This is a genomic window from Pseudomonas sp. TE12508, from assembly GCF_056279485.1.
This window is the reverse complement of record NZ_JBWCCN010000018.1, coordinates 1-57671: the sequence shown is the minus strand read 5'-3', so window position 1 is coordinate 57671 and position 57671 is coordinate 1. Positions and strand designations below refer to the sequence as shown.

Here is a 57671-nt window from a genome sequence, read left to right as displayed (position 1 = left end):
GAATGTACAGGTCGCCGATCTGCGGGTTGGCGTCGGCGGTCAGGGTGCGATACTGGCTTTGCGCACCGCTGTGGGTTTTCTTGCCGGCATCGCTGAGCAGGTGCAAGGCGTAGATCTTGATCTGCTTGCCCAGCGCAGCCTGGCGCACTTCGGCCTCGTTCATTTGCGTGGCGGCATACGGGTCGTTCTTGCGCAAGGCACCGGCATCGGTGACCAACAGAATCAGGCGCCCGCCATAGCCGGACCAGTCCATGCCCTCGACCGCTTCCATCACACCGGCAAACGCATCTTCGTTGAACGAATGGCTGGAGACCGTGGACGCCTTGACCTGCCGCGCCAGGTCCATGAAGCGCTGTGGGTCGCGGCCCTGGTCCAGGGTGATCAAGGTTTTGGCGACATATTCCAGGCGCGGGGTTTTCTGGGTGCTGCTGCGAAACCCCACCAGGCCGAAGCTGACACTGTCCTGCTCGCCCCGCTCGGCGATACGGGTTTGCAGTTGGTGTACTACGTCGCGGACCTGATCGATGTAGGGCTGCATGGACACGGTGGTGTCAACGACCAACACCACGGCGGTGCGGAACGCGTCGGCGTTAGCGGTAGTGATTGGCGTGTTGTTGGCAGCGGCCTTCGGAGCATCACCGGGGTCGATGGATGCGACGTTCAGCAACTGCACCGGCTGGCCGTTCTCATCGAAGCTCTCGCGTGAATCGAAGATCGGCAACAGGTAAAACTGGTTCTGCGGAACCGCACTGGCGGCCGGTTCCAGGGCCAGCACCTGCTGGTTGTCTTCGCGATTCTGCTGGGCCTTGAGCAGCAGGTTTTTTGCCGCCGACGGATCTGCCAGCAGCCTCTCCACTTCGCCGGGCTGACGCAGGAACATCACCGGCGCGCGGCCGGAGCGCTCGGTGAACTTGAGCACCAGGCTTTGCTTCCAGTCGCTGACTTGCGCGGCCGGCAACCAGCCGTCACTGCGACCGTCGGTGGCGGCGCCGACACGCAGCCACGGGCTGCCATCAACCTCTTTGCGCTGATAGACGTAAAGCACGGAAAACGCCGGCAAGGCCTTGTCAGGGTTGGCCCCCGGTTCGCTGGCGAGTTTCGCCCCCGGCTTGCTGAGTACTCGCTGGAACAAGGTTTTTTTGCCGGCCATCAGCAGCGGCCGCTGACCGCCATCGATCTCCGTCGCCACAGGGGGTTTTACGGGTGGCGCCACGGTCGGCGGCGGGCTGGCGGGCGGTGCTGAAACCACCGGCACCTTGGCGTCGGCTTCGCCGTCACCGGACAGCCACCAATAACCCGCGCCGCCCAAGACCAGCGCCACGGCCACCGCGACGGCGGCGAGTGCGAACACCGGCCCCTTTCGCTGCTCCGAGACCGTGGACGACGGCGTCGGTTTCACAGTCGGCGGAACAGGATTGGATCGAGGTTGTGGCTGCGCGGGGCCGGTCGGTATATCGATGGACACCGGCGTCAGTCCCGCCAGGTCATTGCTCACCGCAATCGGCACTACCGGAATTGGCAATGGCCGGATCGTGGTCGCTTCAATCGATTCCCGAGGCAGATTATCCAGCGCCTGCAACAGCGCCGCTGCATCCGCGAAACGGTCGGCCGGATCCTTGGCCAACAGTTTGCGCAGTACCTCTTGATAGCGACCGTGGTGCACGGGCAGCTCCGGCAACGGTTCTGTCAAATGCGCCAGGGCCGTTGAGAGTGCGTCGTTGCCGGTATACGGCAGTTTGCCAACGAGGATTTCGTAGAGCACCACGCCCAAGGCATAAAGATCGGCTCGGCCATCGATATCCTGGCCGCGCGCCTGTTCCGGGCTCATGTAGCTGGGAGTACCGACAGCGAAACCGGCCTGGGTGAACTGGGTTCGGTCATCCATGGACTTGGCGATGCCGAAGTCCGAGAGCACCGCTGTGCCATCGGCGCGGAACAGAATGTTCGCCGGTTTGACGTCGCGATGAACCAGCCCCAGCCCATGGGCATAGCCCAGGGCCGAGGCGATCTGACGGATGTAGATCAGGCCCTGTTCCGGCGTCAGGCCGGCGGCGATGCGCTCCTTGAGCGTGCCGTTGGGCAGGAATTCCATGGCCATGTAATACAGTTCACCGACATGGCCGATGTCATGGATGGTGACCGTATGCGGGTGAGACAGACGCGCCAGGGTTTTACCTTCGCGCAGGAAACGCTCGCAGAAACTCGGGTCGGCCGCCAGCGCGGCGGCCATGACCTTCAGCGCCACCTTGCGCTCCAGCGAGCGCTGGGTCGCCAGGTAAACGCTGGCCATGGCGCCTTCGCCGATCTCGACGACGATGTCATAGCCGGGGATCAGAATATTCACGGTGGGGTTCATGAAGGCACCTTCACGACGATGACGGTGATGTTGTCCGGAGCACCGCGCATCAGACCCAGGGACACCAGGCTGCTGGCGATTTCACCGGGTTCGTCGTGGCTCAGCACCTCGCTGATTTCATGGTCCTCGACGGTCTTGGTCAGCCCATCGCTGCACAGCAGGTAACTGTCGCCAGGCATCAACAGCAGCTCGACCATCGCCAGCTCCAGTTGCGCCCCTACCCCAACAGCGCGGGTGACAATATTGGACCGTGGATGCACCCGGGCTTCAGCTTCGCTGAGCAGGCCGCTGTCCTGCAGATCCTGAACATAACTGTGGTCCCGCGAGATGCCTTCGAGCAGGCCGTCACGCAGGCGATACAAGCGGCTGTCACCCGCCCACAGGCACACTCCGCGCAAGTCACGCGCCACCAACGCCACCACGGTGCTGCCCATCATGGTCACGCCGCGGTTGGCGGTTTCTTCACGCACGGCGGCGTTGACCCGCAGCAGGTCGGTTTTCAGCGCCGCGACGTATTCATCCAGCGAACGGCCTACGGCAACGTTGCGCAGACTATCGACGATCAGACTGCTGACGTAGTCGCCAGCTGCGTGCCCGCCCATGCCATCGGCGACCACCCACAGGCCGTTTTCCGGCCGGTCCAGGCAAGCATCTTCGTTAACCTGGCGGACCATGCCGACATGGCTCTTGCTTGCGGACTTGAACGTCTTTCCAACGCTTGGACACATCTACACAACACCTTCTTGGCCGAGCAAAAATTGCGCAAAATCAGCGGCGGCCGGCAGGCCCTGGCACCGCAATAAAGCAGGGGCGATACGCTCCGAACCCTGGCCCCACCACAGGCTTGCGCCTTCGCAGGCCAGTTCGGCAAGCGCGGTCATTCGCGCCTTCGGGTCGGTGGCATCAAAACGATGCAGGCCGGCAAAACGGCTGCTTGGCGCGCGTGGCAGGTATGCCGGGCCGCCCAGCGTCTCCAGCCCTGCACCGAAGGCTTCGAAGCTCGCCTCCACGCTCAACGTGCTCAACAGCAATTGCTCAACTTGCTCAAACCAGACATCCGAGCCGCCTACCACCGACGCCGGATCAGCGTCGTGATCCAGCAGTACCGCGACGGTCAGCGGAAAATACCGGCCAACCCGATCGATGCTCGGCATCACCACCCCAACGGCGGCTTGCGGCCCACACACACCGGGCCCGAGCATGAAGCGCCACAGCGGACTGACCAGATAGGCATCCAGCCAACGGTCCCCGAGGCTTTGGCTGGCGAGCAGGCCCGCCGCCAGCCACGAATCCCAGGGGCCGATAAAACTCTGCGGCAAGCCACGGCTGACAAAGTCCCCGCGACTGGCCAACTTTCCATAGAAACCCGGCGTGCTCATAAACGCTCCGGCAGGCTGAAACCGCTGAGTACACGGCTCTTGAACGGGTTGAAGGCGCTGTTGGCCCGCAGCTCATAAGAGACGCTGGCGCCGTCGACTCGCAGCCGCAGGTTGAAGCGGTCCGGCGAGTTGCCGGCGGTCAGGTCCGATTGCTCCAGCAGACGGAACCAGGCCCAGGGCCCGTCCAGGGTGATACCCGAACGACCGCTGGCTGAAGGCGGCATGATCGAGATCCGCACCACACCGATGCTGCCGGGGTTGGGCCATTGCATGGAGGTGGGGCGGCTCGGGCCGTGGTCGTAGCTCAATTGCTGGCCATCGAGGTCGAGCAAAAACTGGGTGATGGTGGCGTCCATCGCCACTGGCTTGAGTTCGAAGCGCACCATCGGCTGGGTGCCGCCGGAACGGAAAAACGCATCCCGGATGGTCGCTGCCCGCTGGAAGGTTTGCAGCACGCCCGGGGCAATGCCTAGCTTCTGTGCGGCGCCCGGCTGCCAACGCCAGGCCTGGGTCGAGGTATCCACGTACGGCTGCAGGTATTTGCGGAAATAGTTGTCCATCACCCCGCCCACGCCGAAGAACTGGCCGAAGTCGTCCAGGGTCGCATCCCGCGCACTGCCCGGCGACATTGGGTAACGCCCGGCCAGGGACTGGCGATAGATGTTCACCACTTCGCTGGTCCAGGCCGCGTTCAGTTGATTGCGTACCCCGCCCATCATGCTGTTGGTGGTGGAGTTGACCACCGATTTGACCAGGCCCTGCACCAGCGGCGGCTGACGTTCGGCGTTGAGGCTGACCCGTGTCGCAGCCGCTGCGGCCTGGTTCTTGGCTTCGCCGAGCAAGGCGTCGCCGCTGGCGCCGACCATGGCGCTGACCTGCACATACAGGGCGTTCATGTCGGCCAGCAGGCCGTCGATGGCCGCCGGCTCGCCTTCGTTTTTGCTGACGATGCTGTTGATTTCGGCAAAATGCGCGGTGATGGGATCTTCACTGGCATCCGCTGTGTTTTGCGTCGCCTGCTCCTGGCCGAGCAAGCTGCCCAGGCGCTCCTTGAGCTTGTCGACCCCGCCCTCCACCGGCGCGCCCTTGGCGGCCAGCAGGCGTTCTTCCTGTTGCAGGTCGGTTTCCTTCGCCACTGCTACCAGCAGTTTTTTCAACGGCGAGGTCGGGCCGGAAATCACCCGCAACACATCGGCGGCCTGGGCCACGCTGGTGATCGGCACGAAGTCGATATCAGCCAGCAAGGCATCCCACTGGCGCTGGTAATCCTGGAAATACAGACGGCGTACGTCGGCGGCCAGGCTGACGACGTTCTGTTGTTCTGCCTGGTCGCGACCGAGCACCCATTGCTCCTCGGCCAGAGTGCCGGTCTGGTTCAGGCTGGTCAGCAAAAACCCTTGGCGGTAACCCTTGGCCGTGAAGAAGCCGCTCAAGGGTTCGCCCAGCGGCTTGCCGCTCTTGCGGCTGAACACCAGCGCGGCATCGCGCCCGGCCGCTTCGTTGATACGAAAGTCCGGAATGCCGTCCGGCAGTTTCTGCCGCTTGACCCGGTCATAGACGCGCTGGGCCACTGGCAGCTGCTGCAACTGCCGACGCAGATCGTCGATCAGGCGCGGGTCCAGACGTGCGGTGGGCGGATGGCGCTCGAACAGCGCCTGCAAGTGCTCCTCCAGGGCCAGACGCTGCTCGGCCGGCAAGTCGCGCGGCAGGCTGCGATCCCAGTCCAGGGCGATCCACGCCTTGATGAAGTCGGCATCGTAATGCTCGCTGTCGGCGAGCATCAGGTAGGCCTTCAAACCTTCGTAAAGGAAGTCCGAATTGCCGCCGCCGTGCAATTGCTCTTCGATGCGCGTGAGCAAGCGTGGCGCGAAGACCGCGATCAACAACTTGCGATAGACGCTGCCAGACTCGGCTTCAAGCATGTCGCCCTGATACAGGCCCAGGCCTTCGGCCCAGTTCGGCGAATCGTCGGCCAGGTGCTTCACCGCGTTGAGCAAAGGCAACACTGCAAGTACGTCCCGTTGTGCCGGGCTGAGGTTCTGCACGGACTGGCCCAGGGGCGCGACTTTCTGATCGACTTGCGCGATATACGCCTGATTGGCGCGGTAACTGACCCACCACAAGGTCCCGACCACCAGCACCAGGGCCACGGTCGAGGCCAGCACGCCCCGGGCGATCCACTTGCGCCGACGTTCGACTTTCGGGTTAACCCCCACCAGCCCACGCTCGGCAAAGGCCACGGCGCTGAAGAGTTTTTCGATGAAGTAACTGCGCCCGGTGCCGTTCTGGCGCGCCAGGTGCTGGCGGTCCAGGTTCATGCTCTGGGCCATGGAGCCGATCAGCCGGTCAATCGGGCTGCCTTCCTGGGTGCCGCTGGTGAAATACACCCCGCGCAACAGCACCCGCTCTTCAAAGGCGTTGGGTTTGAATACGCCCTCAAGGAAGCTTTGCAGGCAATCTTTCAACGCGCCGAACTGTTGCGGGAAGCCGTAGATCAGATCGCGCCGCGCCGGGTCGCGCTCCTGTTGCAAACGCTCCACCAAACGATCGTTGAGGCGCCGTTCCAGGCCGGTGAATTCGCTTTGCAGATGGGCCAGTGGGCTGTCATTGTTTTTGCCGTCGTCCAGGGCAAAAGTCATACCCCAGACCTGGGCCCGTTCTTCCTTGCTCAGGGTATCGAAATACTCCATGAACCCTGGCACCAGATCGAGCTTGGTCAGCATCAGGTAGATCGGAAAGCGCACGCCCAGTTGCGTGTACAGCTCCTGGATACGCAGACGGATCGCGGCGGCATGGGCAGCGCGCTCGGCGTCGCTGCCCAGCAGCAAGTCGGAGAGGCTGATGGCGATAAACGCGCCGTCGATCGGACGCCGGGCCCGCTGTTTTTTCAACAGGCCGAGAAAACCCAGCCACGCGGCTTTATCGACTGTCGCGTCGCTGTCCTGGGTGGTGTAGCGCCCTGCGGTGTCGAGCAGCACGGCCTGATCGGTAAACCACCAATCGCAATTGCGCGTGCCACCGACACCACGGACTGCCCCGGCGCCCAACTGCGCCGCCAACGGAAAATGCAGCCCGGAATTGACCAGCGCCGTGGTCTTGCCTGAACCCGGCGGGCCGATGATCACGTACCACGGCAGTTCATACAGGTTACGGCGCTCGTCACCGCCCAGCTTGGCTTTCTTCAACAGCGCCAAGGCTTCGTCCATGCGCTGGCGCAGGGTTTCGAGCTCCTCAGAGGTGGCGATGCTGGTCGGATCCGACGGGGTTTGCGCCGCCAGGCTGCGCATCACTTCGGCGGCCTGACGGCGCGCCTGGATAATGCGAAACACCCGATAGGCGATCCACACCGCGAACACCAGAATGATCAGCGCCCAGCGCCGACCTTCGGGCACCAGGAATTCGAGTAGCGGCCCGACAAACCAGATGATCAGGCTCAGGGCGATCAGCCCCAGCAACGGAATGACCCAGCGGATGATAAAACTGAAAAACGCCTTCACTCGACCCCCTCCGCCAACACTGTGATTTCGACCCGACGATTGCGTGCGCGGCCCTCTGTTGTAGCGTTCGAGGCCAACGGTTCGGTGTCGCTGCGGCCTTCGGCGCTGAAGCGTTCGGGCTGGCCGGTCTTGGCTGAAAGGATTTGCAGTACCGAATTGGCCCGCGCCTCGGACAAGGCCCAATTCGATGGAAACCGCAAGGTGGCAATCGGGCGATTATCACTGTGGCCGGTCACCCGGACCTGGCCCTTGACCTTGCGAACGGCATCGGCGATGCGCAGCATCAGCGGCTGGAAATTGTCGACGATGCTGGCGCTGCCCGAGGCGAACAGCTCATCGCCACGGATGGTCACCACTGAACGGTCAACGGCATCTTCCACAGCGACCCGACCGGCCTTGATTTCATCAGCGAGGAAGCCTGCCAGGCGGGGACGCTCGATCAGTTTCGGTTGCACCACCGGACGGTCGATGGCCTGCACCGGGATCTCGCCCAGCGCATGAATATTTTTAAACACCGGCTCGGCATCGGCGGCCAGTTTCAAGCGCAGGCCGAACAGCAGTGCCAGCAGTAACGCCACGCCGATGGCCACGGCAATCCAAGGCGGCATGAATTGCGCCAGCCGGTCGCGGGCCACAGTGACACCGCGCCAATGGGGCGACAGTTCACGCTCATAATCGCCACGAGCGCTGCGGATGACCGCACTGGTGCGCTCACGCAAGGCTTCCAGTTGGCTGCGACCGTCGTTCATGACCCGATAACGCCCTTCGAAACCCAGGCACATGCACAGATACAACAGCTCCAGCAGATACAAACGTTCGCGGGGGCTTTGCAGGCAATGTTCCAACAGCTGGAACACCTTCTCGCCGCCCCAGGCTTCGTTGTGCACGGTGATCAGCAGGCTCTGTTTGCCCCAGTCGCTGGCACCACCCCACGGTGTACTCAACACCGCTTCATCCAGGGCGGTGCACAAGGCGTAACGGGCCAGCAACACATCGTTGCGCACCACGCCGGCAGCCTCGGCGCGTTCCTCGAACTGGCGCAGGTAGGCCAGTAATTGCGCCCGCAGGCTCGCCGGCGCCGGGTGGGCAATGGTGTTGCGCAAGCGGGTCAGCAAAGCCAGCAACGGGCCGGCGGCGCTCTCCAGGGGGTTGAGCCCTTCGGCCGTGCCGATCAAAAGCGGCGCGGCCGGCATCGAAAGCGGCGCGGCCTGGCCGCGACCAGCCTCCGGGCGGACCGGGTCGGCGCCACGGCCACCGGGTGTCGGCATGAATTGGGTACGATCGTCGTTGCTCATTGCGGTTTATCCTCGGATCGCCCAGAAAGCCAGGTTCAGCCCCGGGAATTGCCCCGCGATGTAGAACGCAAAACCGCCGGAGTTGGCCAGTTGCTGCCAATGCTCGCTGCCCCGGTCCAGTTCGTAATAAGTGGAGCCGGCGTGATACGGAATTTGCCGTGGCGCCACCGGCAGTGGCAGCAGGCCAATGCCCGGTAATTGCAGGTTGACCAGGTTGCGGATGTGCTCCACCGAGCCGACCTTGCTCTGTTGGCCGAAGTGGCTGCGCAGGGTTTCGGCGGGCACGTCGGCGCGCACCACCAGGATGAAGCTGGCGCTGTCGAGCAGGGACTTGTCGGCCAGCATCGCGACGTGGACGCCGTAGGCTTTTTCGACGATCGGAATCGGCGTGGCCTTGCTGTCGATCAGCATCGACAGCGCCTCACGCAGGGCTTGCATCACCGGCGCGAAACTCAGCGCCAAGTCATCGTGCTGGTACTGCGGGTATTCCTGGGGCCGCCGCCCGGAAGCGGTAAAGGTCGAGAACTCGCCGGCCAGACTCACCAGCTCGCTGTAGAACCGCTCGGGGTGCAACGGGCTCAACTGGCTCAAGTGCTGGATCAACGGCTGGGCACGGTTGACCAGTTGCAGCAGCATGAAATCGGCAATCTCCGAGGCACCACCAGCACCGGACGCCACCACCCGTCCGGCGAGGGCTTCGCCGCGCTGATGAAGCAGGCCCAGCAGTTCGCTGCGAAACGCGGCCAGGGGATTGGAGGCGACCACATCCAGCAGCGGCGGGATGTAAGTGTCGTCGAGCACCAAGGCTCGGTCGGCGCGTTTTTCCTTGATTCGTACCAGGCCGATGGCGGCGTAGTCGCTGATGCCATCCTGGGCTACCAACAATCGCAGCGCCCTCGACCCCACGGCCACGGGGGCCTGGTTTTCGAACGGCGCGTTGTCGTCCCGTACTTCGCGAACCTGGCTCACGTAGCGCGCAGCGCCCAGGGCTTCGCCTTCGTCAACGGTATCTCGCGCACCGGCGCGCTTGAGTGGCAAGGCCAGGTACACCAAGCCATCGCGCAGGTTGTCATCGACATTCAGCGGGCTCGGCGCCAGGTCATCCTGGGGAATGTTGAATGGCGTGCCGTCCGGCAGCAGACCCCGCGCCGAGATAATCGCCAGTTTGCCCTGGGCCAGCAGGCCCTGGTCGATCAGCAATTCGGAGAAACCCCAGGCGCCGGCCGACAACGGGCGGCTCCGGGCGTCGATGAGGTTCTCCAGGTAACGGTCATGCTGCTGAAAGTGCTGCGTTCCAATGAACATGCCTTCCGACCAGACCACACGATTGTTCCAGGACATGGGGGGCTCCGATTGTTTATTGGGCAGGGCTGGATGGGGGAACCACGACGGCGCTGCGCACGGCTCGCACGTCGAGGCTGATCTGGTATTCGGTGTATTGGCGCGGCGGGACATTCATCACCGCGCGCCACAACGACTGATCCAGCTCGCGATACCCCACCAGCACGCCGATATGGCGGGTGGCCGGGTCGAGGTCGCGCTGCAGGCTCAACTGCTGGCCGGGCTGGATCAGCACTTCGTCCTGATCGATCAGATCGGCGCCGAGCGTCGCCTGGGCCCGTTCGGCCAGTGCGAAATAATCGGAACGGCCGAAGGTGGCGGCATTTTTCAATTCGAAAATACGCACCCGGACCGGGGCTGGCTGGCCAGTGGCGCCGGGGTTGAGCCCGGCAATGGCGTGAAAGTGCAACTCGACGGCGGCCGTATCGGCCTCGGCCTCAGCCTCTTCGGGCTGGGGTTTGGCCGCATCCTTGGCACATGCGGTCAGCAGAAGCGCGGTGGCAACTGCGAGTAAAAACCTGGGAATCATCCTGCGTCCTCAATGACGTTTCAGCTATCCGTTGTTCCGTTCTTTGCTATGAATGGCGCTATGCGATGGCGACGCTCAGCCGCGGCGCTGCCTTGTACTGTGTTCTTCGTAGGCGCGACTGAATTCCCGACCAAACAGGTCCTGGAAATCCTCTTGGGCCTCGCGGGAAATATTGCTGTAGAGCTCGGTGAACTGCTGCCAGTACTGGGCCTGTCGCGAACCACTGAAAATGCTCGACAGGCCACCGGGCTTGCCCATGCGCTCTTCCAGCTGCGCCGGCTCGAAGCGCGTCAGCAGGTGTTTGATCGCAGCTTCCACGCCGGCCATCACCGCCAATTGGTGGGCACGCAAGTCATCAAAGCTGTCGCGCACGGCCAGGTCCGGCGCCATGAACGCCTGATTGCTGTGGCGCAACAGCAACAGCAATGCTTCATCGACGTTGGGAGCGAATTTCAGCGGGTTGTTTTCCACCGGTTGAATCATCGTCTGCTGAATGCGGAACTCGCCCTTGAGGCTGCTACGGGCGCGCAAGACATCGATCAGGCCTTCGACCATCAGCCGATAACTGCGCCCGATACTTTCCATTTGTGCCTCGGCCTGGGCCTTGTCCAGGCGCACTTGATCCAGCCCGGCACCGCGCAGAAAGGCTTGCAACAGGTCGGGTTGAGAATTGTCGGCCGGGCTGACCGGATCGACCAGGCGTTCGGCGACGGCCACAGGCGGTTCGCAAAGGGGTGCTGGTTCGATCGGTACGCTGATGTGAGGTACGGGTGGCGGTGCAACCTCTGCAACAGGCAGAGGGGCGATCGCCACCGGTGCAGGCTTGTCGCTGAACAGGTCCCAATCTTCCGGAATCACCGGGGCCGACACCAGCGGCGCAGGCCCGGCCACGGGCGTTGGGGTGGGGATCGGGGTCGGTGGGCGGAAGTCATGCTGCTCGGCCGGGACATGGTCGGGCTGAGTGGCCGGCGGGACGCTGGTCGGCGTCAGAAAGTCGAACAGGTCCGGCATCGTGTCCATGGCCGATACGCCCTGAAAATGTGCAGGTGGTGTCACGGGCAACGACGTCGGCGTATTCACGACGGCGCCCTGACGCCCCATCAGGGCCTCGAAGCTGCTGGACGAATCGGCGAAAGGGTTGCCGTCGGTCACCGGCAGACTGAAATCGATACGCGCCTGGATTTCATAATCACCGATGCGGATAACTTCGCCATCTTGCAACGGCTCGCTGTTGCCCTTGCGCAGACGAATACCGGCCTTGACCAATTCCACACCATTAGTGCTGTTATCAGTTAAGTAATACCGGCCATCTTTATATTGAACAACGCAATGTTTGCCAGACACCAAACGCTCTGGATCGGGTAATACCCAGTCATTATCAGAATTACGGCCGATTGCCATCGCGCCCTGATCCATGGATTTCTCAGGGCACTGGCCAGGGGTAATTTTGTGATAACTAGTGATAGTCAAACACAGCGACATCTTGCCTCCTTGCTGAACACTTTGCGCGCGGGCGAATCGGGATTAACTCCCGCCAGACTCGCTCCGACAACCTTGCAAAAACAACCTTGAAACGGCTTTTTACCAGCATGATTGCTGATCTTAACCGGCTTGCGTGACAAAAAACCTGCATCAATGCCTGCTTCGACCTATCGGTCGCGCGGGTTGTTAAGCACTTCACATCTGTCACACAGAGGAAATAGCTTACCTTGACAAGCCATAAGTACTACACCAAAAATGCACAACTTCTTGAATATCAATGATGGCACTTTAAGATCACTGCGTATCCAAAGGGCCATTACACTCAAGGAAACATGTGAAGTTCCACTTGGAACTAACGTGTGAACAGCCCGACTGCCAGTCGGGCGATATGGAGATCAAATTCAGTGGAAGTGCCTTTGCTGCTCGCCGCCGTTTCCGCGACTTCGCCTTGCGGCGAAGATTTGGAATATGACGCGGATTTTTTGCGCCTGGAACGCGATTCCCAAGGCCAGCCCGAGCGCAGCATGGGCGATTCGATATTGCCTGCCGCCCCCCCTGAATGGCGCAGCATCCAGCAGCAAAGTCTGGTTTTGTTGCAACGCAGCAAAGACCTGCGTATCACCCATTTCCTTTTGCAAAGCTCCCTTGCCCTCGAAGGCGTCACCGGCCTGGCCCGCGTCCTGACACTGATCAGCGAATTGCTCAAGCAATACTGGGCCGACCTGCATCCGCGCCTGGATGCCGAAGACGACAACGACCCCACCGTGCGCATCAATGCCCTCGCCGGCCTGACGTCCGATGCCACCATTCGCCTGCTGCGCGAAAGCATCCTGGCCCGTTCGCGAACCTTTGGTGCTGTCAGCCTGCGCGCCGCCGCCAATGCCAGCGGCCTGCAAAGCTTCCCTGACGAAAACCTCGGCGCCGAGCAGCTCGCCGGGGCGTTCCTGGACAGCGATCCCGAACAGTTGGAAATCACCCGCGCCGCTCTGCAGGAGGCCCGCAGCGTCGCCGAGGCCATCGAGCAACAGGTCAGCGAACAAATCGGTTCCGCCCAAGGCGTTGACCTTGGCCCATTGAAGCAACCGCTCAAAATGGCCTTGCAGATTCTCGGCCAGTTCGCCCCCCAGAGCGGCGACAGCCCCCTGCCCGACACCCTCAGCGAAGACAGCACCGCGCCGGTTGAATACGCCACCGCACCGAGCGCACCGCGCAGTACCGGTACTGGCGAAATCAACAACCGCGACGACGTGCTGCGCAGCCTGGACCGGATTCTTGCGTACTACACCCGTCATGAGCCCTCCAGCCCGCTGCCGGTGCTGTTGAACCGGGCGAAGAATCTGGTGCACGCCGACTTTGCGGCCATCGTGCGCAACCTGATTCCCGATGGCATGAGCCAATTTGAAAACCTGCGCGGACCAGACAGCGAATAAAAGCGAACGGATCACGCAGTCACGTCACCGGTACCACCGATGACGCCAACACCGTCGCTTGAGCGACCAGGAGCAGCAACGTGGCGAAGCAAAGTTCTCAGAAATTCATCGCGCGCAACCGTGCGCCTCGAGTGCAGATCGAGTACGACGTCGAGCTCTACGGCGCCGAGAAAAAGGTCCAGTTGCCCTTCGTCATGGGCGTCATGGCGGACCTCGCCGGCAAGCCCGCCGAGCCTCTGGCACCTGTGGCCGATCGCAAGTTCCTGGAGGTGGATGTCGACAACTTCGACTCACGCCTCAAGGCCATGCAGCCACGCGTCGCGTTCCACGTGCCCAACGAGCTGACCGGCGAAGGCAACCTGAGCCTGGACATCACCTTTGAAAGCATGGACGACTTCAGCCCGGCCGCCGTGGCGCGCAAGGTCGACTCGCTGAACAAGTTGCTCGAAGCGCGCACCCAACTGGCCAACCTGCTGACCTACATGGACGGCAAGACCGGTGCCGAAGAAATCATCATGAAGGCCATCAAGGATCCGGCGCTGCTCCAGGCGCTTGCCAGTGCGCCGAAGCCAGCCGAGCCTCAGGCTTAATCAGGACGAATGATCATGACCGATTCAGTACGTGCAGACGCTCAGACACTGAGCACCACCGAAGAAGCCAGCGAGTTCGCCTCCCTGCTGCTGCAAGAATTCAAACCCAAGACCGAACGCGCTCGCGAAGCCGTCGAGACCGCCGTGCGCACCTTGGCCGAACAGGCCCTGGCGCAGACCGACCTGGTGTCCAACGACGCCATCAAGTCGATCGAATCAATCATCGCCGCCATCGACGCCAAGCTCACCGCCCAGGTCAACCAGGTCATCCACCACCCCGATTTCCAGCAACTGGAAAGCGCCTGGCGTGGCCTGCATTACTTGGTGAATAACACCGAGAGCGATGAGCAACTGAAGATTCGCGTGCTCAACATCTCCAAGACCGACCTGCACAAGACCCTGAAGAAATTCAAGGGCACCGCGTGGGACCAGAGCCCGATCTTCAAGAAGATGTACGAAGAAGAATACGGCCAGTTCGGCGGCGAACCTTACGGTTGCCTGGTGGGCGATTACTACTTCGACCAGTCGCCTCCGGACGTGGAACTGCTGGGCGAACTGTCGAAAGTCTGCGCCGCCATGCACTCGCCGTTCATCGCAGCCGCATCGCCGACCGTGATGGGCATGGGCTCGTGGCAGGAACTGTCGAACCCGCGCGATCTGACCAAAATCTTCACCACCCCGGAATACGCCGGCTGGCGCTCGCTGCGCGAATCGGAAGACTCGCGCTATATCGGCCTGACCATGCCGCGCTTCCTCGCGCGTCTGCCGTATGGCGCCAAGACCGATCCGGTGGAGGCCTTCGCCTTCGAAGAAAACACCGACGGTGCCGACAGCTCCAAGTACACCTGGGCCAACGCCGCTTACGCAATGGCGGTGAACATCAACCGTTCGTTCAAACACTTCGGCTGGTGCTCGCGCATCCGTGGCGTGGAGTCTGGCGGTGAAGTGGAAAACCTGCCGGCGCACACCTTCCCGACTGACGATGGTGGCGTGGACATGAAATGCCCGACCGAAATCGCCATTTCGGACCGCCGCGAAGCGGAACTGGCGAAGAACGGTTTCATGCCGCTGCTGCACAAAAAGAACACCGACTTCGCCGCGTTCATCGGCGCACAGTCGTTGCAGAAACCGGCCGAGTACGACGACCCGGATGCCACCGCCAACGCCAACCTGGCCGCGCGCCTGCCGTACCTGTTCGCCACCTGCCGTTTCGCTCATTACTTGAAGTGCATCGTGCGCGACAAGATCGGCTCCTTCAAAGAGAAGGACGAAATGCAGCGCTGGTTGCAGGACTGGATCCTCAACTACGTCGACGGTGACCCGGCGCACTCCACCGAAACCACCAAGGCCCAGCACCCATTGGCTGCGGCCGAAGTGATCGTCGAGGACGTGGAAGGCAACCCGGGGTACTACAACTCCAGGTTCTACCTGCGCCCGCACTATCAGCTCGAAGGTCTGACCGTGTCGCTGCGCCTGGTATCCAAGCTGCCTTCGGCCAAAGGCGCGTAACACCGCCTTGATGTGATCGTTCCCACGCTCTGCGTGGGGATGCCGCCCGGGACGCTCCGCGTCCCAGTGACGCAGAGCGTCACCAGATGCGTTACCACGCAGAGCGTGGGAACGATCAGCAAAACACAATGTGGTAGAGACCACACAGGGAGAAAACATGGCTGTTGATATTTTCATCAAGATCGGCGACATCAAGGGCGAGTCCATGGACAAGGCCCACAAGGACGAGATCGACGTCTTGAACTGGAGCTGGGGCATGTCTCAGTCCGGCAATATGCACGTGGGCAGCGGTGGTGGTGCCGGCAAGGTGAACATCCAGGACCTGTCGCTGACCAAGTACGTCGACAAAGCCTCACCGAACCTGATGATGCACTGCGCCAGCGGCAAGCACATCGACAAGGTCAAGCTGACCGTGCGCAAGGCCGGCGGCGAAAGCCAGGTCGAGTACATGATCATCAACCTGGAAGAAGTGCTGGTCACGTCCCTGAGCACCGGCGGCTCGGGTAGCGATGATCGCCTGACCGAAAACCTCACCCTGAACTTCGCCAAGGTGCTTGTGGACTACCAGCCGCAAAAAGCCGACGGCACCAAGGAAGGCGGGCCGGTCAAGTTCGGCTGGAACATCCGCCAGAACGTCAAGGTGTAATCGAAGATGCCCCCGGTGTTATGCGCCGGGGGTGTTTTGGTGCTTGCTCGAATCCAATCCTTTTCCCTCCGGTGTCTGAGTCATGGCCAAGCCTTCGTTTATTAATTTGTGGAGCAGCTATCCCACCGTCAAGGATCCATGCGACCAGCCCTGGGGCAACCAGTGCGCGATTCGTATGAGTGTCGCGTTGAATGGCGAGCTGACCATCAAGGTCAACAAATCGACCTATACCGATCCCAAATGCAAGCATGACCATGCCCGTGGCGCCGAGTCTCTGGCGAACTGGCTGTGGCGGCATCATTTGGGGCGTCCGACCATTTTGAGTGGTAGCGCAGCCGATCGTCTGAAACTCAGCCAGAAGACCGGAATCATCTTTTTCAAGGATTGCTTTAGCCGTGCAAACGAGCCTGAAAGCGAGCGCTCAGGCGACCACATCGATTTATGGAATCGTGGCCGAACCAAAGGCTTCTTTGATGGTGATTTCCTTTCCAGACAGGTCTGGTTCTGGGAGTTGACATGATAGGGCCAATGCTCCGAGCGACACTCCTGTGCAGCCTGCTGATCAGCTTGAATGCCTGCGCTGAAACCGACCCAGACCAACTCGACGCGCCCGCTCGCACTCAAGGAACGTTCGCCGGCCAGCTACTTAAGCTAGTCGACCAGAACGGTCAATGCGCCGTCCTCAAACCGGATCAGACTCATTTGGTACTGGGTATGGAATGGCCGTGCTATTTCAACCTGAACCCAAAGGGTGAATTGCGGGTAGAAATGTTCAGAGACGTCCCGATTTTCCTGGTTGAACGGAGCGTCCCCGAACCATCGCCTAGTCGGGACTGTGATACAAAATCCCAGGCCGTACGCAAAATCAACGGCGTTCTGGAAGCCTCGTCGGTCAACCCCAGTGCCATGTGCGGGCTCGGCCAGCAAGACCAGAAAATGTTTACGGCACTATTCCGGTGGTAACCGAAATCGTCATCCGCGATCGCCTGCAACCGTCCCTGCTGGTCCGGTTGAACGCGCCGAGGACGGTTGGTGCTTGTTCCAATCCAATCCTTTCCTGCCCGGCGTCCGAGTCATGGCCAAGTCGTCGGTCATCAATGAAAAAGCACCTGCTCACCATGTGCCTGGCGATGAATTTGATCAGCCTGAGCGCATGGGCCGAACATGCCGAGATGCCAACAACCCAGGCGACTTTTGTTGGGCAGCAACTCCGACTGATTGACGACCAGGGCCAATGCACGCTGGTCAAACCCGACCAGAGTCGCATGAAACTGGACATGGAATGGCCTTGCAGTTTCAGCCTGGATAAACAGCAGCAACTGCGAGTTGAGACTTTCAACGACATCCCGATATTTGCCGTCTGGCGCAGCGAACATATGCCCGCGCCCAGCCGCGACTGTCTCAGCAAGATGCAGGCTATTCGTCAGATGCCTGAAGGCCTGGAGGCGGGAGCAGTTAACGCATTTGCGTCCTGCGGCTCGGGCGGGGACCAAAAAATGTATGTGGGGCCTTTTACGTGGTAACCGAAATCGCCACCCGCGATCGTCTGCAACCGTCCCTGCTGGACCGGTTGACCGATGACGACCCGAGCAACCCCAAGGAAAGCGCCGACAAGCGCGTGCTCTCCCTGACCCAACTGAAAGCCTCGGTGCTGCGTGACCTGGCGTGGCTGCTCAACACCACTTCGTTGCTCGGCGCCGATGCGACGTTGCACACCCCGGCCGGCACGTCGGTGGTTAACTTCGGGCTGCCAGCCCTGGCCGGCAACAGTGCGTCGAACGTCGATATCGCGGCGCTTGAAGCGCTGATCCACCAGGCCATCGCTACGTTCGAACCGCGGATTCTACGGAACACTTTGCGCGTGCGGGCCCGGGCATCCGCCGAGATGAACCACAACGCCCTGAGTTTCGAGATCGAAGGCGATCTCTGGGCACAGCCAGTGCCGCTGCGCCTGATGCTGCAGACCGACCTGGACCTGGAATCCGGCCATGTGCGAGTGATCAACGCCGATCAGCGGAGACGCTCATGAACCCGCGCCTGCTGGAACTGTACAACCAGGAATTGCACCACGTGCGCGAAAGCGCGGCGGAGTTCGCTCAGGAATACCCGAAAATCGCCAGTCGGCTGACGTTGTCCGGCATGGACTGCGCCGACCCGTACGTCGAGCGCTTGCTGGAAGGTTTTGCTTATCTGACGGCGCGGGTACAGCTCAAGCTCGATGCCGAATACCCGACCTTCACCCACAACCTGCTGGAAATCGCGTACCCCCATTACCTGGCGCCGACACCGTCGATGACCGTGGTGCAATTGCAGGCCGACCCCGATGAAGGCTCGCTGAGCAGCGGCTTCCCGCTGCCCCGGGACACGGTCCTGCGCGCCGCCCTGGGCCGCGAAACCCAAACCTGCTGCGAGTACCGCACCGCCCACGCGGTGACGTTGTGGCCGTTGCAGGTCAGCCAGGCCGAGTACTTCGGCAACCCGTCCGCCATGCTCGGGCGCTTGGCCGCCAGTGAACCCAAGGCCAAGGCCGGCCTGCGCCTGACCCTGCGCACCGGCGCCGAACTACCGTTCAACAGTCTGGCTCTGGACAACCTGCCGCTGTACCTCAACGGAGCAGACGAGCAGCCCTTCCGCCTCTACGAACAGCTGCTGGGCAACGTTTGCGCCGTGTTCGCCCGTCAGCCTGGCGGTGATTGGGTGGAACGCCTGCCGCAGGACGCACTGCGCTCCCAGGGCTTCGACGATACCGACGCCGCGCTGCCAGTGGTCTCGCGGGCCTTCCAGGGCTATCGCCTGTTGCAGGAATACTTCGCCCTGCCCCACCGTTTTCTGTTTGTCGACTTCACCCAATTGAGCCGGGCGGTCAAACGCTGTGACGGCCAGGAACTGGAATTGATCGTGCTGTTCGACCGTCACGATCCGAGCCTGGAAGGCAGCGTCGGAGCCGCGCAGTTCCTGCCGTTCTGCACCCCGGCCATCAACTTGTTTCCCAAGCGCCTGGATCGCATCCACTTGTCGGAACGGGTCAATGAACACCATGTAATCGCCGACCGTACCCGGCCGATGGATTTCGAGATTCATTCCCTGACCACCCTCACCGGCCACGGCACCGGGTCGGAGCAGCCTTTTTTGCCGTTCTATGCGGTGCGCGATCCGTCTCGCTACGGCCGCGACCAGGCCTGGTACACGGTGCGACGCGAACCTCGCGTGCTGTCCAGCGGCCAGCGGCGCAACGGCCCGCGCTCGACGTACATCGGCAGCGAAACCTTCGTCAGCCTGGTGGACAGCCAGCAGGCGCCCTATCGCCACGATCTGCGCCAACTGGGCGTAACAGCGTTGTGCACCAACCGCGACCTGCCACTGTTCATGAGCGTGGGCAATAGCAAGACCGACTTCACCCTGGCCGACAGCGCACCTGTCGCGGCGGTGCGCTGCGTGGCAGGCCCGAGCCGCCCACGCGCCAGCCATGCCCACGACGCCAAGGCATGGCGGTTGATCAGCCAGCTGTCGCTGAATTACTTGTCCCTCAGCGAACAAGGCCAGGGCGCCGCCGCCCTGCGCGAACTGCTGCGCCTGTATGGCGACAGCAACGACGCGGCGTTGCAATTGCAGATTGAAGGCCTGCGCGAAGTCAGCAGCAAGGCCTGCACCCGACGCCTGCCGATGCCCGGCCCGATCGTGTTTGGTCGTGGCCTGGAGATCACTCTGGAATTCGATGAAAACGCGTTTCGCGGCACTGGAGTCTTCTTGCTCGGTGCAGTGTTCGAGCGCTTCCTGGCACGCTACGTGTCGATCAACAGTTTTACCGAGACGGTGATCCGTACCACCGAACGCGGCGAGATCATGCGATGGAAAGCCAAGCCCGGACGCCGTCCGACCCTGTGAGTACCCTGGACGCGATGCACCAGGAGCCCTGGGAATACGACTTCTTCCAGGCGTTGCGGCGCATCGAGTGCGAATCGCCTGAACTGCCGCGCCTGGGCCATTCGTTGCGCCTGGCCGATGATCCGCTGCGCCTTGGGCAACAGGCCGATTGCAGCTTCGCCCCGGCGACCCTGGCGTCGGTACAGCCGGGCGTCGATGGCGCGCCGGCGCGCCTGGAGCAGTTCTTTTTCGGCCTCGGCGGCCCCAACGGCCCATTGCCGCTGCACATCACCGAATATGTGCGCGAACGCCAGCGCAACAACGCCGACAGCACCAGTAAACGCTTCCTGGATGTGTTCCATCACCGCCTGCTGAGCCTGTTTTACCGGGCCTGGGCCGAAGCGCGGCCGACGGTCAGCCATGACCGCCCGGACGATGATTACTGGTCGGCACGCCTGGCAGCACTGAGCGGCCGGGGCATGCCGAGCCTGCTCAAACAAGGGCTGATCCCCGACACGGCGAAGTTGCATTACAGCGGTCATCTGTCGGCACAAACCCGCTACCCGGATGGTTTGAAAGCCATTCTCAGCGAGTACTTCGGCCTACCGGTGGAGATCGAAGAGTACGTCGGCCAATGGCTGGAACTGCCGGAGCGCAGCCGCGTGGGCGTCAGCGCCCATCAATTGGGCGTGGATTTTTGCCTGGGCCGTTACGTCTGGGATCGCCAGCACAAATTCCGCATTCGCCTGGGGCCACTCAAGCTGGATGACTACATGAGCATGCTGCCCGGTAGCCAACCCTTCAATGAGCTGGTGGCCTGGGTGGCCGAATACCTGGGCCATGAACTGGACTGGGACCTGAACCTGGTTCTGAAACAGCCCGAAGTACCGGCGCTGCAACTCAATCGCCGCTTCCGCCTGGGTTTCAATACCTGGCTGGGCAAGCCCGAAAAAGATGCCAAGGACTTAATACTGGCCCGGCATTACGCCGAGCAGGCCAACACCTCACAAACCTCAAGGAGCCAAGAGCATGGGTGAAATCAGTCGCGCCGCGTTGTTCGGTAAACTCAACAGCGTGGCCTACAAAGCCATCGAAGCCGCCACCGTGTTCTGCAAGTTGCGCGGTAACCCTTATGTGGAACTGGCCCACTGGCTTCATCAGTTGCTGCAATTGCAGGACTCGGACCTGCACCGCCTCATCCGCCAGTTCAATATCGAGCCGGCGCGCCTGGCCCGGGACCTGACCGACGCCCTGGACCGTTTGCCACGGGGCTCGACTTCAATCACTGACTTGTCCTCCCATGTGGAAGAAGCCGTGGAACGTGGCTGGGTCTACGGCAGCCTGATGTTTGGCGAAAGCCAGGTGCGTACCGGTTACCTGGTGCTGGGTATCCTCAAGACGCCGAGCCTGCGCCATGGGCTACTGGGGCTGTCGGCAGAGTTTGACAAGATCAAGGCCGAGGCCCTGAGCGAGCGTTTTGACGAATACGTCGGGGACTCGCCGGAAAATGCGCTCAGCGCCAGCGATGGTTTCAACGCCGGCAGCGTGCCTGGTGAAGCCAGCGGCGCCATGGCCCCAAGCGCCATGGGCAAGCAGGAAGCGCTCAAGCGTTTTACCGTCGACCTCACTGAACAGGCTCGCAGCGGCAAGCTTGACCCGATTGTCGGGCGTGACGAAGAGATCCGCCAACTGGTGGACATCCTCATGCGCCGTCGACAGAACAACCCGATTCTGACCGGTGAAGCCGGCGTCGGTAAAACCGCCGTGGTCGAAGGTTTTGCCCTGCGCATCGTCGCCGGTGACGTGCCGCCGGCGCTCAAGGATGTGGAATTGCGCAGCCTCGACGTAGGCCTGTTGCAGGCCGGCGCAAGCATGAAAGGTGAATTCGAACAGCGCCTGCGCCAGGTCATCGAAGACGTCCAGGCCTCGCCAAAACCGATCATCCTGTTTATCGACGAAGCCCACACGCTGGTCGGTGCTGGTGGCGCCGCCGGCACCGGGGACGCGGCCAACCTGCTCAAACCAGCCTTGGCCCGAGGCACCCTGCGCACCGTGGCGGCTACGACCTGGGCCGAGTACAAGAAGCACATCGAGAAAGACCCGGCCCTGACGCGCCGCTTCCAGGTGGTGCAAGTCGCCGAGCCGTCCGAAGACAAGGCGCTGTTGATGATGCGCGGCGTGGCCTCGACCATGGAAAAACACCATCAGGTGCAGATCCTTGACGAAGCCCTGGAAGCCTCGGTCAAGCTGTCCCATCGCTACATCCCGGCGCGCCAGTTGCCGGACAAATCCGTGAGCCTGCTGGACACCGCTTGCGCCCGGGTCGCCATCAGCCTGCACGCCGTGCCGGCCGAAGTGGACGACAGCCGTCGCCGCATCGAGGCGCTGGAAACCGAACTGCAAATCATCGCCCGCGAGCACGCCATCGGCATCGTCATCGGCGCCCGCCAGAGCAACAGCGAAAACCTGCTGGCCGCCGAGCGCGAACGCCTGGCCGAACTGGAAAGCCGCTGGGCCGAAGAGAAGACCCTGGTGGACGAACTGCTCGCCACCCGCGCCACCCTGCGCGAAAGCGTCGGCGTGGTAGACCGCGACGTTGGCAGTGAAGACAGCCACGTCCTGCGCGAGAAACTGGTGGACCTGCAACAGCGCCTCAGTGCCCTGCAAGGCGAAACCCCGCTGATTCTGCCAACGGTCGATTACCAAGCCGTGGCCTCAGTGGTCGCCGACTGGACGGGTATTCCGGTGGGCCGCATGGCCCGTAACGAACTGGAAACCGTGCTCAACCTCGACCAGCACCTGAAGAAACGCATCATCGGCCAGGACCATGCCCTGCAGATGATCGCCAAACGCATCCAGACCTCCCGCGCCGGCCTCGACAACCCGAGCAAGCCGATTGGCGTGTTCATGCTCGCCGGCACTTCCGGCGTGGGCAAGACTGAAACTGCACTGGCGCTGGCCGAAGCCATGTACGGCGGCGAGCAGAACGTCATCACCATCAACATGAGCGAATTCCAGGAAGCCCACACCGTGTCCACCCTCAAGGGCGCGCCACCGGGCTACGTTGGCTATGGCGAGGGCGGCGTGCTGACCGAAGCCGTGCGGCGCAAACCCTACAGCGTGGTGCTGCTGGACGAGGTGGAAAAGGCCCACCCGGACGTGCATGAAATCTTCTTCCAGGTCTTCGACAAAGGCGTGATGGAGGACGGCGAAGGCCGGGTGATCGACTTCAAGAACACCTTGATCCTGCTGACCACCAACGCTGGCACCGAGCTGATTGCCCAGGTCTGCAAAGACCCGCAAAACGTGCCCGAGCCCGAAGAAATCGCCAAGGCCCTGCGCCAGCCGTTGCTGGAGATTTTCCCGCCGGCATTGCTGGGCCGCTTGGTGACCATTCCGTACTACCCGCTCAGCGACGAGATGCTCAAGGCCATTACCCGCCTGCAACTCAACCGCATCAAGAAGCGTGTGGAGAACACCCACAAAGTGGCCTTCGATTACGACGACGCGGTGATCGACCTGATCGTCTCCCGCTGCACCGAAACCGAAAGTGGCGGGCGAATGATCGACACCATCCTGACCAACAGCCTGCTGCCGGACATGAGCCGCGAGTTCCTCACCCGCATGCTCGAAGGCAAAGCGCTGGCAGGCGTGCGGATCAGCGCCCGGGATAACGAATTGCACTACGACTTCAGCGACGCGGCCTGACCGGCCTGGAACACGGTCAATGTGGGAGCGAGCCTGCTCGCGATGAGGCCATGACATTCAGCATCGATGTTGGATGTCAGCCCGCCATCGCGAGCAGGCTCGCTCCCACAATGGATCCGGTTCCGGCAGTAAGAAAGCAACGAAACGTTTACGGGATAACCAATGCTATTCAAGCAACTCTCACGCCTGGCAAAAATCACCAGCCCCCTGGGGCCGGATGTGCTGTTGCTCAAGGACATGGGCGGCGGCGAAGAGCTGGGGCGGCTGTTCAACTATGAGTTGCAACTGCACTCGCTGGACAACGCCATCGACCTCAACCAATTGCTGGGCAAACCCATGTGCCTGAGCCTGCAACTGGACGGCGGTGGCGAGCGCTATTTCCATGGCATCGTTGCCCGTTGCAGCCAGAACGTCGACCAGGGCCAGTTCGCCAGCTACCAGGCCACGCTGCGGCCTTGGCTTTGGCTGCTGACCCGCACCTCCGATTGCCGGATTTTCCAGAACCTGACCATCCCGCAGATCATCAAGCAGGTGTTTCGCGACCTGGGTTTTTCCGATTTCGAAGATGCCCTGAGCCGGCCCTATCGCGAGTGGGAATACTGCGTGCAGTATCGCGAAACCAGCTTTGATTTCGTCAGCCGCCTGATGGAGCAGGAAGGGATCTACTACTTCTTCCGCCATGAACAAGGTCGTCATGTGCTGGTGTTGGCCGATGCCTATGGCGCCCACACCAGCGTGCCCGGCTACGCTTCGGTGCCCTACTATCCCAAGAATGAACAGCAGCGCGAACGCGATCACATTCACGACTGGCGCCTGGCCCAGGAAGTCCAGCCAGGTTCGCTGGAACTCAACGACTATGACTTCCAGCGCCCCAGCGCGCGAATTGACGTGCGCTCGGCCATGCCTCGTCCGCACACCGCCGGCGACTATCCGCTGTACGACTATCCCGGCACCTATGTGCAAAGCGCAGACGGCGAACATTACGCCCGCACCCGCATCGAAGCCTTGCAGACGCTGCACGAACAGGTCGAGTTCGCCGGCAACGCCCGGGGCCTGGGGTCAGGTCATTTGTTCAGCCTCACGGGCTTCAGCCGCCAAGACCAGAACCGCGAATACCTGATCGCCGGCGCCCGTTACTACGTCGCCCAGGAAAGCGGGGAAAGCGGCGGCGCTGGCGCTTCGGCGCAGTTCGAAAGCAGCCTGACCTGCATCGACGCGCAACAAAGCTACCGCCCCCTGCCCAACACCCACCGGCCTATCGTCAAAGGCCCGCAGACCGCACTGGTGGTCGGCCCCAAGGGCGAGGAAATCTGGACCGACCAGTTCGGCCGGGTGAAGGTGCATTTCTATTGGGACCGTCACGACCAGTCCAACGAAAACAGTTCGTGCTGGATTCGCGTGTCGCAATCCTGGGCCGGTAAAAACTGGGGCTCGATGCAGATCCCGCGGATCGGCCAGGAAGTGATCGTCAGCTTCCTCGAAGGCGACCCGGACCGGCCGATCATCACCGGCCGCGTCTACAACGCCGAACAAACCGTGCCGTACGACTTGCCGGAAAACGCCACCCAAAGCGGCATGAAAAGCCGTTCGAGCAAGGGCGGCACACCGGCGAACTTCAACGAAATCCGCATGGAAGACAAGAAAGGCGCCGAGCAGCTGTACATCCATGCCGAGCGCAACCAGGACATCGTGGTCGAGGTGGATGAAAGCCACTCGGTAGGTCACGACCGCAACAAGAGCATTGGGCATAACGAGACGGTGACCATCGGCAACAACCGCCTGCGTATCGTCAAACAGGAAGACATTCTTTCGGTGGGCCAGCGCAAGACCGACAGCATCAGCCAGAGCTATGTCATTGAAGTGGGTGAGAACCTGCGGCTGGTCTGTGGTGAAAGCATCCTGGAGCTCAATGCCAGCGGCCAGATCAACCTGACCGGCGTGCAAATCAGCTTTTATGCCAGCGGTGATGCCGAGTTCAACACCGGGGGCGTGCTGCACCTGAACAACGGCGGCGGCGCTGGCGCCACGCCTGACGGCCAGGGCGTCAAGGCCAGCATCGACGCCAACATCAATGCCGCGTTTCCCAAGCCCAAGGGCTAATCACGAGATCTGTGCTCCATGACTTACCGAATCAATGAATTCCAGTTCCAACTGCCGGCAGGCGAACTGCAAGACGCGTCGATCAACATCCTCAAGTTTCCTGAACTGGGCACTTCGCTGATTGTCAGCCGCAGCTTGCTGGCCGAGGGCGAAACCCTGCAAAGCAACTTCGACGACCAGCTCAAGCGCCTGGAAAAACAAGTGCAAGACTTGCGTTTTCAACCGGGCGTCGCCGTGCGTCTGGGCGCCAGCCAGGAAGTCGAAGGCATCGAGTTGCGCAGCCAGTTCAACAAAGGCAACGACAAAGTCTTCCAATACCAGTTGGCACTGGTGTTGCCCGGCACCCGCAAAATGCTCGCCCTGAGCTACGTGAAGGCCGAAAAACTCGGCGATGCCGAAGCCGCGCATTGGGCGACCATCAAGAGTTCGCTGTTGTTCGACGTTCCGGCCTGATGAGCACCTTGCATGTCTGATGCACTCTGGGCCGCCCGCCTGGGCGATGCGCTCGATCACACCTCGATGATGGCCGACATCCTCGGTGGCGTGCTGGAAGTGGCGGCCAACATCGCGATTACCGCGCTGGCCACTGCCGCCGTGGTGGCGGCCACCGGCATCACCGTCGTCACTGGCGGGTTGGGGTGCTTCGTGCTCGGCCTGGTGGTGGGCACGATCGTGGGCCTCGCCATGAGCAAGACCGGGGCCGACAAAGGCTTAAGCAATCTGTGCGAGAGCTTCAGCAACGCGCTGTTTCCGCCCACGGTGCAGGCGAACATTCTCACCGGCTCGACCAACACCCTTACCAACAACATTCCCGCCGCTCGCGCCGCCGGGGCGATCCCGTCCCATGTCGCGCCGGCCGGTACCGAACTGGAGGCGCCCGAGCCAGAAGCAGAAGCCAGCTACCTGGACATGGCCGAAAGCTTCTTCTCCCAGATGTGGCGCCCCACCGTTGCCACCCCGGCACCCGGCGCGGTGCCCAAGCCGCTGGACCTGCTCGTCTGCATGAAGCATCCGCCAATGCCGCCGCAGTTTATGGCCGAGGGCTCGGACAAGGTCACCATCAACGGCCAGCCCGCCGTGCGTAGCGGCGACCGCAGTACCTGCGACGCCAAGGTGGTGTCGTCCGGGCTGATCTCCTCCAACGTCACCATCGGCGGCGGTTCGGTGGTGGTACGTGAGATCCGCAGCGGCAAGACCCCAGGCGTAGGGCTGGCGGTCACCGCATTGCTGATGCTCAAGGGTGGCAAGGGTAAGTTCTTCAGCAAATTGCCGTGCATGCTGATCGGTGGCGCGACGTCGATGGCCGTCAGCAGCGCGATGGGCGCGATGGCCAACGCCGCCATGGGCTCGTCGAACCCGGTGCACGCGGCGACCGGGGCCAAGGTGCTGGGTGGCGATGACGAGCTGGATTTCGTGTTGCCCGGCATCTTGCCGATGGATTGGCAGCGCTTCTACAACAGCCGCGACGAGCGGCGCGACGGGTTGTTTGGGGCGGGTTGGAGTGTGTCCTACGAGGTGTGCGTTGAAATCCTGCCTCACCCGGAGGGTGGAGAAACGTTGGTGTACACCGATGAGCAGGCCCGGCGCATCGACATGGGTTCGATTCCCTTGGGCGGCGCGGTGTTCAGTGCGGGCGAAGGGCTGAGTGTTCGACGCCACGTTAATGGGCAGTTGTTGATCGAAAGCGATGACGGCGTGTATCGCCTGTTCAATCCAACGCCGGGCAATACGGCGCTCCTGCGCCTTGATCAATTGGGTGATCGCAATGACAACCGCATCCATCTCGACTATGACGAAACCGGACGCTTGGTGCGGCTGCGCGACACCTTCGATCTGGTGCAGGTCGAGCTGATTCGCGAACGCGAACGCGTGGCTCGGGTTGAACGCCTGTACCCCGACCAACACCGCGAAGTACTCGCCAGCTATGGCTACGACGCAGCGGGCGATCTGGCCGAAGTGCGCGACGCCACCGACCAGGTACAACGGCGCTTCAGCTACGACGCCGGACGGCGAATGGTCGAGCACCAGTTGCCCACCGGGCTGCGCTGCTTCTATGAATGGGCGCTGATTGAAGACCTGGAATGGCGCGTGGTCCGGCACTGGACCGACGAGGGCGACGCTTACCGGTTCGACTATGACCTCGGCACCGGTGTCACGCGCATCACCGATAGCTTGCAACGCGTCAGTACGCGGCGCTGGAACAGCCAGCACCAGATCACCGAATACACCGACAACCTCGGCCAGACCTGGCAGTTCGAATGGAACGACGAGCGCCAGTTGCTCAGCGCTACCGACCCACAGGGCGGTCAGTATCAATACAGCTACGACGACGCCGGCAACCTGATCGGCGAAACCGACCCGCTGGGCCGCAGTGACTCGACCTTGTGGCTGGAGCTCTGGGCCTTGCCGCTGGTGGACACCGACGCCGCCGGCAACAGCTGGCAGTATCGCTACGATCAGCGCGGCAACTGCATCGCCGAAACCGATCCGCTGGACCACATCACCCGCTACCGCTATGACACCCACGGCCAGGTGGTGGAGATCATCGACGCCACCGGCAAAAGCAAAAAACTGCGCTGGAACCCGTTCGGCCAATTGGTCGAGCACATCGATTGCTCGGGTTATCCGACGCGGTTCAGCTACGACAACCGGGGCTATCTGCAAACCATCACCGACGCCCTCGGCGAACGCACCCAATTCAGCTACGACGCCCAAGGGCGCCTGCTCAGCAGCCAATTGCCGGACGGGCGTACCGAGCAGTACCAACGCGACGTCAGCGGCCAATTGATCGGCTACACCGACCCGGCCGGGCACACCACGCTCTACCAACACAACCGTCGCGGCCAGGTGCGTCAGCGCACCGACGCCCACGGCCGGCAAGTGCAGTTCGGGTATGACAGCTACGGGCGGCTGCAAGCGCTGATCAATGAAAACGGCGAGAGTTATCGGTTTGCCTGGGATGCTGGGGATCGGTTGACCGAACAACAGGATCTGGATGGCAGCGCCAAGCGCTACACCTATGACCTGCTGGATAACGTCGCGGCGGTCACGGCTGTTCCGGCGCTTTATGGCAACGGCTTGGCCGTGGTCCCCGAGACGCCTCTGGCCCCTATCGCTCATCGACTGGAACGCGACGCCGTCGGCCGGCTGATCGCCAAAGTCACCGACGATGGCCGCACCGACTACACCTACGATCCGCTGGACCAGCTCACCGCCGTCACCTTCACCGACCACCACGGCAACGCACAAACCCTGAGCTTCGCCTACGATGCCCTCGGCCAATTGCTCGAAGAACAAAGCGCGGTCGGGAGCCTGCACTACCACTACGACGAACTCGGCAACCTGATCCAGACCCAACTGCCCGACGGCCGCTGGATCAATCGCCTGCACTACGGCAGCGGCCACCTGCACCAGATCAACCTCGACGGCCAGGTCATCAGCGACTTCGAACGTGATCGCCTGCACCGCGAAGTGCTGCGCACCCAAGGCCAGATCAGCACCCGCAGCGAATACGACCGCAGCGGACGCTTACGCTCACGCCAACGCCGACACAGCAGCCAGCCATCGCTGATGCCGGCCGCCGTGCAGAAACATTTCGAGTACGACCCCGCCGACAACCTGATCGGTAAACTCGACCAACAACCCGCTGCGCAACACCGCCAACTGCTGCACTACGACGCCACCGGCCGCATCATCGCCAGCCAGGACAGCCTGCACGGCCAGCGCGAAACCTTCGCCTACGACGCCGCCGCCAACCTGCTGGACGGCCCACAACCCGGCGCCGGGCTGGTGGTGCACAACAAACTGCTGACCTTCCAGGACAAGCGTTACCGCTACGACGCGTTTGGCCGGATGATCGAAAAACGCAGCGCTAAACGGGGCCTGCAGCGCTTCGGTTACGACGCCGAGAGTCGATTGATTGAAGTGCGCAATGACAACGGCAGCGTGGTCAGGATGACCTACGACCCGCTGGGCCGACGCATCGAAAAAACCGAGCACGACCCCAACGGTTATCCACTGGGAGAAACCCGCTTCACCTGGGATGGCCTGCGCCTGTTGCAGGAACATCGCCATCAACAGACCAGCCTTTACCTCTACGAAGACGAAGGCTACGACCCCCTGGCCCGGGTTGACGGCACCGCCCCGCTGCAAAAAATCCGCTACTACCACAACGACCTCAACGGCCTGCCGGAACAGCTCACCGAAGCGGACGGCCACAACGTCTGGCAGGCGACTTATCGGGTGTGGGGCAACACGTTAGAAGAGGTGCGTGAGCCGTATTACATTGAAGAGCAGAACCTGAGATTTCAGGGGCAGTACCTGGACCGGGAAACGGGGCTGCATTTCAATACGTTCAGGTTTTATGATCCGGATGTGGGGCGGTTTACGACGCCGGATCCGATTGGGTTGGCAGGGGGAATCAATCTATATCTGTATGCGGCCAACCCACTCGAGTGGGTGGACCCGTTGGGATGGAGTTGCTCGTCATCCATTAACAAACGAATCAACAAGCTGAAAAAACAGGGCTATCAGGACCATCACATACTGAGTGATAAACACGCCAGCACCAAAAATCATCCGCTGCTCAAGTTAGCTGGATTTGACTTGCAAAGCAGACAAAATAAAATTTTCCTACCCAATAAGGCTACCGCCATGACCGACGGACGCCGATCAATCCATGAGGGACGCCACGCCGGCAGAGTCAACGACAACCTGGCCGGACGAATGACCCAAGTAGAGAAAGCCGGCAAGCGGAACAACTGGAACCAGGCGCAATATCGCAAGGCCCTGGATAAAATAGTTTCCGATGAGCGCAAACTACTCCGTTCCGGCGAGAGGCAACTGAACAAAAATGCCCGTCCCGGCGCTTATTACGATTAGGAAAATCAAGCATGATCTTAAGTTGGAAAGCCCCTACCTATTACAGCGAACAACTGATCGGCTCGTATGACATCGAAAGCGGTTCTTATGAAACCGCCGGTTCGAATTTTGACTACCTGTCATTGTTGGCGGGAAAACCCTATCCATTGAATATGGACAAGCCAAAGGTCTATTTTCCGTGCAAGAAAAAAAAGCTGCTTGCGTATGACTGCCTATGGCTACTTGGGGGAGTCCCATTAGTCACTGAGCGACTTGCGGATTTTCTCACCCATCAATCTGCTCAGGACATTCAACTCATTCAACCTGCTGTCGTCATTGCAGACGGGGAAGAGGTCGACGAAGCTTTTTTCATAGTGAATGCAATCAATACCGTCAACGCGATAGATCAAGGGCAATCTGCCGCTGAACGGGATGATGACGGATCGATCATCTATTTCACTAAAACCTGGTTCCTGGACGATGCTGCCGGCATGCGCGGAATCGCTCGTGAGCCAGAGTCAGGAGACCTTCTGATCTCTCAGCAGTTGGCCGATTCTATGATCGAGAAAAAATTCAAAAGCAACAAAGGCTTGGGTTTCTATATCGCCAACCGCACGTTTGTCCCTTATAAAAATCAGGCCTAGGCTTCTGGCCCTCATGAGACAAGAGGCTTTCATGTTCTATACCCTTGCATTCAAGAAAGACAAAAACTGCCCCACCTTCATTGATGGCGTCATTCATGAGTCGTTCAGCCCTGGCGCCTATGACGATGCGATGGATGCCGACTGGCACGACGCGGGCCCCGACGAAGCTCTCGCTCCCCTCCCGAAAAAGCTGGTGCTGATTACCAAGGACAAGCGCTATGACTTTGACTTTTGCACAGCCTTTGAGGGGCATATTGTCAGTGAGCGCTTCCTGAAAGTCTTCCAGACCCTCAAGACTTCCCGATGGGAGATCGCAGAACTGGAGATTGTCAACCCAAAAGGCGTTTCGGTCGCACAGCGCCAATATTTTTTTATGCGCCAGCAACGAATAGACAAGGAGCCTGTGGACGTGATCGATCAGACACAGTCGAAGATTAATTTTCGAGCGAGCGGCGAAATCAAAAATATCATCAGCCTGACAATCAAAGAAAATGTCAGCATCGATTTTTTTAGTATCGATGAAATAACTTTACTTGGATTCGTATTTCTTTCGCCTCACGCCGCCACTGTGCTTAAAGAACTAGATCTGGTAGGTGCAGAAGTGGTCGATACGGAGAAGGTCGGCTCAATAGATAGGGCCTAGGTTTCACTCAGCATGCAGGTGATTACCCTTTTCAAGATCCAACTAACCGAAACCAAACCAATCGATTTACTCAAGGGCGGCTGAATTGATCCCTTATGAAAAAGTGGATCAGAACGGTGAGGATCCATTAACGCTGAGATTAATGATGCTCGAAAACACATTTTCGAATGACGAGGCGGCCATTACGCCAGCGGATCTGGATCACCTGGAATGCGCCATTGGTAAGAAGCTACCGACGCCCTTTAAAAACCATTATCTCAAGTACAACGGAGGTGTACCGGAGCGGACCTATTGGGTCAGCGAAGATTTTGACGAGCCACTGGAAGTGGCTGCATTCAAGCCAATTCCCGGTGGCGACTCCTCGCTGCTATCCACCTACCAGTTGATGCTAAAAAAACAGGTACTTCCTGCACACCTTCTGCCTTTCGCGAACGACTGGGGTGGTAACTTCTTTTGCCTGAATCTTGATACGGAGGCCGTTAGTTACTTCACCACTGACAGCTTTGATAGTGACCTAAGCCCTGAAGAAAATCAGGCTGAATCCGAAAAGCTGGTCTGCTCGAATTTCCTTCGGTTTGTTCAAGGGCTGATCGATGAGGAAGATTTGGACGAGAAGTGAATGAGCCAATGCCGCACAAGTAGCGGACTTGGTTAGAAACGCAGATCCCCTGTGGCGAGGGAGCTTGCTCCCGTTGGGTGGCGCAGCCGCCCCAAAAGGGTTGATACATTCTTCCAGGTAGACCGCATCAGCCGGTTTACGACGGCTGCGCCGCCGAGCGGGAGCAAGCTCCCTCGCCACGAACTGTAGGGCAGCCCGAAGCATGGCGCCGGGCTGGTGGTGCACAACAAACTGCTGACCTACCGGGATAAGCATTACCGCTATGACGCGTCTGGCCGGATGATCGAAAAACGCAGCGCTAAACGGGACCTGTAGCGCTTAGGTTACGACGCCGAGAGTCGATTGATTGAAGTGCGCAACAAAAACGGCAGTGTGGTCAGGATGACCTACGACCCGCTGGGCCGGCGCATCGAAAAAACCGAGCACGACACCAACGGCTACCCACTCGGCGAGGTTGAAAACCCCATATATCAGGAAAGGATTGTTATATGAAAGATTTAGCAGATAAAAAACCCACGTTGGCAGATGAAATAGTGGCCATCATGGCCTCGGGCAATGAGCTCGACGTGCAAAACAAAAAAGATGAAGCCCAAACCTTGTACCAAAAAGCATGGGACTTGCTTCCTGAGCCAAAACTTGAATGGACACCTCTGTCGTCATGGGTCACAGGTTCTTTTTTCAACCTGCACTTCGACAACGGTGACTTTGAGGCCGCTAAAGATTGGGCACAAAAGACCTTGGATGGCCGAGAGTCAGATATCGATACAGGTCCGTTGATCAACTTGGGAATGGTCTACTTTGAACTGGAAGATCATTCACAGGCTTATAAATACTTTGACGATGCTTATAGCTTCGGTAAGGCACGAGCCTTTCAAGAAAGACCAAAAAAATATCTGAAGTTCTATTTAAATAAAAAAGCCTGACCATGACCGAGGGCTCTAGGACCGATTCACCGAGATCGACGGTACCTTCTGCCTGACGATTACGTAGGCAACCCCAATCCTGATCAAAAATGGTTTTCCAGTCGGTCCCACGCCAATGCCTGACAGTGCTTGTTTAAAAGCCTTGTAGGTAACGTCGTGAAAGCTACAACACCTTGCGTCGTTGCCTACGGCTACGCCAGAATCCGCCGGCTTGTGCGCTTTGGGGCCGGTCGGTAACTTGATTCGTGTCACTGATCGTCAGTGGTCGGGTTTAGTCGCCCGCTGGTAATTGAAGTTGTTCAAGCGTCCGTCAGACAGGTATTTCCTACCTGCATTTGATGGTAGCTGTGCGTAGGGCACCTTTGGGTGCGCCGGCTTCTTCAATTCCCCGGTCCGACTAACCTGCGTACAGCTGCCACCCCCTTCGTTTAGTCGGCGAAGAGGTGTCAGCATCACTCAAGGAATTGAAGATCATGTTCAAAGTTACACCCAACCCACCGGACACCGATCCGGTCTCCCCATATGAAAGTCCCAATTCAAAAAAACTCAACGACGCCGCCGAGCGCGCCCTCGACCATCACTTCCCGCCAGCCGAACCAAAGCCACCGAAACGCAAAGGCCAACTCTTCAGCGTCTGCCCGGGCATCAACACTGAAGCCCTCCTCGCCAATGCCTCGGAAGATATCTTGTCCATCAGCGCCATCGCCGCCGACCTCGCCGACGACGTGGACGGTTCACGCCGCTCCGTAGCCCTGTCGCTCAGCCGCCTGGCCGACGGGGTGCATTTGTTGGTGGAGCGCGCGCTGGATCACCTGAATGAGCCGGAAATAGCAGCGATTCTCGCCAGGAAACAAAGCCGAGTCGGCTGATCCGCCAGACAGAAAAAATGGGCACCCAACCTCGTTGGCGTGCCCATTTTTTATATCCCGCTCACCCGCTATGCGGGAAGTCGGTGCGTGTTACGGATTAACGCTGTCTTTCAAAGACTTGCCTGGCTTGAACGCAACAGTGTTGCTGGCCTTGATTTTGACTGGCTCACCGGTCTGCGGGTTTTTGCCCGTACGGGCACCGCGATGGCGTTGCAGGAAGGTGCCGAAGCCCACCAGCGTGACGCTGTCTTTGCGGTGCAGAGCGCCGGTGATTTCTTCGAGAACGGCGTTGAGAACGCGGTTGGCCTGTTCTTTGGTGAGGTCTGCTTTTTCCGCAATTGCAGCGGCGAGTTCTGGTTTACGCATTAGTGAAGCCCCTTTGACGGTTTTTTGTTGTTATGTCCGTGCTGTTCTCGTTGGAACAGCGCCTAAGGCGCCGCAGGTGCTCTACTCTGCGGCAGACGGGAGTGAGGATGGCACGCGCTTAAGACCGGCGCCAGTCTCCCCGCGACCTTTGTGGGGGCAAAAGCGGGGTGATTCCGACAGAACGACCGCTATTTACGCCAGCAAGGCCGGAAGCTCTTTGTTCAGGGCGAGTTTTTCCATCACCGCCGCGCCTGTCAGGGCATAGCCCAGTAATTGGCCGGCGCTGTCACGGCACAGCACCTTGATGTCTGCCCCCTGCCCTTCGACCGTCCAGACGCCTTCCGCGCCCCGTGGTGGCGGCGAAACCACCAATGGGCAGACCGGTGTTTTCACGGTGATCGGCATCGGGCCATAACTCACCGCTGTAGGGTTTCCGGCGAGGGTCTGGGCCAGCGCTCTCGCACAGCTCATGAGGGGCATGACGTACAACAGATTCAGCCCATCGACCTCGGCGCAGTCGCCCAGGGCGTAAATGTTGGCGTGAGAGGTTTTCAGGTGACGGTCCACCACCACGCCGCGATTGACCTGCAGCCCGGCAGCGGCCGCCAGGTCAATGCGCGGACGCAGACCGATGGCCGACACCACCACATCGCAAGGGATGACCTGGCCGTCGGACAGGTGCGCTTCCAGGCCGTCCGCCACTCGCTGCAAGCGATTGAGCACCGGCCCGAGGTGGAAGCGCGCGCCCAGGCTTTCCAGGCCGGCCTGGACCGCTGCGGCCGCCGCCGGGTGCAGCAAGGTCGGCATGACCTGCTCGCACGGTGCAACCAGTTGCACCTCGTAACCACCGAGGATGAGATCGTTGGCGAATTCGCAGCCGATCAAACCGGCGCCCAGCAGCAATACCCGGCGCTTGCCGGCCGCGGCCGCGCGAAAGCGTGCGTAGTCTTCAAGATCATTGATCGGGAAAACGGCATCGGCCGCGTCGCCTTCGATCGGCACCCGCACGGTTTCCGCGCCCCACGCCAGGATCAGGTCACGGTAGATCACCGCTTCTTCGCCGATCCACAGGCGTTTATGGCCCGGATCGATACCGCTGATGCGCGTGTGGGTACGCACTTCGGCTTTCAATTGCTCGGCCATGGCACCCGGTTCGGCCATGCTCAGGCCGTCGGCGTCTTTATTCTTGCCGAAGCCGGTGGAGAGCATCGGCTTGGAGTAGGAGCGTCCGTCATCTGCGGTAATCAGCAGCAGCGGGGTTTCGCCATCGAGTTTGCGAAACTCCCGGGCCAGGTTGTAGCCAGCCAGCCCAGTGCCGACGATCACGACAGGTGCGTTCATTCCCTTACTCCCAGGTTCTTAGTTGATTTCGATCATTTCGAAATCCATCTTGCCCACGCCGCAGTCCGGGCACAGCCAGTCTTCCGGTACGTCCTGCCACGGCGTGCCCGCTGCAATACCGTCGTCCGGCCAGCCCTCGGCTTCGTTATAGATCAGGCCGCAGACCACACATTGCCACTTTTTCATTCAGGTACTTCCTCAGGATTCAGGCTTTTGCCGGCGCGAACGGTCGATCGGTGAAGCGTTGCCGTCCGGCTCAGGGCGTTTTGTACTGATCGGACCCGACAGATGCAAGCCTGTTCGGCGCAACGGCAGGCGGGGCCAATCAAATTCACCGCCTGACATGGTAAGCTCGCCGCCTCATTTGCTGCCAATAATGACTCACTGTGCCGCACTCAAAATCCCCCTCCGCGATACCGGTCTGGCTCCCTCGAAGCCAACTGACGCCCCTTCCCGACACGTCTACGCTCGATTGGCTGTTCGATGAAGGGTCGCTGACCCGGCGCTTGATCCGCCTGTCGAATGACGGTTTCAGTGTCACGCCGCTGTTCGAAGGCTGGCAACCGCTGCGCGCCGATGAATGTGCTGCGCTGGAGCTGGCCGAAGGCAGTGAAGGCTGGGTGCGCGAGGTGTATCTGCGCGGGCACGGTGAAGCCTGGGTGTTTGCCCGCAGCGTGGCGGCGCGTAGTGCGTTGCAGGGCGATGGATTGCATATGGATGAATTGGGCAGCCGTTCGCTGGGCGAATTGCTGTTTTGTGATCGGGCATTTCAGCGCCGGGCCATTGAGGTTTGTCACTATCCTCAAGCATGGCTACCGATGGATGCTCAGGCGCCTGAACTGTGGGGCCGGCGCTCGCGTTTCGACCGCGGCGCCTTGAGCGTGCTGGTGGCCGAGATCTTCCTGCCGACCTTGTGGAGCGCCGCCCGCGCCCATCCGGAGAATTGCTGATGTACCAGAGCCTGCTCAAGTCCCTGAATCGCTTGAACCCACGGGCCTGGGATTTCATTCAGCTGACTCGCATGGACAAGCCGATAGGCATTTATCTGCTGCTGTGGCCAACGTTGTGGGCACTCTGGATTGCCGGTGAAGGTTCGCCTTCATTGGCCAATATCGTGATTTTCGTGCTCGGTGTGGTACTGACCCGTGCCGGCGGTTGCGTGATCAACGATTGGGCGGACCGTAAGGTCGACGGCCACGTGAAACGCACCGAACAGCGGCCACTGGTGAGCGGCAAGATCAGCTCGAAAGAAGCCCTGGTGTTCTTCGCGGTGCTGATGGGCGTGAGTTTCCTGCTGGTGCTGTGTACTAACGCGAAGACCGTGTGGCTGTCGCTGGGCGGTTTGGCCCTGGCGTTCAGTTATCCATTTATGAAGCGCTACACCTACTACCCGCAAGTGGTGCTAGGCGCGGCGTTCTCCTGGGGCATGCCCATGGCGTTCACCGCCGAAACCGGTGAACTGCCGGCGGCGGCCTGGTTATTGTGGATCGCCAACTTGTTGTGGACCGTTGGCTACGACACCTATTACGCCATGACCGACCGCGATGACGACCTGAAGATCGGGGTGAAATCCACGGCGATTCTGTTTGGCGACGCCGACAGGGTGATCATTCTGACCCTGCAAGGATTGGCACTGGGGTGTTTGCTGCTGGCGGGTTCGAAATTCCAGCTCGGCGGCTGGTTCCACCTTGGATTGCTGGCGGCGGCGGGTTGTTTTGCGTGGGAGTTCTGGTACACCCGCAGCAAGGACCGGATGCGCTGCTTCCAGGCGTTTTTGCACAATCACTGGGCCGGGTTGGCGATTTTCGTGGGGATTGTGCTGGATTACGCGTTGCGTTGACCGTTGGAAAAGATCGCAGCCTGTGCCAGCTCCAACAGAGGGATGGAGCGACTGCAGGCCGCGAACTGTTTACGGCGCAGGCGAATCGCTTATTTATGCTCGCGCATGATGTGCCAGACGTTCTTCATATTGTCGCCTGCCATGTCACCGGGTTTTTTGTCCTTCATGAAGGTGTAAAGCGGCTTGCCATCATAGGCCCACTGCATCTTACCGTCGTCACGCTTGATCGTGCTCCATTTGCCTTCGGGCTTGGCGCCCGCCGGCGCCATCATTGGCGGCCAGTATTCAGCGCACTCGCCGTTGCACATCGACTTACCGCCTGAGTCCTTGTCGTATGTGTACACCGTCATGCCCTTGTGATCGACCATCATTCCGTCTTTCATCATGGCCGGATCGGCAGCAAAGGCCAGGGACGGCAGCGTTAGCGCAGCCGTGACCAGCAGGGCCTTCCAGGATTGAGCAATGTGATTCATGGAAACCTTCCTCTTGTGGTTGTCAGGATTCGGACTTAGAGCTTAGTTCAGGATCACGCCAATCGCAGGACGGCTAAAATACTGTCACACGACTGCAATAATTCCGTTATCTAATGCGGCGCAAGACAGTTAAATGACAAGAGGATTAAGGCATGGTTGGCAGGAGCATTCTGATCGTCGACGACGAAGCGCCCATTCGCGAAATGATCGCCGTTGCGTTGGAAATGGCCGGCTATGACTGCCTGGAGGCGGAGAACTCGCAGCAGGCCCATGCCATTATCGTCGACCGCAAACCGGACCTGATCCTGCTCGACTGGATGCTGCCCGGCACCTCCGGCATCGAACTGGCCCGCCGCCTCAAGCGCGATGAGCTGACCGGGGATATCCCGATCATCATGCTCACCGCCAAGGGCGAAGAGGACAACAAGATCCAGGGCCTGGAAGTCGGCGCCGATGACTACATCACCAAGCCTTTCTCCCCACGTGAGCTGGTTGCGCGCCTGAAGGCCGTGCTGCGCCGTGCCGGGCCAACCGATGGCGAGACGCCGATCGAAGTCGGCGGCCTGCTGCTGGACCCGATCAGCCACCGGGTGACCATCGACGGCAAACCCGCCGAGATGGGCCCGACCGAGTACCGTTTGCTGCAATTTTTCATGACCCACCAGGAACGTGCCTACACCCGCGGCCAGTTGCTGGATCAGGTCTGGGGCGGCAATGTCTATGTCGAAGAGCGCACCGTCGATGTGCACATCCGTCGCCTGCGCAAAGCCCTCGGCGATGCCTACGAAAATCTGGTACAAACCGTGCGCGGCACTGGCTACCGGTTTTCCACCAAGGCCTGAGCCGACCGCCAGACTCGCTGACAAGGACGCATATTTTCCGTGAACCAAAACTGGCATGGCACCCTGATTCGCCACATGCTGTTGCTGGTCACCGCCTGCCTGGTGATCGGCCTGATTTCCGGCTACTACGGCTGGAGCCTCGCCGTGGGCCTGGGCCTTTACCTGGCGTGGACCCTCAAGCAACTGCTGCGTTTGCACGAATGGCTACGCCTGCACAAACCCGATGAAGCACCGCCCGATGGCTATGGTCTGTGGGGCGAAGTGTTCGACAGCATTTACCACCTGCAACGCCGCGACCAACGAGTGCGCGGGCGCTTGCAAGCGGTGATCGACCGGGTCCAGGAATCCACCGCTGCGCTGAAAGACGCGGTAATCATGCTCGACAGCGACGGCAACCTGGAATGGTGGAACCGCGCCGCCGAAACCTTGCTTGGCCTCAAGACCCCCCAGGACAGCGGTCAGCCCGTGACCAATCTGGTGCGCCATCCGCGCTTCAAGGAATACTTCGAGCAGGACAGCTACGCCGAGCCGCTGGAAATCCCTTCGCCGATCAATGATCGTCTGCGCATTCAGCTGTACATCACTCGCTACGGCAACAACGAACACTTGATGCTGGTACGCGACGTGACGCGTATCCATCAGCTGGAGCAGATGCGCAAAGACTTCATCGCCAACGTGTCCCATGAGCTACGCACACCGCTGACGGTGATCTGCGGGTACCTGGAAACCCTGCTCGACAACGTCGAGGAAGTGAACCCGCGCTGGACCCGCGCCCTGCAGCAGATGCAGCAGCAAGGCGGACGCATGCAGACCTTGCTTAACGATTTGCTGCTGCTGGCCAAACTGGAAGCCACCGATTACCCGTCGGATAATCAACCGGTGTCCATCGACAGCCTGCTGCAATCGATCAAGGGCGACGCTCAGCAACTGTCCGGTCAACGTAATCAGCACATCACCCTGGAAGCCGATCCGACGATTCTGCTCAAGGGTAGCGAAGCGGAATTGCGTAGCGCGTTCTCCAATCTGGTGTTCAACGCAGTGAAGTACACACCGGCCGAGGGCAATATCCGCATTCGCTGGTGGGGTGACGATCAAGGCGCACACCTGAGCGTGCAGGATTCGGGGATTGGCATCGATAGCAAACACTTGCCGCGCCTGACTGAACGCTTCTATCGCGTCGATTCCAGCCGCAACTCCAACACCGGCGGCACCGGGCTGGGGCTGGCCATCGTCAAACATGTGTTGCTGCGCCACCGGGCACGTATGGAAATCAGCAGTGTGCCGGGCCACGGCAGCACGTTTACTTGCCATTTTGCGCCAGCCCAGGTCACCAAATCCCGGGTCATCAGCGCCGCCGACTGATACCAGTCAGCACTCGCCACTAGGCAATTGCCCGGTCAGCCGCTACATTGGCTGACTTGTGCCTGCCCTTCAGGCGCACTTTTTTCTTTCCTTTCGAATACACGGAACCCGCAAAACCCCATCATGGACCCTTCCCCTGGCTTGACCCTCGCGACACTCTTCGCCGATTTCGGCATGATTCTTTTTGCTCTGATCCTGGTTTTGCTCAACGGCTTTTTCGTTGCGGCGGAATTTGCCATGGTCAAACTGCGCTCGACCCGGGTCGAAGCCATCGCTGAACAACACGGCTGGCGCGGACATATCCTGCGCACCGTGCACAGTCAGCTCGATGCTTACCTCTCGGCCTGCCAGCTGGGTATCACCCTCGCCTCCCTGGGCCTTGGTTGGGTCGGTGAACCGGCGTTCGCGCATCTCCTCGAGCCGATACTCAGCGCTGTTGGCGTAGAGTCCGCCGAAGTGGTCAAGGGCGTGTCGTTCTTCACCGCGTTCTTCATCATTTCGTACCTGCACATCGTGGTCGGCGAACTGGCCCCGAAATCCTGGGCTATCCGCAAACCCGAGCTGTTGTCGCTCTGGACGGCGGTGCCGCTGTACCTGTTCTACTGGGCCATGTACCCGGCCATCTACTTGCTCAACGCCAGCGCCAACCAGATCCTGCGCATCGCCGGCCAGGGTGAACCCGGCCCTCATCACGAGCACCATTACAGCCGTGAAGAATTGAAACTGATCCTGCATTCCAGCCGTGGCCAGGACCCGAGCGACCAAGGCATGCGCGTGTTGGCCTCGGCAGTGGAAATGGGCGAGCTGGAAGTGGTCGACTGGGCCAACTCCCGGGAAGACCTGGTCACGCTGGAGTTCAACGCGCCGCTCAAGGAAATTCTGGCGATGTTCCGTCGCCACAAGTTCAGCCGCTACCCGGTGTATGACAGCGAGCGCCAGGAGTTCGTCGGCCTGCTGCACATCAAGGATTTGCTGCTGGAACTGGCCGCACTGGATCACATTCCCGAGTCGTTCAACCTCGCCGAACTGACCCGGCCGCTGGAGCGCGTGTCGCGCCACATGCCGCTGTCGCAGTTGCTGGAACAATTCCGCAAGGGCGGTTCGCATTTCGCTCTGGTCGAGGAAGCCGACGGTAACATCATCGGCTACCTGACCATGGAAGACGTGCTGGAAGTGCTGGTGGGCGACATTCAGGACGAACACCGCAAGGCCGAACGCGGGATCCTCGCGTATCAGCCAGGCAAGCTGCTGGTGCGGGGCGATACGCCGCTGTTCAAGGTGGAACGCCTGCTGGGCATCGATCTGGACCACATCGAAGCAGAAACCCTCGCCGGGCTGGTCTACGAAACCCTGAAACGGGTGCCGGAAGAGGAAGAAGTGCTGGAAGTCGAAGGCTTGCGGATCATCATCAAGAAGATGAAAGGGCCGAAGATCATTTTGGCGAAGGTGTTGATGCTGGATTGAGCATCGCATTCGCAGGGTGAAGGGCTGTTTGTGGCGAGGGAGCTTGCTCCCGCTCGGCTGCGCAGCAGTCGCTAACCGGTGAATGCGGTGTGGATTGCCGGGGCGGGGACCGCTTCGCAGCCCAACGGGAGCAAGCTCCCTCGCCACATTAAATCTCCATCGCCTTCACTGCTTGCCCAACGCAAAGTTGGGCAACGCGCCTACCGGTTGATTGAACTGGTACGGAATCGATACCAGCCCCAACCCGGTGTTGCGCTGCACCACGAAGTGCAGGTGCGGGCCGCTACTGTTGCCGGTGTTGCCCGACAGCGCCAGCGCACTGCCCACCACCACGCGCTGACCTTCCCGTACGCTGACCGAACCTTTCTTGAGGTGCAGGTACACGCCCATGGTCCCGTCATCGTGCAATACCCGCACGAAATTGCCCGACGGATCGTTGCCGCGCCCGGTCTGGCCATTCTCGGTTTTCACCACCATGCCACCGCGCGCCGCGATAATAGGCGTGCCTTCGGGCATGGCGATGTCCATCGCATAACGGTTCTTTGGCCCGTAGTGGCTGTATTGGCCATTGGCGCCCTGACTCAGCCGAAACGGCCCACCGCGCCAGGGTAATGGATATCGATAGGCCATGGCGGCCCCTGCAGGGTCGCCCAGTGAATATTCGAACCTTGGGGTATACGCCAGCGGCCTTCCAGCCTTCGTCGCCTTGAGCAGCGCCAGACGAATGCTGCTACGTGCCGGCATGACCCGACGAATCGGTCGGCTTGGCGCGCCGCTGACATTATTCAGCCCGGAAAAACTCAGCTCGATCTCGACCGGTGCATACAGATCGTTGCGCACGAACACACTGTCCATGCCCCTCTGCTTCTTGATATCGAGGTACACCTGCCGCTCAAGGCGCTCGACCATCCGGTCGCGAAAAACGAATACCTTCGCGCCTTTGGTGGGGCGGTCGCTGTAAGAGACCACGCCACTGGCGTTGGTGGACCGGTAAATCGTCATGGCCACAGCCGAGGTGGAGGCCATGATCAGACCACAGAAAAACAGCAGGCGCGCGAGCATGGGCAAGATTCTGTCGAGTAAGGCCTGGGAAGGAGCCTAGCAGCTGAAATGGACCAGCGTTGTCGACAGATGTTTCAAATGATCGTTCCCACGCTCTGCGTGGGAATGCAGCAAGGGACGCTCTGCGTCCCATCCGAAGCGGACGCGGAGCGTCCGGGGAGGCATTCCCACGCAGAGCGTGGGAACGATCAGCGGTACACGTTACGCGCCCGGTACGAAATGCTTCTGCGCAGTGCCACGGGCGATCAGGCGGGAGATGTAGTCGAGCTTCTGCGCATCCTGGTCGACAAAGCGGAAAGTCAGTTGCAGCCATTCGCTGTCAGGTTTCGGCTCGAAGGCGACGATGGCATGCAGGTAGCCGTTGAGGCGGGCGATTTCAGCGTTATCGCCCTGCTCCAGGTCGAGCACGGCGCTGTCGAGGACTTGCGGCAGCGTGTCGGTGCGTTTCACCACCAGCAGCGCTTCCTTGATGCTCAAGGCCTTGATCACGCATTGCTGGGTGCCGCTTGGCAGGCGCAGTTGGCCTTGGCCACGACCGCCAGCTGATGCTGCCGAGGCAGCAGGCGCCTTGATCGGCGGGCTGTTAAGCAAGCCGCGAGACGGTGCGGCGGCCGGGGCTGGCGCGGCGGCGACAGGTTTGGCGAACGGATTGACCGGTGCCGCCGATGGCGCGGTGATCGCTGCCTTGCCACCAGTGAGTGCGCTAAGGGAATCGTTGCCGAACGCCGAGTTCATTTTGGTCGGAGCGCTGTTCATCAAAGTGTCGAGCTTGCCGACCTTGTTCAGTGCCTGCTTGACCTTGGTCAGCAGTTGCTCGTTGGTGAACGGCTTGCTGACGTAGCCCGAAACCCCGGCCTGAATCGCCTGGACGACGTTCTCCTTGTCGCCACGGCTGGTGACCATCACGAACGGCATGGTCTTGAGGTTGTCCTGCTCGCGGCACCAGGTCAGCAGTTCCAGACCGGACATTTCCGGCATTTCCCAGTCGCACAGAACCAGGTCGAACGCTTCTTTGGCCAGCATGGCCTGGGCCTTTTTGCCGTTGACTGCATCTTCGGTCCGGATCCCCGGGAAGTAGTTGCGCAGGCACTTCTTCACCAGGTCACGAATGAACGACGCATCGTCCACGACCAACACACTGATCTTGCTCATCCAACACCCCTTTAAAAATCCCGGCAAGCATAACGCTGGCTGATGGCACTTTGCCAAAACTCTTCAGTCACGCCGGGACTTTTCGTTCGCGGGTGCTGCTTTTCTAATCGGCTTTTCAATACGAAGGCCACGCAAACAAAAACGCCCGGCCAAAGGGCCGGGCGCTTTCCTAGAGGCAATCTTACTTATCGTCAGCTTTGCCCGGAACATTAGCGGTTTCGGCACTTGTGCCTTCAACTTCTTCCTTCATGCGCTTGAGGCCCAGGTGACGCACGTCGGTGCCGCGCACCAGGTAAATCACCAGTTCCGAGATATTGCGCGCGTGGTCACCGATTCGCTCCAGCGAACGCAGTACCCAGATAATGCTCAAGACCCGCGAGATAGAGCGCGGGTCTTCCATCATGTAGGTGGCGAGTTCACGCAGTGCGGTCTTGTATTCGCGGTCGATGATCTTGTCGTACTGCGCCACCGACAACGCCAGGTCGGCGTCGAAGCGGGCAAACGCGTCCAGCGCATCGCGAACCATGTTGCGCACCTGGTCGCCGATATGGCGAACCTCGACGTAACCACGCGGCGCTTCGCCTTCTTCGCACAACTGAATGGCACGGCGGGCGATCTTGGTGGCTTCGTCGCCGATGCGCTCCAGGTCGATCACCGATTTGGAGATGCTGATGATCAAACGCAAGTCCGACGCCGCCGGTTGGCGACGGGCCAGAATGCGCAGGCATTCTTCGTCGATGTTGCGTTCCATCTGGTTGATCTGGTCGTCGATCTCACGCACTTGCTGGGCCAGACCGGAGTCGGCCTCGATCAGCGCGGTGACCGCGTCGTTGACCTGCTTCTCGACCAGCCCGCCCATGGCCAGGAGGTGGCTGCGCACTTCCTCGAGCTCAGCGTTGAACTGCGCGGAGATGTGATGGGTAAGGCCTTCTTTACTAATCATGTTGGCGTCCTTGGAGCGTCCGGTAAGGTGCGGTGGACCGCAGCGTCAGTTCAGTGAGCAACAACAGCTTCCTAGCCGTAACGACCGGTGATGTAGTCTTCGGTCTGCTTCTTCGCCGGATTGGTGAACAGGGTGTCGGTGTCGCCGAATTCCACCAGTTTGCCCATGTACATGAACGCCGTGTAGTCGGAAACCCGCGCGGCCTGTTGCATGTTGTGGGTCACGATAACAATGGTGAACTTGGATTTCAGTTCATAGATCAGCTCTTCGACTTTCAGCGTGGAGATCGGGTCGAGTGCCGAGCATGGTTCGTCGAGCAGCAATACTTCCGGCTCCACGGCGATGGTGCGGGCAATCACCAGACGTTGCTGCTGACCACCGGACAGGCCGAGTGCCGACTCGTGCAGACGGTCTTTAACCTCATCCCACAGCGCCGCGCCTTTCAACGCCCACTCGACGGCTTCGTCGAGGATGCGTTTCTTGTTGATGCCCTGGATGCGCAAACCGTAAACCACGTTTTCGTAGATGGTTTTCGGGAACGGGTTAGGCTTCTGGAACACCATGCCGACCCGGCGACGCAACTCGGCCACGTCCTCACCCTTGCGGTAGATGTTGTTGCCGTAGAGGTTGATCGCGCCGTCGACGCGGCAGCCATCCACCAGGTCGTTCATGCGGTTGAAGGTGCGCAGCAGCGTGGACTTGCCGCAGCCGGACGGGCCGATGAAGGCCGTCACGCGCTGTTTCGGGATGTTCATGCTGACGTCGAACAGCGCCTGTTTGTCGCCATAAAACAGGCTCAGGCCCGGTACTTCGATGGCCACGGTTTCCTGCTCGAGGCTCAGGCTCTGTTTGTCGCGGCCCAGGGCCGACATGTTGATGCCGTGAGTGTGTGCTTCGTGCTGCATGGGAGGCTCCCTGTGCTAACAAATTCGGTTCGGTTTTTGTGGGAGCCAGCCTGCTGGCGATTCAGGCAACGCGGTCAATCTGTAAACCGCGGTGATGCCATCGCCAGCAGGCTGGCTCCCACATAAGAAATCAACTATCCAGTGCTTTGTATTTTTCGCGCAGGTGGTTCCGGATGTAGACGGCCGACAGGTTCAATGTGGCGATCACCAGCACCAGCAGCAGCGCCGTGGCGTACACCAGCGGCCGCGCGGCTTCGACGTTCGGGCTCTGGAAGCCGACGTCATAAATGTGGAAGCCCAAGTGCATGATCTTCTGGTCCAGGTGCAAGTACGGGTAGTTACCATCCAGCGGCAGCGATGGCGCCAGTTTCACCACACCCACCAGCATCAGCGGCGCCACTTCACCGGCGGCACGGGCCACCGCGAGGATCATGCCGGTCATCATCGCCGGGCTGGCCATCGGCAGCACGATCTTCCACAAGGTTTCGGCCTTGGTCGCGCCAAGGGCCAACGAGCCTTCGCGAACGGTGCGAGGAATCCGCGCCAGGCCTTCTTCGGTGGCCACGATCACCACCGGCACCGCCAGCAACGCCAGGGTCAGCGAGGCCCAAAGCAGGCCCGGCGTACCGAAAGTCGGCGCCGGCAGTGCTTCAGGGAAGAACAGCCGGTCGACCGAACCGCCGAGCACGTAGACGAAGAAGCCCAGACCGAACACGCCATAAACGATGGCCGGAACACCCGCCAGGTTGTTCACCGCAATACGGATCAGCCGGGTCATCGGCCCTTGCCGTGCATATTCACGCAGGTAAACCGCCGCCAGCACGCCGAACGGCGTAACGATCATCGCCATGATCAGGGTCATCATCACGGTGCCGAAAATCGCCGGGAAAATCCCGCCTTCGGTGTTGGCTTCACGCGGGTCGTCACTGAGGAATTCCCAGACCTTGCTGAAGTAGAAGCCGATCTTGGTGAAGGTGCCCATGGCGTTCGGCTGGTAGGCGTGAACCACTTTGCCAATGCCGATTTCGACTTCTTTACCATTGGCATCGCGAGCGGTCAGGCTATCGCGGTTGAACTGAGCGTGCAGGTCGTTCAGACGCGCTTCGATGTCCTGATAACGGGCATTCAGTTCGGCGCGCTCGGACTCCAGGTCCGCTTGCGCGGCAGCGTTGAGACGGCCGGCCAGTTCCAGTTTGCGACCCTGCAGACGGATACGTTCAAGACCGGCGTTGATCGCGCCGATGTCGACCTTTTCCAGAGTCTTGAGCTGTGCGGCGAGCTGGTTGACGCGATCCACGCGCGCCTGCAACTCAGGCCATGCGGCCTCGCCTTCAGCGATGACCTTGCCATCCTGTTTGACGTTGACCAGGTAGCCGTAGAAATTGCCCCACTCGCGACGCTCGATGGCCATCAGCTCAGGCGGAGTTTTCTGGTTGGTCAGCCACTCGCCGACAATCCAGGTGAAGTCTGTGCCGTTCAGATCACGGTTGCCGACCTTGATCAGCTCGCGGGTCATGAACTCCGGGCCTTGATCGGGCACCGGCAGGCCAGCGCTTTTCAGGCGCTCGCGTGGCACTTCTTCCTTCTGCACCACTTCGCCGATGACGAGGTGATTGGCTTGGCCCGGCACGTCGTAACTGGCGTGTATCAGGTCCGCCGGCCAAAAGTGACCCAGGCCGCGCACGGCAATCACCGCCAGCAGGCCAATGGTCATGATGACCGCAATGGACACCGCGCCACCGCTGATCCAGACGCCGGGGGCGCCGCTCTTGAACCATCCATTCAGGGAGTTCTGTTTCACAGACTTCTACCTTTCTTAAAGCGACGAGTATTTCTTGCGCAGACGCTGACGAATCAGTTCCGCGAGGGTGTTCATGATGAAGGTGAACAACAGCAGCACCAGCGCCGAGAGGAACAGCACGCGGTAGTGGCTGCCGCCGACTTCCGATTCGGGCATTTCCACTGCAACGTTAGCCGCCAGGGTGCGCAGGCCTTCGAACAGGTTCATTTCCATGACCGGGGTGTTACCGGTGGCCATCAGCACGATCATGGTTTCACCCACCGCGCGGCCCATGCCGATCATCAGCGCCGAGAAAATGCCCGGGCTGGCGGTGAGGATCACCACGCGGGTCATGGTCTGCCACGGTGTGGCACCGAGGGCCAGGGAGCCCAGGGTCAGGCCCCGAGGCACGCTGAACACGGCATCTTCAGCGATGGAGTAGATGTTCGGAATCACCGCGAAGCCCATGGCCAGGCCGACCACCAACGCGTTGCGCTGGTCGTAGGTGATGCCCAGGTCGTGGGAGATCCACATGCGCATGTCGCCGCCGAAGAACCAGGTTTCCATGTATGGGCTCATGTACAGCGACAACCAGCCCACAAACAGAATCACCGGGATCAGGATCGCGCTTTCCCAGCCGTCCGGCACTTTCAGGCGGATGGACTCAGGCAGGCGACTGAAAACGAAACCCGCCACCAGAATGCCGATCGGCAGCAGCATCAGCAGGCTGAAGATGCCGGGCAAATGCCCTTCCACATACGGCGCCAGGAACAGGCCGGCGAAGAAACCGAGGATCACCGTCGGCATCGCTTCCATCAACTCGATCACCGGTTTGACCTTGCGACGCATGCCCGGAGCCATGAAATACGCGGTGTAGATCGCCGCGGCAACGGCCAGTGGCGCGGCCAACAGCATCGCGTAGAACGCAGCTTTCAGGGTACCGAAGGTCAGCGGCGAGAGGCTCAGCTTGGGCTCGAAGTCGGTGTTGGCCGCGGTCGATTGCCAGACGTATTTAGGCTCATCGTAGTTCTCGTACCAGACCTTGCTCCACAACGCGCTCCACGAGACTTCGGGGTGCGGGTTGTCGAGCAGCAACGGTTGCAGCTTGCCGCCCTGCTCCACGATCACGCGGTTGGCCCGTGGCGACATGCCGAAAAGGCCTTGGCCGTCGACCACCTGATCCACCAGCAAGGTGCGGTGGGCGGTGCTGTGGAACACGCCGAGCTTGCCGGAGGCGTCGAGGGCGATGAAGCCTTTACGACGTTCTTCGGCGGTGATTTCAACGATCGGCGCAGTGCCCATCTGGAAGGTACGAATCTGCTTCAGACGCAGTTCGCCGTCCGGATCGCGGGCCATGAACCACTGGGCCAATCCACCTTTGGAGTCACCCAGGATCAGCGAGATGCCACCGACCAGTTGGGTGGCGGCAGTAATTTCGGTTTCACCGTTATCCAGCAGTTTGTAGCGACCGTTGAGGCTCTTGTCGCGCAGGCTGAACACGTCGGCCTGGGCACGACCGTTAATCACGTACAGCCACTGCTGACGCGGGTCGACGAAGATATTTTTCACCGGCTCGGTCATTTGCGGCAGATCGATACGCTTCTGCTCGTTGGTGACTTCGCCGGTCATCATGTTTTCTTCGCTGGTCAGCGACAAAACATTGAGCTGTGCACCGGTGGAACCGACCAGCATCAGCGTCGAATCGGTCGCGTTGAGGCTAACGTGCTCAAGGGCTCCGCCCGCCTCGTTCAGCACGATCGGTGTTTCGCCGTACGGGTATTCGATGGCCGGCGAGATGGTTTTCTTGCCGTCCGGGTAGCTGACTTTATAAGTGTGACGGAACACCAGCGCCTGGCCGTTGGACAAGCCCACCGCCACCAATGGATGGCCTGGTTGGTCTTCGCCGATCGAGGTCACGGTCGTGCCGGCCGGAATCAACAGATCGACACGCTTGAGTTCAGCGCCACTGTCGATATCGAAGAACAACGCCTGGCCCTTGTCGGAAACCCGCATGGCGACCTGGTTCTGTTCTTCCAGGGAGATCATCAACGGCTTGCCGGCGTCTTGCATCCAGGCGGGCGTGATGGCGTCTTTGGCGGTCAGGTCGGCCCCCTGGAACAGCGGCGCGACGACGTAACCGAGGAAGAAAAAGATCAGGGTGATCGCGCCAAGAACGGCGAGGCCGCCGACGAGGACGTACCAGCGGGTCAGGCGATCTTTCAGCGCACGAATACGGCGCTTGCGTTGCAGCTCAGGCGTATTGAAGTCAATTCGCTTGGGGGGATTTGTAGTCATGGTGGAGTTGGCCAGATCATTCATGGGCACACCCTAGCGATCCTGTATGACAGAAAGATGACAATGCAGTGACGCAACAAATCCGCCGCCTGTGGAAACTGGCAGCGGATCGAAAATTGGGGGTGTGTAGGAGCTGTCGAGGGAACCTCGACAGCTCCTACACAGGTCCGGGTTTAGCCCGGACCTAGGGTTTTACTTTTTTGCGACGTTGCCGCCTTCTTGCAGACCCAGGTCAGCCAGTGCTTTTGCAGCAACCTTGGCTGGCAGCGGGATGTAGCCGTCTTTCACAACCACTTCCTGACCCTGTTTGGACAGAATCAGCTTCACGAACTCGGCTTCCAGCGGGGCCAGAGGCTTGTTCGGAGCCTTGTTGACGTAAACGTAGAGGAAACGCGACAGTGGATACTTGCCGTTCAGGGCGTTTTCTTCAGTGTCTTCAACGAACTCGGTGCTGCCTTTCTTGGCCAGGGCCACGGTCTTCACGCTGGCGGTCTTGTAGCCGATGCCCGAGTAACCCACGCCGTTCAGCGAGGAGCTGATCGACTGCACGACCGAAGCCGAGCCTGGTTGTTCGTTGACGTTTGGCTTGTAGTCACCTTTGCACAAGGCTTCTTCTTTAAAGTAGCCATAAGTGCCGGATACCGAGTTACGACCGAACAGTTGCACTGGCTTGTTGGCCAGGTCGCCGGTCACACCCAGATCGCCCCAGGTTTTCACATCGGTTTTAGCGCCGCACAGACGTGTCGAGGAGAAGATCGCATCGACCTGCTCCATGGTCAGGTGCTGGATCGGGTTGTCTTTGTGTACGAACACCGCCAAGGCATCCACAGCAACCGGGATAGCGGTTGGCTTGTAGCCGTACTTGGTTTCGAAGGCTTGCAGCTCGTTGTCCTTCATCTTGCGGCTCATCGGGCCCAGGTTAGCGGTGCCTTCAGTCAACGCAGGTGGCGCGGTAGAAGAACCGGCAGCCTGAATCTGGATGTTTACGTTCGGGTATTCTTTTTTGTAGTTCTCAGCCCACAGGGTCATGAGGTTGGCCAGGGTATCGGAGCCGACGCTGGACAGGTTGCCCGACACACCAGTGGTCTTGGTGTAGCTCGGGATCGACGGGTCAACAGCGGCAACCGCGTTGGCAGTCGCAACGCCAGCAGCGACAAAAGTCATCGCCGCCATCAAACGCTTCAGTTTCATGCCTTACTCCTAGCAGATAGGTGTGTTAAGTCGGGGCCAAGTATCAGCAGGCCGTGTGAACACTCTATGGCTGAAATATGACAATTGGATGAAAGGCCAGCATTTGCTTTTTTCGCAGGCAGACCGCGTTTTCGTTCTTCGCGAGCAAGCCCGCTCCCACACTTAACCGAGTTCTCCTGGAAGAATGCGGTCGAATGTGGGAGCGGGCTTGCTCGTGAAGGCGCCAATATGATCGATACAAAGGGCCGGCTTAGCGACCCTTCTTCCAGAGATACCCACCCACCAGAATCCCGACACCACAAATGATCGCCACATAATAGGCCGGCCCCATCGGGCTTTCCTTCAAGAGCAACGTCACCACCATCGGCGTCAGGCCACCGAAAATCGCGTAAGCCAGGTTGTAGGAAAACGACAACCCGCTGAACCGCACCACCGCCGGGAAGGCTTTGACCATCACGTACGGCACCGCACCGATAGTGCCGACCAGCAGACCGGTCAGGGCATACATCGGGAACAGCCAGTCGGGATGGTTGAACAGGCTGTGATAGAACGTCCACGAACTGATCAGCAGCGCGGCGCTACCGAACACGAACACCCGGCCAGCGCCGAAGCGGTCAGCCAATGCACCGGAGGCCACACAGCCCAGGCTCAGGAACACGATGGCCAGGCTGTTGGCCTGCAACGCGGTAGTCGGCGCGAAGTGGTAAACGGTCTGCAGCACTGTCGGGGTCATGAGAATGACCACGATGATGCCGGCGGACAGCAGCCAGGTCAGCAGCATGGAAATCAGAATCGCACCGCGATGGTCGCGCAACACAGCGCGCAGCGGCACTTCTTCGGCCAGCGCTTTGCGTAATTGCAGTTCGGCAAACACTGGGGTTTCGTGGAGCCAGCGACGCAGGTAGACCGAGAACAGGCCAAACACGCCGCCCAGCAGGAACGGGATCCGCCAGGCGTAATCCGAAACTTCAATCGGTGTGTAAATGCTGTTGATCGCAGTGGCGACCAATGAGCCCAAAAGAATACCGGCGGTCAGACCGCAGGTCAGCGTGCCGCAGGCATAACCGATGTGCCGCTGCGGCACGTGTTCGGAAACGAATACCCAGGCCCCCGGCACTTCACCGCCGATCGCCGCGCCCTGGATCACCCGCATCAGCAGCAGCAGGATCGGCGCCCACATACCTATCTGCGCATAAGTTGGCAGCAAGCCCATGATCAGGGTCGGGACTGCCATCATGAAAATGCTCAAGGTGAACATCTTCTTGCGCCCCAGCAGATCACCGAAGTGCGCCATGACGATGCCGCCCAGCGGCCGCGCCAGGTAGCCGGCGGCGAAGATGCCGAACGTCTGCATCAGGCGCAGCCACTCGGGCATATCGGCGGGGAAGAACAGTTTGCCGACCACCGTGGCGAAGAACACAAAGATGATGAAGTCGTAAAACTCCAGCGCGCCGCCCAAGGCAGACAGCGATAACGTCTTATAGTCGTTGCGGGTCAGCGGACGTGAAGATTGGGTGGGCTGCGCGATGCTCGAGGGCGCTGTGGTCATGGCAAGGGCTTCTCTTATAGTCGGATCTGCAACCTCAACAACGCTGGCGGAGGCTTGGGCAGGTTTGGCACGATAGCAAATTGTTCGAAAAAGCACATAGAGGCGCGTATTTGACGGTCGAAATGAGAACCGGACGGTCGTCTCGGAGTCTACCGATCGATATACTCCCAATATTGCAACGGCTTGTAAGGGGTTGCTGTGCGAAACCGTCGTTGGCATCCGTCAGCCGATTTCGCAGAGTTTCCCTTTAGGCGCCTTACGAAAAACGTGACGAACGTAGTATGTTCGGGGCTGAATCGTTTTTCTTAGAGACGGCTATTCAACCTGAAGTACCAATGAAGAGTCACGGGTCAGAGGCACCCCCGGCATGATAGAGCTCGAACAAGAAGATCCAATCCCGCAAGGCGACCTGGCCCTGCAAATCACCGCGCTTCCGCGCGAAACCAATGGCTTTGGCGATATTTTCGGCGGCTGGCTGGTGGCGCAGATGGATTTGGCTGGCACTGCAATGGCCAGCAAGGTGGCTGGTGGTCGCGTAGCCACCGTGGCGATCGATCGCATGGCGTTCCTGGTGCCGGTAGCGGTGGGCGCGCAGCTGTCCTTTTATACCCAGGCCCTAGAAATCGGTCGCAGCTCGATTCAGATGATGGTCGAAGTCTGGAGCGACGATCCACTGTCCAGCGAATGGCGTAAAGTCACCGAAGCCGTCTTCGTGTTCGTCGCCATCGACGGCAGCGGCCGCACTCGCTCGGTTCCGCCTAGAGCCCGTTAAACCGGAGCTTGTAAAAACGGCGCGTTAAACCCCGCGACCGTTTTGCGGTCCCATTGAGTCATTGTTCCTGATTGAGAGTTGCCCCATGAGCACGCCCAACGTTGAAGCCGTGAAACTGGATGAACTGAACTGCTGGCGCATCCGCCACGGTCAGGCCGAATTGCTGGTGGCCCAACAAGGCGCGCACATCCTCAGTTATCAACTGGCTGGCGAGCCACCGTTGATCTGGCTCAACGACGAGGCGGTGTTCAAGGCCGGCAAAAGCATCCGCGCCGGCGTGCCGGTGTGCTGGCCATGGTTCGGTAACCTGTCGCGCAACCCGCAGAGTGTCCAGGCCATGCGCGTCAGCCAGGAACCGCCGACCGCCCACGGGCTGGTGCGGGCGATGGACTGGGAACTGGTTGGCATCGAAACCGAGGGCGAAAGCCTGAAGGTGGAATTCAATCTGCCCTACCCCGAAGGCGGCCTGCCGGGCTGGCCGCATCAGGTGGACTTGAAGCTGGGCATTCGTCTGGACGAGCAGTTGCATATCAGCCTGACGAGCGAAAACAAGGGCGCTGAAAATGTCACCATCAGCCAGGCATTGCACAGCTATTTCGCGGTCAGCGATGTGCGCAACGTACACGTTGAAGGGCTGGATGGCTTGAGCTATATCGAAACCCTGGACGACTGGAAAACCGTCACCCAGACCGGTGATCTGCATTTTACCGGCGAGACCGACCGCATCTATCTCAATACCCCGCCGAAGCTGAGCATTGTTGACCCACACTGGGAGCGACGCATCGAACTGACCAGCAGCGGTTCACGTTCGGCGGTGATCTGGAACCCCTGGATCGACCGCGCCGCGGCATTCAGCGACATGGCCGACGATGGCTGGCAACGCATGCTGTGCATTGAAACGGCGAATGTGATGGGTGATGTGGTGACACTGGCACCGGGGGCAAGTCATACCTTGGGCGTCAGTGTCGGCGCAAAACCGCTCTAAGCCATACCGCAATGAAATGTGGGAGCCAGCCTGCTGGCGATGGCGTCGTGTCAGTCAACTTGAAAGTATCTGACGGACCGCTATCGCCAGCAGGCTGGCTCCCACAGTTATTCGGTGGCTGCTAGAGATCAGACTCCTGCACCACCCGCACCTGCGCTGCATCCAGCGCATACGCCGCATCCGCCAAGTCGTTGTTGACCGTCTCGATCTTCAGCGTGCCGGTCACCCACAGCGGCGTGTAGATGTCACTTAGCTTCAAGCCTTTTGGATAACGCACCAGCACCAGTTGGTTAGGCGGCGGCGGTGGCACATGGATGCAAGCGCCCGGATACGGCACGAGAAAAAACAACGTGCTGCGGCCCTTGGCGTCGGATTCCAACGGCACCGGATAACCGCCAATGCGGATGTGCTTGTCGTTCATCGACGGCACGGTTTTGGTCGAGTACATCACCGCCGGCAAGCCCTTGCTCTGCTTCATGCCACCCTTTTGGGTAAAGGTGCCGTTGGCTTCCGGTGAGTTGTGATCGATTTCGGGCATGGCCTCGAGGGCTTTCTGGTCCGACTTGGGCATCAGTTCAAGCCAGTCGGTTTCCGGCAGTTCGCCGGCATGGGCCAAACCACTGCCCAGGAAGAGAAGAGTCAACAGAAGACGACGCATGAAAGTGCTCGGCAAAAGAAAGGACGGTTTAACGCCGGGCATTCTAGCCCTCTCCGGCGATGGCGCAGAGAGGGCTTTGTCACTTCAATCAGTTCTTTTTTTGATCAGGCCGTAGATCACCAGCAATACCACCGCGCCCACCAGTGCACCGATGAAACCTGCGCCTTCGCCAGCGCGGTAAATGCCCAGGGCCTGGCCGCCGTAAGTGGCCGCCAGCGAACCGCCGATACCGAGCAGGATGGTCATGATCCAACCCATGCTGTCATCACCCGGTTTCAGGAACCGTGCGATCAGGCCGACGATCAAGCCGATAAAGATGGTTCCGATAATTCCCATGGCATTTCCCTCTGATTAATTGGCTATAGCCTAGACAGACTTTGGCATCCTGCCATCAGAGAACGGCGGCCCCTGAAGGTTCCGCCGTTGCCACATGAAACTATTCGGCGATCAGCGCTTCGACCTTGAGGATCTGCGCAGCCAGCGTCTCACGGTCTGCACAGCGCAGACTGGCGTGACCGACCTTGCGGCCGACCTTGAAAGCCTTGCCGTAGTGATGCAAATGACAGTCGTCGATCGCGATCACTTTTTCCACTGGCGGCACGACACCGATGAAGTTGAGCATCGCGCTCTCGCCGACCTTGGCCGTCGAACCCAGCGGCAGACCGGCAACGGCCCGCAAGTGGTTTTCGAACTGGCTGCACTCGGCGCCTTCGGTGGTCCAGTGACCCGAGTTGTGCACACGCGGGGCGATTTCGTTGGCCTTGAGGCCGCCGTCGACTTCGAAGAACTCGAACGCCATCACGCCGACGTACTCCAGCTGCTTGAGTACGCGACTGGAGTAATCTTCAGCCAACGCTTGCAGCGGGTGATCGGTGCTGGCCACGGACAGCTTGAGAATGCCGCTGTCGTGGGTGTTGTGAACCAGTGGATAGAACCTGGTTTCGCCATCGCGAGCACGCACGGCAATCAGCGAGACTTCGCCAGTGAATGGCACGAAGCCTTCCAGCAGGCAGGCGACGCTGCCCAGCTCGGCGAAGGTGCCGATCACGTCTTCAGGCTTGCGCAGGACTTTCTGGCCCTTGCCGTCGTAACCCAGGGTGCGGGTTTTCAGCACGGCCGGCAGACCGATCGAAGCCACGGCGGCGTCCAGGTCGGCTTGCGACTGAATGTCGGCGAACGCGGGGGTCGGAATCCCCAGGTCCTTGAACATGCTCTTTTCGAACCAGCGATCACGAGCGATGCGCAGGGCTTCGGCGCTCGGGTACACCGGGACGAATTGCGACAGAAAAGCCACGGTTTCGGCCGGGACGCTTTCGAACTCGAAGGTCACCAGATCGACTTCATCGGCCAGCTGACGCAGGTGATCCTGATCGCCGTAATCGGCCCGCAGGTGTTCGCCCAACGCGGCTGCGCAAGCATCCGGCGCCGGGTCCAGGAAAGCGAAGTTCATGCCCAGCGGAGTGCCCGCCAGCGCCAACATGCGACCCAACTGGCCGCCACCGATTACACCGATTTTCATCGTCAACAACCTCAGGCGATGCGTGGGTCTGGATTGTCCAGGACGCTGTCTGTCTGCTCAGCGCGGAATTTCTTCAACACGGTATGAAATTGCGGATGCTTGGCGCCCAGAATGCTCGCCGAGAGCAGCGCTGCGTTGATCGCGCCGGCTTTGCCGATGGCCAGGGTGGCGACCGGAATGCCTGCAGGCATTTGCACGATAGACAGCAGCGAATCGACGCCCGAGAGCATCGAAGACTGCACCGGCACGCCCAGCACCGGCAGGTGGGTCTTGGCCGCACACATACCTGGCAGGTGGGCCGCGCCACCGGCACCGGCGATGATCACCTCGATGCCACGGGCCTCAGCCTCTTCGGCATACTGGAACAGCAGGTCCGGGGTGCGGTGGGCAGAGACCACTTTCACCTCGTAAGGGATGCCGAGCTTTTCCAGCATATCGGCGGTGTGGCTAAGGGTGGACCAATCGGACTTGGAGCCCATGATCACGCCAACCAGTGCGCTCATCGTCGTGCCTCTTCTCTCTGGGCGCCCGCAGGCGCGTCAAAAAACAACAAGCCACGCAGGATGCGTGGCTTGATTGTACGAATTAAGGCCAGGTAAAACCGGCCGAAGGCCGCGCAGTATACCTCAATGAAGCAGATAAACAGCCCCCGATACGACCATCTGTCATACGGCGCAAAGTGCCGGTTTTATTGACCTGAAGGTCAACCAAATCCACCACAAATCCCTGTGGGAGCGGGCTTGCTCGCGAATGCGCTGGGTCAGGCAACATTGATCTCGACTGGAACACCGCATTCGCGAGCAAGCCCGCTTGTATGCTGGGACTTGAAGGGAGGAGGAGGGACAAAGCCCGATTCTGACTGTTGACGCAGTACAGATCCGTGGGAGA

At 60.3% G+C, this 57671-nt stretch carries 49 protein-coding genes and 1 pseudogene (1 of these 50 running past the window's edge); 26 read left to right on the top strand and 24 right to left on the bottom strand.

What is annotated here, in order from left to right; translation table 11 throughout:
- The 8 genes from ACZ9IM_RS23410 to tagH all read right to left on the bottom strand — a co-directional run.
- Positions 1 to 2356: the 5' portion of a serine/threonine-protein kinase gene (locus ACZ9IM_RS23410; RefSeq protein ID WP_476225057.1), read on the bottom strand. The gene continues 689 nt to the left of window position 1, outside the view; only the first 2356 of its 3045 coding nucleotides appear in the window; its start codon is at positions 2354 to 2356; its stop codon lies beyond the left edge, outside the window.
- A complete protein-coding gene (locus tag ACZ9IM_RS23405; protein WP_192345089.1) occupies positions 2353 to 3084 on the bottom strand; it encodes a PP2C family protein-serine/threonine phosphatase in 732 nt (243 codons plus the stop codon). Before ACZ9IM_RS23405 ends, ACZ9IM_RS23410 begins: the two co-directional genes overlap by 4 nt.
- Positions 3085 to 3735, bottom strand: a complete 651-nt coding sequence (gene tagF, locus ACZ9IM_RS23400) for a type VI secretion system-associated protein TagF (protein ID WP_427624039.1) — start codon at positions 3733 to 3735, stop codon at positions 3085 to 3087.
- The gene (gene tssM, locus ACZ9IM_RS23395; protein ID WP_476225056.1) at positions 3732 to 7232 is read right to left on the bottom strand and encodes a type VI secretion system membrane subunit TssM; all 3501 of its coding nucleotides are present in this window, start codon (positions 7230 to 7232) and stop codon (positions 3732 to 3734) included. Before tssM ends, tagF begins: the two co-directional genes overlap by 4 nt.
- Positions 7229 to 8527: a DotU family type VI secretion system protein gene (locus ACZ9IM_RS23390; RefSeq protein WP_429388324.1), complete on the bottom strand. Its 1299-nt coding sequence runs from the start codon at positions 8525 to 8527 to the stop codon at positions 7229 to 7231. The genes tssM and ACZ9IM_RS23390 overlap by 4 nt, the downstream gene beginning before the upstream one ends.
- Before the next feature lie 6 nt (positions 8528 to 8533).
- Positions 8534 to 9868 (bottom strand): type VI secretion system baseplate subunit TssK, encoded by a 1335-nt coding sequence (gene tssK / locus ACZ9IM_RS23385; protein ID WP_427624036.1) that lies wholly within the window; start codon positions 9866 to 9868, stop codon positions 8534 to 8536.
- 16 nt (positions 9869 to 9884) lie between these two features.
- Positions 9885 to 10397 (bottom strand): type VI secretion system lipoprotein TssJ, encoded by a 513-nt coding sequence (gene tssJ, locus ACZ9IM_RS23380; RefSeq protein ID WP_427624034.1) that lies wholly within the window; start codon positions 10395 to 10397, stop codon positions 9885 to 9887.
- Between the two features lie 75 nt (positions 10398 to 10472).
- Positions 10473 to 11879: a type VI secretion system-associated FHA domain protein TagH gene (gene tagH, locus ACZ9IM_RS23375; RefSeq protein WP_427624032.1), complete on the bottom strand. Its 1407-nt coding sequence runs from the start codon at positions 11877 to 11879 to the stop codon at positions 10473 to 10475.
- 404 nt (positions 11880 to 12283) lie between these two features.
- On the opposite strand from tagH, the gene tssA reads away from it, so the two are divergent.
- The 19 genes and pseudogenes from tssA (at position 12284) to ACZ9IM_RS23280 (ending at position 34284) form a co-directional block, all read left to right on the top strand.
- A complete protein-coding gene (gene tssA, locus ACZ9IM_RS23370; protein ID WP_476225055.1) occupies positions 12284 to 13309 on the top strand; it encodes a type VI secretion system protein TssA in 1026 nt (341 codons plus the stop codon).
- Positions 13310 to 13389: 80 nt separating this feature from the next.
- The gene (gene tssB / locus ACZ9IM_RS23365; RefSeq protein ID WP_007894500.1) at positions 13390 to 13899 is read left to right on the top strand and encodes a type VI secretion system contractile sheath small subunit; all 510 of its coding nucleotides are present in this window, start codon (positions 13390 to 13392) and stop codon (positions 13897 to 13899) included.
- 15 nt (positions 13900 to 13914) lie between these two features.
- A complete protein-coding gene (gene tssC / locus ACZ9IM_RS23360) occupies positions 13915 to 15408 on the top strand; it encodes a type VI secretion system contractile sheath large subunit (protein WP_218395547.1) in 1494 nt (497 codons plus the stop codon).
- A gap of 157 nt (positions 15409 to 15565) precedes the next feature.
- A complete protein-coding gene (locus ACZ9IM_RS23355) occupies positions 15566 to 16054 on the top strand; it encodes an Hcp family type VI secretion system effector (protein WP_007894494.1) in 489 nt (162 codons plus the stop codon).
- 82 nt (positions 16055 to 16136) lie between these two features.
- Complete coding sequence (locus ACZ9IM_RS23350) at positions 16137 to 16574, top strand: type VI secretion system amidase effector protein Tae4 (RefSeq protein ID WP_123500799.1); 438 nt, start codon at positions 16137 to 16139, stop codon at positions 16572 to 16574.
- Between the two features lie 577 nt (positions 16575 to 17151).
- Positions 17152 to 17577: a hypothetical protein gene (locus ACZ9IM_RS23345; RefSeq protein WP_476225054.1), complete on the top strand. Its 426-nt coding sequence runs from the start codon at positions 17152 to 17154 to the stop codon at positions 17575 to 17577.
- Complete coding sequence (tssE, locus tag ACZ9IM_RS23340) at positions 17571 to 18083, top strand: type VI secretion system baseplate subunit TssE (protein ID WP_008007710.1); 513 nt, start codon at positions 17571 to 17573, stop codon at positions 18081 to 18083. The genes ACZ9IM_RS23345 and tssE overlap by 7 nt, the downstream gene beginning before the upstream one ends.
- A complete protein-coding gene (gene tssF, locus ACZ9IM_RS23335; RefSeq protein ID WP_008007711.1) occupies positions 18080 to 19939 on the top strand; it encodes a type VI secretion system baseplate subunit TssF in 1860 nt (619 codons plus the stop codon). Before tssE ends, tssF begins: the two co-directional genes overlap by 4 nt.
- Positions 19903 to 20955: a type VI secretion system baseplate subunit TssG gene (tssG, locus tag ACZ9IM_RS23330; protein ID WP_476225053.1), complete on the top strand. Its 1053-nt coding sequence runs from the start codon at positions 19903 to 19905 to the stop codon at positions 20953 to 20955. The genes tssF and tssG overlap by 37 nt, the downstream gene beginning before the upstream one ends.
- Positions 20948 to 23626, top strand: a complete 2679-nt coding sequence (gene tssH / locus ACZ9IM_RS23325) for a type VI secretion system ATPase TssH (protein ID WP_476225052.1) — start codon at positions 20948 to 20950, stop codon at positions 23624 to 23626. The genes tssG and tssH overlap by 8 nt, the downstream gene beginning before the upstream one ends.
- A 162-nt stretch (positions 23627 to 23788) precedes the next feature.
- On the top strand, positions 23789 to 25726 hold the full coding sequence (locus tag ACZ9IM_RS23320) for a type VI secretion system Vgr family protein (RefSeq protein WP_427624019.1): 1938 nt from the start codon (positions 23789 to 23791) through the stop codon (positions 25724 to 25726).
- 18 nt (positions 25727 to 25744) lie between these two features.
- Positions 25745 to 26179, top strand: coding sequence for a DcrB-related protein (locus tag ACZ9IM_RS23315; RefSeq protein ID WP_008007718.1), 435 nt, complete (start codon positions 25745 to 25747; stop codon positions 26177 to 26179).
- A 12-nt stretch (positions 26180 to 26191) separates the two neighbouring features.
- Positions 26192 to 30607, top strand: a complete 4416-nt coding sequence (locus tag ACZ9IM_RS23310; protein ID WP_476225051.1) for an RHS repeat-associated core domain-containing protein — start codon at positions 26192 to 26194, stop codon at positions 30605 to 30607.
- Positions 30608 to 30618: 11 nt separating this feature from the next.
- The gene (locus ACZ9IM_RS23305; protein ID WP_076029261.1) at positions 30619 to 31230 is read left to right on the top strand and encodes an imm11 family protein; all 612 of its coding nucleotides are present in this window, start codon (positions 30619 to 30621) and stop codon (positions 31228 to 31230) included.
- Positions 31231 to 31261: 31 nt separating this feature from the next.
- A complete protein-coding gene (locus ACZ9IM_RS23300) occupies positions 31262 to 31873 on the top strand; it encodes an Imm43 family immunity protein (RefSeq protein ID WP_064621147.1) in 612 nt (203 codons plus the stop codon).
- An 85-nt stretch (positions 31874 to 31958) separates the two neighbouring features.
- Positions 31959 to 32492, top strand: coding sequence for an SMI1/KNR4 family protein (locus ACZ9IM_RS23295; RefSeq protein WP_232252229.1), 534 nt, complete (start codon positions 31959 to 31961; stop codon positions 32490 to 32492).
- Between the two features lie 195 nt (positions 32493 to 32687).
- Positions 32688 to 32945: pseudogene (locus tag ACZ9IM_RS23290) on the top strand (hypothetical protein); the annotation flags it as partial.
- Positions 32946 to 32980: 35 nt separating this feature from the next.
- Positions 32981 to 33415: a hypothetical protein gene (locus ACZ9IM_RS23285; RefSeq protein WP_218395577.1), complete on the top strand. Its 435-nt coding sequence runs from the start codon at positions 32981 to 32983 to the stop codon at positions 33413 to 33415.
- A 473-nt stretch (positions 33416 to 33888) separates the two neighbouring features.
- On the top strand, positions 33889 to 34284 hold the full coding sequence (locus ACZ9IM_RS23280) for a DUF6124 family protein (protein ID WP_218395579.1): 396 nt from the start codon (positions 33889 to 33891) through the stop codon (positions 34282 to 34284).
- Positions 34285 to 34374: 90 nt separating this feature from the next.
- On the opposite strand, the gene ACZ9IM_RS23275 is transcribed toward ACZ9IM_RS23280, so the two are convergent.
- From ACZ9IM_RS23275 to ACZ9IM_RS23265, 3 genes are all read right to left on the bottom strand, one after another.
- Complete coding sequence (locus ACZ9IM_RS23275; protein ID WP_003213368.1) at positions 34375 to 34650, bottom strand: HU family DNA-binding protein; 276 nt, start codon at positions 34648 to 34650, stop codon at positions 34375 to 34377.
- Between the two features lie 192 nt (positions 34651 to 34842).
- Positions 34843 to 35991, bottom strand: a complete 1149-nt coding sequence (locus ACZ9IM_RS23270) for an NAD(P)/FAD-dependent oxidoreductase (protein ID WP_476225049.1) — start codon at positions 35989 to 35991, stop codon at positions 34843 to 34845.
- Positions 35992 to 36009: 18 nt separating this feature from the next.
- A complete protein-coding gene (locus ACZ9IM_RS23265) occupies positions 36010 to 36177 on the bottom strand; it encodes a rubredoxin (RefSeq protein ID WP_007896465.1) in 168 nt (55 codons plus the stop codon).
- A 200-nt stretch (positions 36178 to 36377) separates the two neighbouring features.
- Between ACZ9IM_RS23265 and ACZ9IM_RS23260 the strand changes: the two genes are divergently transcribed.
- Positions 36378 to 36941: a chorismate--pyruvate lyase family protein gene (locus ACZ9IM_RS23260; protein WP_427624013.1), complete on the top strand. Its 564-nt coding sequence runs from the start codon at positions 36378 to 36380 to the stop codon at positions 36939 to 36941.
- Positions 36941 to 37831 (top strand): 4-hydroxybenzoate octaprenyltransferase, encoded by an 891-nt coding sequence (ubiA, locus tag ACZ9IM_RS23255; protein WP_427624012.1) that lies wholly within the window; start codon positions 36941 to 36943, stop codon positions 37829 to 37831. Before ACZ9IM_RS23260 ends, ubiA begins: the two co-directional genes overlap by 1 nt.
- An 89-nt stretch (positions 37832 to 37920) precedes the next feature.
- Here the strand turns inward: ubiA and ACZ9IM_RS23250 are convergent, their stop codons facing one another.
- A complete protein-coding gene (locus ACZ9IM_RS23250) occupies positions 37921 to 38304 on the bottom strand; it encodes a COG4315 family predicted lipoprotein (protein WP_218395587.1) in 384 nt (127 codons plus the stop codon).
- A 152-nt stretch (positions 38305 to 38456) separates the two neighbouring features.
- On the opposite strand from ACZ9IM_RS23250, the gene phoB reads away from it, so the two are divergent.
- From phoB to ACZ9IM_RS23235, 3 genes are all read left to right on the top strand, one after another.
- Entirely contained in the window at positions 38457 to 39146 is a 690-nt protein-coding gene (gene phoB, locus ACZ9IM_RS23245; RefSeq protein ID WP_008150066.1) for a phosphate regulon transcriptional regulator PhoB, read from the top strand.
- Between the two features lie 75 nt (positions 39147 to 39221).
- Positions 39222 to 40508, top strand: a complete 1287-nt coding sequence (phoR, locus tag ACZ9IM_RS23240; RefSeq protein ID WP_219734874.1) for a phosphate regulon sensor histidine kinase PhoR — start codon at positions 39222 to 39224, stop codon at positions 40506 to 40508.
- A 123-nt stretch (positions 40509 to 40631) separates the two neighbouring features.
- Entirely contained in the window at positions 40632 to 41972 is a 1341-nt protein-coding gene (locus ACZ9IM_RS23235; protein ID WP_427627443.1) for a hemolysin family protein, read from the top strand.
- A gap of 165 nt (positions 41973 to 42137) precedes the next feature.
- Here ACZ9IM_RS23235 and ACZ9IM_RS23230 read toward each other — a convergent pair whose 3' ends face one another.
- The 8 genes from ACZ9IM_RS23230 to ACZ9IM_RS23195 form a co-directional block, all read right to left on the bottom strand.
- On the bottom strand, positions 42138 to 43034 hold the full coding sequence (locus ACZ9IM_RS23230) for a peptidoglycan DD-metalloendopeptidase family protein (RefSeq protein ID WP_476225048.1): 897 nt from the start codon (positions 43032 to 43034) through the stop codon (positions 42138 to 42140).
- Between the two features lie 201 nt (positions 43035 to 43235).
- Positions 43236 to 44186, bottom strand: coding sequence for a response regulator (locus ACZ9IM_RS23225; protein WP_008073514.1), 951 nt, complete (start codon positions 44184 to 44186; stop codon positions 43236 to 43238).
- Positions 44187 to 44367: 181 nt separating this feature from the next.
- The gene (phoU, locus tag ACZ9IM_RS23220) at positions 44368 to 45129 is read right to left on the bottom strand and encodes a phosphate signaling complex protein PhoU (RefSeq protein WP_007896483.1); all 762 of its coding nucleotides are present in this window, start codon (positions 45127 to 45129) and stop codon (positions 44368 to 44370) included.
- A gap of 71 nt (positions 45130 to 45200) precedes the next feature.
- Entirely contained in the window at positions 45201 to 46034 is an 834-nt protein-coding gene (gene pstB, locus ACZ9IM_RS23215) for a phosphate ABC transporter ATP-binding protein PstB (RefSeq protein WP_095052363.1), read from the bottom strand.
- 130 nt (positions 46035 to 46164) lie between these two features.
- The gene (pstA, locus tag ACZ9IM_RS23210; protein ID WP_476225047.1) at positions 46165 to 47835 is read right to left on the bottom strand and encodes a phosphate ABC transporter permease PstA; all 1671 of its coding nucleotides are present in this window, start codon (positions 47833 to 47835) and stop codon (positions 46165 to 46167) included.
- A 15-nt stretch (positions 47836 to 47850) separates the two neighbouring features.
- Complete coding sequence (locus ACZ9IM_RS23205) at positions 47851 to 50133, bottom strand: ABC transporter permease subunit (protein WP_427627434.1); 2283 nt, start codon at positions 50131 to 50133, stop codon at positions 47851 to 47853.
- A 168-nt stretch (positions 50134 to 50301) separates the two neighbouring features.
- The gene (locus ACZ9IM_RS23200; protein ID WP_427627432.1) at positions 50302 to 51300 is read right to left on the bottom strand and encodes a phosphate ABC transporter substrate-binding protein PstS; all 999 of its coding nucleotides are present in this window, start codon (positions 51298 to 51300) and stop codon (positions 50302 to 50304) included.
- 250 nt (positions 51301 to 51550) lie between these two features.
- Entirely contained in the window at positions 51551 to 52849 is a 1299-nt protein-coding gene (locus ACZ9IM_RS23195) for an MFS transporter (protein WP_427627430.1), read from the bottom strand.
- Positions 52850 to 53216: 367 nt separating this feature from the next.
- On the opposite strand from ACZ9IM_RS23195, the gene ACZ9IM_RS23190 reads away from it, so the two are divergent.
- Together ACZ9IM_RS23190 and ACZ9IM_RS23185 are read left to right on the top strand one after the other, a co-directional pair.
- Positions 53217 to 53621 carry an acyl-CoA thioesterase gene (locus ACZ9IM_RS23190; protein WP_007896491.1) on the top strand — a complete coding sequence of 135 codons (405 nt, stop codon included), beginning with the start codon at positions 53217 to 53219 and terminating at the stop codon, positions 53619 to 53621.
- An 85-nt stretch (positions 53622 to 53706) separates the two neighbouring features.
- Positions 53707 to 54606 carry a D-hexose-6-phosphate mutarotase gene (locus tag ACZ9IM_RS23185; protein WP_427627429.1) on the top strand — a complete coding sequence of 300 codons (900 nt, stop codon included), beginning with the start codon at positions 53707 to 53709 and terminating at the stop codon, positions 54604 to 54606.
- 121 nt (positions 54607 to 54727) lie between these two features.
- On the opposite strand, the gene ACZ9IM_RS23180 is transcribed toward ACZ9IM_RS23185, so the two are convergent.
- From ACZ9IM_RS23180 to purE, 4 genes are all read right to left on the bottom strand, one after another.
- Positions 54728 to 55264: a DUF3299 domain-containing protein gene (locus tag ACZ9IM_RS23180; protein WP_427627427.1), complete on the bottom strand. Its 537-nt coding sequence runs from the start codon at positions 55262 to 55264 to the stop codon at positions 54728 to 54730.
- An 84-nt stretch (positions 55265 to 55348) separates the two neighbouring features.
- Positions 55349 to 55600 (bottom strand): GlsB/YeaQ/YmgE family stress response membrane protein, encoded by a 252-nt coding sequence (locus ACZ9IM_RS23175; RefSeq protein ID WP_427627425.1) that lies wholly within the window; start codon positions 55598 to 55600, stop codon positions 55349 to 55351.
- A 100-nt stretch (positions 55601 to 55700) separates the two neighbouring features.
- Positions 55701 to 56783, bottom strand: a complete 1083-nt coding sequence (locus ACZ9IM_RS23170) for a 5-(carboxyamino)imidazole ribonucleotide synthase (protein ID WP_192345122.1) — start codon at positions 56781 to 56783, stop codon at positions 55701 to 55703.
- Between the two features lie 11 nt (positions 56784 to 56794).
- Entirely contained in the window at positions 56795 to 57286 is a 492-nt protein-coding gene (gene purE, locus ACZ9IM_RS23165; RefSeq protein ID WP_003196369.1) for a 5-(carboxyamino)imidazole ribonucleotide mutase, read from the bottom strand.
- Positions 57287 to 57671: the final 385 nt, after the last annotated feature.

Coding starts and splice junctions, on each gene's coding strand:
- tssH (WP_476225052.1), top strand. CDS start 20,948: ATGGGTGAAATCAGTCGCGCCGCGTTGTTCGGTAAACTCAACAGCGTG.
- ACZ9IM_RS23315 (WP_008007718.1), top strand. CDS start 25,745: ATGACTTACCGAATCAATGAATTCCAGTTCCAACTGCCGGCAGGCGAA.
- ACZ9IM_RS23265 (WP_007896465.1), bottom strand. CDS start 36,177: ATGAAAAAGTGGCAATGTGTGGTCTGCGGCCTGATCTATAACGAAGCC.
- ACZ9IM_RS23230 (WP_476225048.1), bottom strand. CDS start 43,034: ATGCTCGCGCGCCTGCTGTTTTTCTGTGGTCTGATCATGGCCTCCACC.
- purE (WP_003196369.1), bottom strand. CDS start 57,286: ATGAGCGCACTGGTTGGCGTGATCATGGGCTCCAAGTCCGATTGGTCC.
- tssK (WP_427624036.1), bottom strand. CDS start 9,868: ATGTCCTGGAACAATCGTGTGGTCTGGTCGGAAGGCATGTTCATTGGA.
- phoB (WP_008150066.1), top strand. CDS start 38,457: ATGGTTGGCAGGAGCATTCTGATCGTCGACGACGAAGCGCCCATTCGC.
- ACZ9IM_RS23405 (WP_192345089.1), bottom strand. CDS start 3,084: ATGTGTCCAAGCGTTGGAAAGACGTTCAAGTCCGCAAGCAAGAGCCAT.
- ACZ9IM_RS23280 (WP_218395579.1), top strand. CDS start 33,889: ATGTTCAAAGTTACACCCAACCCACCGGACACCGATCCGGTCTCCCCA.
- ACZ9IM_RS23200 (WP_427627432.1), bottom strand. CDS start 51,300: ATGAAACTGAAGCGTTTGATGGCGGCGATGACTTTTGTCGCTGCTGGC.
- ACZ9IM_RS23225 (WP_008073514.1), bottom strand. CDS start 44,186: ATGAGCAAGATCAGTGTGTTGGTCGTGGACGATGCGTCGTTCATTCGT.
- ACZ9IM_RS23350 (WP_123500799.1), top strand. CDS start 16,137: ATGGCCAAGCCTTCGTTTATTAATTTGTGGAGCAGCTATCCCACCGTC.
- tssG (WP_476225053.1), top strand. CDS start 19,903: ATGGAAAGCCAAGCCCGGACGCCGTCCGACCCTGTGAGTACCCTGGAC.
- tssJ (WP_427624034.1), bottom strand. CDS start 10,397: ATGATTCCCAGGTTTTTACTCGCAGTTGCCACCGCGCTTCTGCTGACC.
- ACZ9IM_RS23205 (WP_427627434.1), bottom strand. CDS start 50,133: ATGAATGATCTGGCCAACTCCACCATGACTACAAATCCCCCCAAGCGA.
- tagH (WP_427624032.1), bottom strand. CDS start 11,879: ATGTCGCTGTGTTTGACTATCACTAGTTATCACAAAATTACCCCTGGC.
- ACZ9IM_RS23300 (WP_064621147.1), top strand. CDS start 31,262: ATGTTCTATACCCTTGCATTCAAGAAAGACAAAAACTGCCCCACCTTC.
- ACZ9IM_RS23190 (WP_007896491.1), top strand. CDS start 53,217: ATGATAGAGCTCGAACAAGAAGATCCAATCCCGCAAGGCGACCTGGCC.
- ACZ9IM_RS23270 (WP_476225049.1), bottom strand. CDS start 35,991: ATGAACGCACCTGTCGTGATCGTCGGCACTGGGCTGGCTGGCTACAAC.
- ACZ9IM_RS23275 (WP_003213368.1), bottom strand. CDS start 34,650: ATGCGTAAACCAGAACTCGCCGCTGCAATTGCGGAAAAAGCAGACCTC.
- phoR (WP_219734874.1), top strand. CDS start 39,222: ATGCTGTTGCTGGTCACCGCCTGCCTGGTGATCGGCCTGATTTCCGGC.
- ACZ9IM_RS23175 (WP_427627425.1), bottom strand. CDS start 55,600: ATGGGAATTATCGGAACCATCTTTATCGGCTTGATCGTCGGCCTGATC.
- ACZ9IM_RS23285 (WP_218395577.1), top strand. CDS start 32,981: ATGAAAGATTTAGCAGATAAAAAACCCACGTTGGCAGATGAAATAGTG.
- tssF (WP_008007711.1), top strand. CDS start 18,080: ATGAACCCGCGCCTGCTGGAACTGTACAACCAGGAATTGCACCACGTG.
- pstB (WP_095052363.1), bottom strand. CDS start 46,034: ATGCAGCACGAAGCACACACTCACGGCATCAACATGTCGGCCCTGGGC.
- ACZ9IM_RS23390 (WP_429388324.1), bottom strand. CDS start 8,527: ATGAGCAACGACGATCGTACCCAATTCATGCCGACACCCGGTGGCCGT.
- tssC (WP_218395547.1), top strand. CDS start 13,915: ATGACCGATTCAGTACGTGCAGACGCTCAGACACTGAGCACCACCGAA.
- ubiA (WP_427624012.1), top strand. CDS start 36,941: ATGTACCAGAGCCTGCTCAAGTCCCTGAATCGCTTGAACCCACGGGCC.
- phoU (WP_007896483.1), bottom strand. CDS start 45,129: ATGATTAGTAAAGAAGGCCTTACCCATCACATCTCCGCGCAGTTCAAC.
- ACZ9IM_RS23195 (WP_427627430.1), bottom strand. CDS start 52,849: ATGACCACAGCGCCCTCGAGCATCGCGCAGCCCACCCAATCTTCACGT.
- ACZ9IM_RS23180 (WP_427627427.1), bottom strand. CDS start 55,264: ATGCGTCGTCTTCTGTTGACTCTTCTCTTCCTGGGCAGTGGTTTGGCC.
- ACZ9IM_RS23355 (WP_007894494.1), top strand. CDS start 15,566: ATGGCTGTTGATATTTTCATCAAGATCGGCGACATCAAGGGCGAGTCC.
- ACZ9IM_RS23185 (WP_427627429.1), top strand. CDS start 53,707: ATGAGCACGCCCAACGTTGAAGCCGTGAAACTGGATGAACTGAACTGC.
- tagF (WP_427624039.1), bottom strand. CDS start 3,735: ATGAGCACGCCGGGTTTCTATGGAAAGTTGGCCAGTCGCGGGGACTTT.
- ACZ9IM_RS23320 (WP_427624019.1), top strand. CDS start 23,789: ATGCTATTCAAGCAACTCTCACGCCTGGCAAAAATCACCAGCCCCCTG.
- ACZ9IM_RS23250 (WP_218395587.1), bottom strand. CDS start 38,304: ATGAATCACATTGCTCAATCCTGGAAGGCCCTGCTGGTCACGGCTGCG.
- ACZ9IM_RS23235 (WP_427627443.1), top strand. CDS start 40,632: ATGGACCCTTCCCCTGGCTTGACCCTCGCGACACTCTTCGCCGATTTC.
- ACZ9IM_RS23170 (WP_192345122.1), bottom strand. CDS start 56,783: ATGAAAATCGGTGTAATCGGTGGCGGCCAGTTGGGTCGCATGTTGGCG.
- ACZ9IM_RS23310 (WP_476225051.1), top strand. CDS start 26,192: ATGTCTGATGCACTCTGGGCCGCCCGCCTGGGCGATGCGCTCGATCAC.
- ACZ9IM_RS23345 (WP_476225054.1), top strand. CDS start 17,152: ATGAAAAAGCACCTGCTCACCATGTGCCTGGCGATGAATTTGATCAGC.
- ACZ9IM_RS23305 (WP_076029261.1), top strand. CDS start 30,619: ATGATCTTAAGTTGGAAAGCCCCTACCTATTACAGCGAACAACTGATC.